41 protein-coding genes and 1 other RNA gene are annotated in these 42281 nt (G+C 73.0%); 22 read left to right on the top strand and 20 right to left on the bottom strand.

Going from position 1 to position 42281, the window contains the following annotated elements; genetic code table 11:
- Positions 1–181: 181 nt before the first annotated feature.
- Entirely contained in the window at positions 182–961 is a 780-nt protein-coding gene (locus tag ACIBEA_RS35395; protein ID WP_399267298.1) for an SDR family oxidoreductase, read from the bottom strand.
- A gap of 119 nt (positions 962–1080) precedes the next feature.
- Between ACIBEA_RS35395 and ACIBEA_RS35390 the strand changes: the two genes are divergently transcribed.
- Entirely contained in the window at positions 1081–2379 is a 1299-nt protein-coding gene (locus ACIBEA_RS35390; protein ID WP_399267297.1) for a Bcr/CflA family multidrug efflux MFS transporter, read from the top strand.
- A 9-nt stretch (positions 2380–2388) separates the two neighbouring features.
- Positions 2389–3402, top strand: a complete 1014-nt coding sequence (locus ACIBEA_RS35385; protein ID WP_399267296.1) for a small ribosomal subunit Rsm22 family protein — start codon at positions 2389–2391, stop codon at positions 3400–3402.
- Between the two features lie 18 nt (positions 3403–3420).
- Here ACIBEA_RS35385 and ddaH read toward each other — a convergent pair whose 3' ends face one another.
- Positions 3421–4272, bottom strand: coding sequence for a dimethylargininase (gene ddaH, locus ACIBEA_RS35380; RefSeq protein WP_399267371.1), 852 nt, complete (start codon positions 4270–4272; stop codon positions 3421–3423).
- Between the two features lie 286 nt (positions 4273–4558).
- On the opposite strand from ddaH, the gene ACIBEA_RS35375 reads away from it, so the two are divergent.
- Positions 4559–5308: a bifunctional DNA primase/polymerase gene (locus tag ACIBEA_RS35375; protein WP_399267295.1), complete on the top strand. Its 750-nt coding sequence runs from the start codon at positions 4559–4561 to the stop codon at positions 5306–5308.
- 173 nt (positions 5309–5481) lie between these two features.
- On the opposite strand, the gene yaaA is transcribed toward ACIBEA_RS35375, so the two are convergent.
- Positions 5482–6282 (bottom strand): peroxide stress protein YaaA, encoded by an 801-nt coding sequence (gene yaaA / locus ACIBEA_RS35370; RefSeq protein WP_399267294.1) that lies wholly within the window; start codon positions 6280–6282, stop codon positions 5482–5484.
- A 120-nt stretch (positions 6283–6402) separates the two neighbouring features.
- On the opposite strand from yaaA, the gene ACIBEA_RS35365 reads away from it, so the two are divergent.
- A complete protein-coding gene (locus ACIBEA_RS35365; protein ID WP_399267293.1) occupies positions 6403–7848 on the top strand; it encodes an RNB domain-containing ribonuclease in 1446 nt (481 codons plus the stop codon).
- A gap of 40 nt (positions 7849–7888) precedes the next feature.
- Positions 7889–8290: RNase P RNA component class A (gene rnpB, locus ACIBEA_RS35360), an RNA gene on the top strand.
- A 100-nt stretch (positions 8291–8390) separates the two neighbouring features.
- Here the strand turns inward: rnpB and ACIBEA_RS35355 are convergent.
- From ACIBEA_RS35355 to ACIBEA_RS35340, 4 genes are all read right to left on the bottom strand, one after another.
- Positions 8391–9686, bottom strand: a complete 1296-nt coding sequence (locus tag ACIBEA_RS35355; protein ID WP_399267292.1) for a bifunctional RNase H/acid phosphatase — start codon at positions 9684–9686, stop codon at positions 8391–8393.
- Entirely contained in the window at positions 9686–10429 is a 744-nt protein-coding gene (locus ACIBEA_RS35350) for a zinc ribbon domain-containing protein (RefSeq protein WP_399267370.1), read from the bottom strand. Before ACIBEA_RS35350 ends, ACIBEA_RS35355 begins: the two co-directional genes overlap by 1 nt.
- On the bottom strand, positions 10426–11283 hold the full coding sequence (locus ACIBEA_RS35345; RefSeq protein WP_399267291.1) for a Nif3-like dinuclear metal center hexameric protein: 858 nt from the start codon (positions 11281–11283) through the stop codon (positions 10426–10428). Before ACIBEA_RS35345 ends, ACIBEA_RS35350 begins: the two co-directional genes overlap by 4 nt.
- Before the next feature lie 80 nt (positions 11284–11363).
- A complete protein-coding gene (locus tag ACIBEA_RS35340) occupies positions 11364–12404 on the bottom strand; it encodes an ABC transporter substrate-binding protein (RefSeq protein WP_399267289.1) in 1041 nt (346 codons plus the stop codon).
- 208 nt (positions 12405–12612) lie between these two features.
- On the opposite strand from ACIBEA_RS35340, the gene ACIBEA_RS35335 reads away from it, so the two are divergent.
- The 3 genes from ACIBEA_RS35335 (at position 12613) to ACIBEA_RS35325 (ending at position 15477) form a co-directional block, all read left to right on the top strand.
- The gene (locus ACIBEA_RS35335) at positions 12613–13857 is read left to right on the top strand and encodes a hypothetical protein (RefSeq protein WP_399267288.1); all 1245 of its coding nucleotides are present in this window, start codon (positions 12613–12615) and stop codon (positions 13855–13857) included.
- A 158-nt stretch (positions 13858–14015) separates the two neighbouring features.
- The gene (locus ACIBEA_RS35330) at positions 14016–14891 is read left to right on the top strand and encodes a chitosanase (protein WP_399267287.1); all 876 of its coding nucleotides are present in this window, start codon (positions 14016–14018) and stop codon (positions 14889–14891) included.
- A 154-nt stretch (positions 14892–15045) separates the two neighbouring features.
- Positions 15046–15477, top strand: coding sequence for a hypothetical protein (locus ACIBEA_RS35325; protein ID WP_399267286.1), 432 nt, complete (start codon positions 15046–15048; stop codon positions 15475–15477).
- 135 nt (positions 15478–15612) lie between these two features.
- Here ACIBEA_RS35325 and ACIBEA_RS35320 read toward each other — a convergent pair whose 3' ends face one another.
- The 3 genes from ACIBEA_RS35320 to ACIBEA_RS35310 form a co-directional block, all read right to left on the bottom strand.
- Positions 15613–16554 (bottom strand): 3-oxoacyl-ACP reductase, encoded by a 942-nt coding sequence (locus ACIBEA_RS35320; RefSeq protein WP_399267285.1) that lies wholly within the window; start codon positions 16552–16554, stop codon positions 15613–15615.
- A gap of 44 nt (positions 16555–16598) precedes the next feature.
- A complete protein-coding gene (locus ACIBEA_RS35315; protein ID WP_399267284.1) occupies positions 16599–17675 on the bottom strand; it encodes a Zn-dependent alcohol dehydrogenase in 1077 nt (358 codons plus the stop codon).
- Positions 17676–17737: 62 nt separating this feature from the next.
- The gene (locus tag ACIBEA_RS35310) at positions 17738–18592 is read right to left on the bottom strand and encodes a MaoC/PaaZ C-terminal domain-containing protein (protein ID WP_399267283.1); all 855 of its coding nucleotides are present in this window, start codon (positions 18590–18592) and stop codon (positions 17738–17740) included.
- Positions 18593–18846: 254 nt separating this feature from the next.
- On the opposite strand from ACIBEA_RS35310, the gene ACIBEA_RS35305 reads away from it, so the two are divergent.
- A complete protein-coding gene (locus tag ACIBEA_RS35305; protein ID WP_399267369.1) occupies positions 18847–19230 on the top strand; it encodes a DNA-binding response regulator in 384 nt (127 codons plus the stop codon).
- A 38-nt stretch (positions 19231–19268) separates the two neighbouring features.
- Here ACIBEA_RS35305 and ACIBEA_RS35300 read toward each other — a convergent pair whose 3' ends face one another.
- From ACIBEA_RS35300 to ACIBEA_RS35290, 3 genes are all read right to left on the bottom strand, one after another.
- Positions 19269–20456, bottom strand: coding sequence for a lipid-transfer protein (locus tag ACIBEA_RS35300; protein ID WP_399267282.1), 1188 nt, complete (start codon positions 20454–20456; stop codon positions 19269–19271).
- Between the two features lie 11 nt (positions 20457–20467).
- A complete protein-coding gene (locus ACIBEA_RS35295; RefSeq protein WP_399267281.1) occupies positions 20468–22600 on the bottom strand; it encodes an acyl-CoA dehydrogenase in 2133 nt (710 codons plus the stop codon).
- 111 nt (positions 22601–22711) lie between these two features.
- Positions 22712–24613 (bottom strand): serine/threonine-protein kinase, encoded by a 1902-nt coding sequence (locus tag ACIBEA_RS35290; protein ID WP_399267280.1) that lies wholly within the window; start codon positions 24611–24613, stop codon positions 22712–22714.
- A 124-nt stretch (positions 24614–24737) separates the two neighbouring features.
- Between ACIBEA_RS35290 and ACIBEA_RS35285 the strand changes: the two genes are divergently transcribed.
- The gene (locus tag ACIBEA_RS35285) at positions 24738–25073 is read left to right on the top strand and encodes a hypothetical protein (RefSeq protein ID WP_399267279.1); all 336 of its coding nucleotides are present in this window, start codon (positions 24738–24740) and stop codon (positions 25071–25073) included.
- 2 nt (positions 25074–25075) lie between these two features.
- Here the strand turns inward: ACIBEA_RS35285 and ACIBEA_RS35280 are convergent, their stop codons facing one another.
- Entirely contained in the window at positions 25076–25264 is a 189-nt protein-coding gene (locus tag ACIBEA_RS35280) for a DUF397 domain-containing protein (protein ID WP_399267278.1), read from the bottom strand.
- Positions 25224–26072 carry a helix-turn-helix domain-containing protein gene (locus ACIBEA_RS35275; RefSeq protein WP_399267277.1) on the bottom strand — a complete coding sequence of 283 codons (849 nt, stop codon included), beginning with the start codon at positions 26070–26072 and terminating at the stop codon, positions 25224–25226. The genes ACIBEA_RS35280 and ACIBEA_RS35275 overlap by 41 nt, the downstream gene beginning before the upstream one ends.
- 134 nt (positions 26073–26206) lie before the next feature.
- On the opposite strand from ACIBEA_RS35275, the gene ACIBEA_RS35270 reads away from it, so the two are divergent.
- From ACIBEA_RS35270 to ACIBEA_RS35250, 5 genes are all read left to right on the top strand, one after another.
- Positions 26207–26602 (top strand): ATP-binding protein, encoded by a 396-nt coding sequence (locus tag ACIBEA_RS35270; protein WP_399267368.1) that lies wholly within the window; start codon positions 26207–26209, stop codon positions 26600–26602.
- Positions 26603–26683: 81 nt separating this feature from the next.
- Positions 26684–27325, top strand: coding sequence for a class I SAM-dependent methyltransferase (locus ACIBEA_RS35265; protein ID WP_399267276.1), 642 nt, complete (start codon positions 26684–26686; stop codon positions 27323–27325).
- Between the two features lie 112 nt (positions 27326–27437).
- Positions 27438–28445, top strand: a complete 1008-nt coding sequence (locus ACIBEA_RS35260; RefSeq protein ID WP_399267274.1) for an N-acetylmuramoyl-L-alanine amidase — start codon at positions 27438–27440, stop codon at positions 28443–28445.
- A gap of 149 nt (positions 28446–28594) precedes the next feature.
- On the top strand, positions 28595–29452 hold the full coding sequence (locus tag ACIBEA_RS35255) for a hypothetical protein (protein WP_399267273.1): 858 nt from the start codon (positions 28595–28597) through the stop codon (positions 29450–29452).
- 135 nt (positions 29453–29587) lie between these two features.
- Positions 29588–30598 (top strand): LLM class F420-dependent oxidoreductase, encoded by a 1011-nt coding sequence (locus ACIBEA_RS35250; RefSeq protein WP_399267272.1) that lies wholly within the window; start codon positions 29588–29590, stop codon positions 30596–30598.
- Positions 30599–30798: 200 nt separating this feature from the next.
- Here ACIBEA_RS35250 and ACIBEA_RS35245 read toward each other — a convergent pair whose 3' ends face one another.
- A complete protein-coding gene (locus tag ACIBEA_RS35245; protein WP_399267271.1) occupies positions 30799–32043 on the bottom strand; it encodes an MFS transporter in 1245 nt (414 codons plus the stop codon).
- A 116-nt stretch (positions 32044–32159) separates the two neighbouring features.
- Here ACIBEA_RS35245 and ACIBEA_RS35240 point away from each other — a divergent pair, with 116 nt between their 5' ends.
- The 5 genes from ACIBEA_RS35240 to ACIBEA_RS35220 all read left to right on the top strand — a co-directional run bounded on the left by ACIBEA_RS35240 (position 32160) and on the right by ACIBEA_RS35220 (position 36610).
- Complete coding sequence (locus tag ACIBEA_RS35240) at positions 32160–33104, top strand: LysR family transcriptional regulator (protein WP_399267270.1); 945 nt, start codon at positions 32160–32162, stop codon at positions 33102–33104.
- 196 nt (positions 33105–33300) lie between these two features.
- Positions 33301–33858, top strand: a complete 558-nt coding sequence (locus ACIBEA_RS35235) for a hypothetical protein (protein WP_399267269.1) — start codon at positions 33301–33303, stop codon at positions 33856–33858.
- Positions 33859–33931: 73 nt separating this feature from the next.
- On the top strand, positions 33932–34795 hold the full coding sequence (locus ACIBEA_RS35230; RefSeq protein ID WP_399267268.1) for a DUF4097 family beta strand repeat-containing protein: 864 nt from the start codon (positions 33932–33934) through the stop codon (positions 34793–34795).
- Positions 34796–34859: 64 nt separating this feature from the next.
- Positions 34860–35837: an ATP-binding cassette domain-containing protein gene (locus ACIBEA_RS35225; RefSeq protein WP_399267266.1), complete on the top strand. Its 978-nt coding sequence runs from the start codon at positions 34860–34862 to the stop codon at positions 35835–35837.
- On the top strand, positions 35834–36610 hold the full coding sequence (locus ACIBEA_RS35220) for an ABC transporter permease (RefSeq protein ID WP_399267265.1): 777 nt from the start codon (positions 35834–35836) through the stop codon (positions 36608–36610). Before ACIBEA_RS35225 ends, ACIBEA_RS35220 begins: the two co-directional genes overlap by 4 nt.
- 95 nt (positions 36611–36705) lie before the next feature.
- Here ACIBEA_RS35220 and ACIBEA_RS35215 read toward each other — a convergent pair whose 3' ends face one another.
- Entirely contained in the window at positions 36706–37338 is a 633-nt protein-coding gene (locus ACIBEA_RS35215; RefSeq protein WP_385776228.1) for a hypothetical protein, read from the bottom strand.
- 142 nt (positions 37339–37480) lie between these two features.
- On the opposite strand from ACIBEA_RS35215, the gene ACIBEA_RS35210 reads away from it, so the two are divergent.
- Positions 37481–37771 carry a hypothetical protein gene (locus ACIBEA_RS35210; RefSeq protein ID WP_385776017.1) on the top strand — a complete coding sequence of 97 codons (291 nt, stop codon included), beginning with the start codon at positions 37481–37483 and terminating at the stop codon, positions 37769–37771.
- Between the two features lie 38 nt (positions 37772–37809).
- On the opposite strand, the gene ACIBEA_RS35205 is transcribed toward ACIBEA_RS35210, so the two are convergent.
- The 3 genes from ACIBEA_RS35205 to ACIBEA_RS35195 form a co-directional block, all read right to left on the bottom strand.
- Positions 37810–38889: a prenyltransferase gene (locus ACIBEA_RS35205; RefSeq protein ID WP_399267264.1), complete on the bottom strand. Its 1080-nt coding sequence runs from the start codon at positions 38887–38889 to the stop codon at positions 37810–37812.
- Positions 38886–39620, bottom strand: coding sequence for a class I SAM-dependent methyltransferase (locus ACIBEA_RS35200; RefSeq protein ID WP_330330181.1), 735 nt, complete (start codon positions 39618–39620; stop codon positions 38886–38888). Before ACIBEA_RS35200 ends, ACIBEA_RS35205 begins: the two co-directional genes overlap by 4 nt.
- Positions 39621–39737: 117 nt before the next feature.
- Positions 39738–41060 carry a glycosyltransferase family 4 protein gene (locus ACIBEA_RS35195; protein ID WP_399267263.1) on the bottom strand — a complete coding sequence of 441 codons (1323 nt, stop codon included), beginning with the start codon at positions 41058–41060 and terminating at the stop codon, positions 39738–39740.
- 228 nt (positions 41061–41288) lie between these two features.
- On the opposite strand from ACIBEA_RS35195, the gene ACIBEA_RS35190 reads away from it, so the two are divergent.
- Positions 41289–41909, top strand: a complete 621-nt coding sequence (locus ACIBEA_RS35190; protein ID WP_354384267.1) for a TetR family transcriptional regulator — start codon at positions 41289–41291, stop codon at positions 41907–41909.
- The last annotated feature ends 372 nt before the right edge of the window (positions 41910–42281 follow it).

The raw sequence follows: 42281 nt of genomic DNA, 5'->3' as shown, positions 1-42281 counted from the left end.
GCCCCGGCCGCGCCCCCCCCCGCCGGCGGCACGACGGTGCGGGCCGGACGCGGCTCCGCATGCCTCCGGCGGGCCCTCAAACGCCGGGCAGGCTGAAATGGGCCGGCCCAAGTCGAGCAGCGCAGGCTGACCGGGCCGGCCCGAGTCGGTGGGACGGCCCCGCCGGCGGTCGAGGCGAAGGTCAGCCCCGGCCGATGTACGGCATCGCCGTCGCCATGACCGTCGCGAACTGGACGTTGGCCCCGAGCGGCAGCTCGGCCATGTGCAACACGGTCGCCGCCACATCCCCCGCATCCATCACCGGCTCGACCGCGAGCCGCCCGTCGGCCTGCAGGATCCCGGTCTGCATCCGCTCCGTCATCTCCGTGGCCGCGTTGCCGATGTCGATCTGCCCGCAGGCGATCCGGTACGGCCGCCCGTCCAGCGACAGCGACTTCGTCAGGCCCGTCATCGCGTGCTTGGTCGCCGTGTAGGCGATGGAGTTCGGGCGCGGGACGTGCGCGGAGATGGAGCCGTTGTTGATGATCCGGCCGCCCTGCGGGTCCTGCGCCTTCATCAGCCGGAAGGCACCCTGCGCGCAGAGGAAGGCCCCGGTCAGGTTGACGTCGACGGCCTGCTTCCACGCCTCGTAGGTGATGTCCTCCAGCGCGACCCCGCCGGGCCCGAAGGTGCCCGCGTTGTTGAAGAGCAGGTCCAGGCGCCCGTACCGCTCGGCCACGGCCGCGTACAGCGCGTCCACGGCGACCGGGTCGCTCACGTCGGTGGGCAGGCACAGGACCTCCGCCCCCGCACCCGCACCCGCACCGGCACCCGCCGCCTCGGCCGTCTCGGCCAGCGGACCGGGCCGGCGGCCCGCCAGGGCCAGGCTCCAGCCCGCACCCGCCAGGGCGAGGGCGACCGTACGCCCGATGCCCGATCCGGCGCCGGTCACCACGGCGATCTTCTTCGTGCTTGCGTTCATGAGGCCGCAGGGTACGTCAGCCCGCGCTCCGGTCCCCGGCCGTTCCGATAGCTGAGAGCATGGGTCGGACACACATGTGAAGAAACGATAAGCAGAGCGACGAGAAGACGGAGTTTCGCATGACGGAGAGAGGTCCCGCGACGGCCCCCACGCCCACCAGCGGCGCCGCGGAACCCGCGTCCGCGACCGTCGCGGCCGCCCGCCGGACCGGGCTGCTCGTCACCTTCATACTCGGCGGGCTCACCGCCCTCCCGCCGCTGTCCATGGACATGTACCTGCCGGCCCTGCCCGCCGTCACGAACTCCCTCGACAGCCCCGCCGCCACCGTCCAGCTCACCCTGACCGCCTGCCTCATCGGCATGGCCCTCGGCCAGCTGGTCATCGGGCCGATGAGCGACAAGTGGGGGCGCCGCACCCCGCTGCTGACCGGCATGGTCGTCTACGTCCTGGCCACCGCCGTCTGCGCCTTCGCCCCCACCGTCGAGCTGCTCATCGGCTTCCGCCTCGTCCAGGGCCTCGCCGGAGCGGCCGCGATCGTGATCGCGCGGGCCGCCGTGCGCGACCTGTACGACGGCGTCGAGATGGCCCGGTTCTTCTCCACCCTGATGCTCATATCCGGCGCCGCCCCCATCGTCGCGCCGCTCGTCGGCGGCCAGGTGCTGCGCTTCGCCGACTGGCGCGGGGTCTTCCTCGTCCTGACCGGCGTCGGCGTCGTGCTCACCGCCCTGGTCTGGCGCGGCCTCGGCGAGACCCTGCCGCCGGAGCGCCGCCAGACCGGCGGCGTCGGCGCGGCCCTGCAGACCATGCGCGGGCTGCTCGCCGACCGGGTCTTCGCGGGCTACACCCTGGCGGGCGGCTTCGCCTTCGCCGTCCTCTTCTCCTACATCTCCGCCTCGCCCTTCGTGATCCAGGAGATCTACGGCGCCTCCGCCCAGGAGTTCAGCCTGCTCTTCGGCCTCAACTCCGTCGGCCTGATCATCGTCGGCCAGATCAATGGCAAGCTGCTCGTGGGCCGGGTCAGCCTGGACAAGGCCCTCTCCGTGGGCCTGGCCGTCATCACGACCGCCTCGGTGGCACTGCTGGTGATGTCGAGCGGGGTCTTCGGCAAGGTCGGGCTCCTCCCGGTCGCCGCCGCCCTCTTCGTCCTCATGTCCGCGATGGGCCTGCTGCTGCCCAACACCAACGCACAGGCCCTCATGCGCACCCCGCACGCCGCGGGCTCCGCCTCCGCCCTGCTGGGCACCTCCTCCTTCCTCGTCGGCGGGATCGCCTCGCCGCTGGTCGGGATCGCCGGCGAGCACACGGCGGTGCCGATGGCCGTCGTCCAGCTGGTGTGCTCGCTGCTGTCGGTCGCCTGCTTCCTGGGCATGTGCCGCCCCTGGCGGCAGCGGGAACCGCTGGCTCCGGCAGCGCCGTAAACTCAGCGGGTGAACCCCTCTGTACCCACCTCCGCCGACACCCTCCGCGCCGCGCTCGGCGGGCTGCTCGACGGACTCCCGCCGAAGCAGGCCGCGGCCGCGGTCGAGCGGCTGATCGCCAATTACCGCGGCGAGACCCCGACGAACGCCCCGGTCCTGCGCGACCGCTCCGACGTCGCGGCGTACGCGGCGTACCGGATGCCCGCGACCTTCGAGGCGGTACGGGCCGCCCTGGACGCCCTCGCGATCGCGGCCCCGTACTGGGCGCCCGCCTCGCACGTGGACGTCGGCGGCGGCACCGGGGCGGCGACCTGGGCGGTGGACGCCACCTGGGGCGGGCCGCGCCCGACCACCGTCCTCGACTGGGCCGAGCCCGCCCTGGTCCTGGGCCGGGAGCTGGCCGTCTCCTCCTCCTCCGAGGTGCTGCGCGCCGCCGAGTGGCGGCGCGCGGTGATCGGCGCGGGGCTGGAGCTGCCCGCGGCGGACCTGGTGACCGTGTCGTACGTACTGGGCGAGCTGACCCCCGAGGCGCGCGGCGCCGTCGTCGCCGAGGCGGCCCGGGCGGCGCAGACCGTGGTGATCGTCGAGCCGGGCACGCCCGACGGGTACCTGCGCGTGCGGGAGGCCCGCGACCTGCTGATCGCGGCCGGGCTGCGGATCGCCGCGCCCTGCCCGCACGACGGCACCTGCCCGATCGCGGTCGGCGAGGACTGGTGCCACTTCTCGGCCCGGGTCAGCCGCTCCTCCCTGCACCGACAGGTCAAGGGCGGCTCGCTCGCCTACGAGGACGAGAAGTTCAGTTACGTCGCCGCGACGCGCGTGCCGGCCACCCCCGCCACCTCGCGGATCACCCGCAGGCCGCAGATCCGCAAGGGCCTCGTCCTGCTGGACCTGTGCGGACCGGCGGCCGGTGACGCGCCGGGCCTGTCCCGGGCCACCGTGACCAAGCGCCACGGTGACCTGTACAAGGCGGCGCGGGACGCCGACTGGGGCCAGGAATGGCCGCCGGTCCCCACGGACTAATTCCGGGCCGGCACCGCGCTAGCCCGCCACCTCCTCGGCCGCCGGGCGCAGCTCCTGGGTGCAGCACTTCACGCTGCCGCCGCCCTTGAGCAGTTCGGTCAGGTCCATCGGGACCGGTTCGAAGCCCCGCGCGCGCAGCGGGGCCACGAGACCCGCCGCCGCCTGCGGGAGCAGGACGTGGCGGCCGTCGGAGACCGCGTTGAGCCCGAGGGCCGCGGCGTCCTGCCCGGACGCGAGCAGGGCGTCCGGGAAGAGGCGGCGCAGGACCGAGCGGCTACCCGGCGAGAAGGCCTCCGGGTAGTACATGACCTCGTCGCCGTCCAGGACGCTGAGCGCGGTGTCCAGGTGGTAGTAGCGCGGGTCGACCAGGTCGAGGCCGATCACCGGGCGGCCGAAGAACTCCTGGGCCTCGTCGTGGGAGAGCGGACTGGAGCGGAAGCCCCGGCCCGCCAGGACGTAGGACCGGGTGACCGCGAAGTCCCCCTCGCCCTCGTTGATGTGGGAGGGCTCGTGCACCTCCGTGAAACCGTTCCCCCGGAACCAGTCCAAGTGGGCCTCGGCCTCGGCGGCGCGCTCCGGGTAGGCGAAGCGGGCCCCGAGGACGCGGCCGTCGATGACGGTCGCGCCGTTCGCCGCGAAGACCATGTCGGGGAGGCCGGGTTGCGGCGCGAGCGTCTCGACGGTGTGGCCGAGGGAGCGGTAACGGTCCCTCAGGTCTTCCCATTGGGCGAGGGCGAGGGGCAGGTCGACCGGTTTCGTGGGATCCATCCACGGGTTGATCGAATACGTGACCTTGAAGTGCGCGGGTGGGCACATCAGGTAACGCCGGGGTGTGGCGTCTCTGCGCAAAGAAGGCTCCTCACGACGGATGTGGGCCGAGTGTGATCTGAAGAGAATCGTCTCTCCTCCGGCGCGGCGGCGCAGTGAACCGATGGGGTGGTTTCCGGCCTGGCCGGCGTGGTGGTGAAAGTCACCGCCGGGGACCTGTGCGCGAACGGCCGAGAAACCTTGGCTGAAATATGCGGTTCTGTAGGGGTACTTGACGGATCCGGGCCCCTCGTCCGGAGGCCCCCGGTTGAGGAGAGCGGTCACCCGGGGCGCAGGATGGTGGGACCATGGTGGGATCTGCCGGGGTAACGGTGAGGTGAGGGGATAGATGGGGTCAGGGTCCGACCGCGTCACGCGCGGTCCGCAGAGCAGGATTTCCCAATGGCTGCGCCGCCGGTCCAAACCGGCTGCCGAGGACTCGGGGCGCGAGCGTGAAGCGCTGCTCCTGGCCGTCGCCGCCGCGGGCCTGCCGCTGTCCCCCGCCGCACATCCCGCCGGCTACCGATGTTCGTGCGACCGCATCGGCTGCCCCACCCCCGCGCGGCACCCGATCTCCTTCGCCTGGCAGACGCAGTCGACCACCGACCGCGCGCAGGTCGAGCGTTGGGCCCGCAACCAGCCCGAGGCGAACTTCATCACCGCGACCGGCATGGTCCACGACGTCCTGGACGTCCCGCTGGAAGCCGGGCACAACGCGCTGGAGCGGCTGCTGGCCGCCGGTGTCGAGGTGGGGCCGGTCGCCGAGTCCGGCGGTACGGGCGACCACGCCCGGATGCTCTTCTTCACCGCGACGCGGGGTACGCCGGAGGACGAGGACGAGTGGTGGCCGTGCGAGCTGGACTGCCATCCCGAGACCATGGACGAGCACCCCGGGCTGCGGTGGCACTGCCGCGGCAGCTACGTGCTGGTGCCGCCGGCCGTCCTGCCGGGTGACCTGGCGGTCAGCTGGATCCGGGGCATGGAGTACGGGCTCCCGGACCCGCTCACCCTCCTGGAGACCCTGACCGACGCCTGCGCCCAGTACGCGGGCACCACCCCCCACACCCCCCAAGCCGTAGCCTGGCCTCTCGGCCGCTGACCCCGCCGAGTCCTCAATCGCCGGACGGGCTGAAACGACCACCACCGGCACTGGGCCCACTCAGCCCGGCCACATCCAGCCCCGCCGGCGTTTGAGGCGCGGGTCCGGGCAGAGCCCGGGACGACGACCCGCACCCCGCACCCCGCACCCGGCAGCCCGCACCCGGCGGATCCTCAGTGGATCTGGGTGACGATCACGTCGAGGGACCAGGGGCGGCCCGGCTTCGTGGGCGGCTGCGCCTCCACCGTGAAGCCGAGGTCCCGCAGGGCCGTGACCAGTTCCGCGGGGCCCGCGGGGACCACCCCCGCCAGCAACAGGTCACGGACCAGCCGCCCCTTGGTGGCCTTGTTGAAGTGGCTCACCACCGACCGCTTCTCCACCCCGTCCACCACCTGCGAGTGCAACACCCGCACCGTCGCCGTCCGCCCCGCCACCTCCCCCTTCGGCTTCCACGCCGCCCCGTACGCCGCCGACCGCAGGTCCAGGACGAGCCCGTCCCCGGCCGCCTCCGGCATCACCGACGCCATCGGGGTGCGCCAGTACGCCCCCAGCGCCCCCAGCCCCGGCAGCTTGACGCCCATCGAGCAGCGGTAGGAGGGGATCCGGTCCGTCATCCGGACCGCGCCCCACAGGCCGGAGAAGACCAGCAGCGAGCGGTCCGCCAGCTCCCGCGCCCCCGGCGAAAGATCGGCCAGCCCGAGGGCGTCGTAGAGCACCCCGGTGTAGATCTCCCCGGCCGGCCGCGCGGCAGCGCCGCGCAGGCCCGCGTTCTTCGCGACCTCGCCGCGCAGGCCCTCGCTGAGCCCGAGCACCTCGCGCGCCTTGTCCTCGTCGGCCGCGCACAGCTCGACCAGTTCCTCCAGCACCGCCGCGCGGGCGGCGGCCAGCCCCGGCAGGGACAGCCCTTCCGCCTTCAGGGGTGCGCCGGAGCCGCCGGCGGCCTTTCCTTCGGACGGCGGCAGCAGCACGAGCACGGTGGTTCTCCTTCTATGCGGCCGGTACGACCGGTCCGGCGCTTTGCGGGGGGTGCGGCCCCCCGGCCAGAGTAGACGGCTCGCCGCGCCGCCCCGCCGCACCGGCCATAGGCTCGGTCCATGCCACGCCGTCACCTGCACATGACCGGCGCGGACGGGGCCGCTCTGTCGGCCGCGCTGCGCGACCTGCGGACGCGGCTGGGCGTGCCGCAGGACTTCCCCCCGGCCGTACGGGCGGAGGCCGAGGAGGCCGCCGGAGCGCCCCGGCTGCCCGAGCTGGACGCCACCGACGTCCCGCTGTTCACCATCGACCCGCCGACCTCCGTCGACCTGGACCAGGCGATGCACCTGGCCCGGCGCCCGGGCGGCGGCTTCCGGGTGCATTACGCCATCGCGGACGTGGCGGCCTTCGTCACCCCGGGCGGCGCTCTGGACGCGGAGGCGCACCGCCGTGTGACGACCCTGTACTTCCCCGACGGGAAGGTCCCGCTGCACCCGCCGGTGCTCTCGGAGGGCGCGGCCAGTCTGCTGCCGGACCGGACCCGTCCGGCCCTGCTGTGGCGGCTCGACCTGGACGCGGACGGCCGGGTGGTGACCACCGACGTCCGCCGCGCGCTCGTACGGAGCCGGGCCAAGCTGGACTACGAGGGCGTCCAGCGGGCCATCGACGGCGGCACCGCCGAGGAACCCCTGGCCCTGCTGCGCGATGTGGGGACGCTGCGCGAGGCGCTGGAGACCGAGCGCGGCGGGATCTCGCTGAACGTGCCCGAGCAGGAGGTCGTCGAGCGCGACGGCGGCTACGCGCTGGTCTACCGGGCCCCGCTGCCCGCGGACGGCTGGAACGCCCAGATCTCCCTGATGACGGGCATGGCGGCCGCGGACCTGATGCTCGCGGCGGGCACCGGCATCCTGCGCACCTTGCCCTCGGCGCCCGACGGCGCGGTGGGCCGGCTGCGCCGCACCGCGCGGGCGCTGCGCATCGACTGGCCGCACCACGTGCCGTACGCGCAGCTGATCCGTTCCCTGGACCCGCACCGCCCGGCGCACGCGGCGTTCCTCCAGGAGTGCACGGCCCTGCTGCGCGGGGCCGGGTACACCGCCTTCACCGGCGGCGAGGTCCCCTCCCCGGCGCTGCACGCGGCGGTCGCCGCGCCGTACGCGCACTGCACGGCCCCGCTGCGGCGGCTCGTCGACCGCTACAGCGGCGAGCTGTGCCTGGCCGCGGTGGCGGGCGCGGCTCCGCCCGCGTGGGCGGTGGAGGCGCTGGCGACCTTGCCGAAGAAAATGGCGGACGGCACCCGGCTGGCCAACGCGGTGGAGCGGGGCTCGGTGGACCTGGTGGAGGCGGCGCTCCTCAAGGACCACGTGGGCGAGACCTTCGAGGCCACGGTGATCGACGTCAAGGACCACGAGCCGCAGGTGGGCACGGTCCACCTGGAGGAACCGGCGGTGGTGGGCCGGGTCGAGTCCGCCGCGGCCCCGCTCCCCCTCGGGTCCCGGATCCGGGTCACGCTGGCCTCGGCGGATCCGGCGGGCGCGACGGGCGTGCTGTTCACCGTGGCCTAGGACCTGTCCGGGGTCCGGGTAGCATGGGCGCAGCGCAGAACGACACAGGCGGGCGGCCGCGTCGGGGTCTTCGGATCCCGCCGAGGAACGTCCGGGCTCCACAGGGCAGGGTGGTGGCTAACGGCCACCCGGGGTGACCCGCGGGACAGTGCCACAGAAAACAGACCGCCCGGGACTTCGGTCCCGGGTAAGGGTGAAACGGTGGTGTAAGAGACCACCAGCGCCTGAGGTGACTCAGGCGGCTAGGTAAACCCCACCCGGAGCAAGGTCAAGAGGAGTCGTCTCCGGACGGCTCTGCGCGGACGTTCGAGGGCTGCTCGCCCGAGTCCGCGGGTAGACCGCACGAGACCGGCGGCAACGCCGGTCCTAGATGGATGGCCGTCTCCCCGGTGATCGCGAGATCACCGGGCGACAGAACCCGGCGTACAGCCTGTGTCGGTCTGCGCGCCTTTACGAAGTACGCCTTTACGAAGAACGGCTCCGGCCCGCACTGAGAAGTGCGGGCCGGAGCCGTTTGTGCCTCAAGGCCCCGGGGCCCGTTCCTACCGCAGGTGCGAGGTGTCGTTCAGCAGGCGCAGCGAGGCGTTGCCGTCGGCGTAGTAGGCGACCGCCGAGAGCGAGGCCGCGGACAGTTCCATCCGGAACAGGGATTCCGGCGGAGCCCCGAGGGCGAGCCGGACCAGGGTCTTGACCGGGGTCACGTGCGTGACGAGCAGGGCGGTGCGGCCCGCGTGCGCGGCCAGCAGCCGGTCACGGGTGGCGGCGACCCGGCGGGTGACGGTGGCGAAGCTCTCGCCGCCGCCGGTCGGGGCCGCCTTCGCGGACTTCAGCCAGGCGTCGAGGTCGTCCGGGTGGCGCTCCCGCACCTCGCCGAAGGTGAGGCCCTCCCAGGCGCCGAAGTCCGTCTCGCGCAGCCCCTCTTCGACCGTGACGGGCAGACCGAGCCGGTCGGCGACGGCCTGCGCGGTCTCGCGGCACCGGCGCAGCGGGGAGCTGACGATCGCCTGCACGGTGCCGCGGGCGGCGAGTGCGGCGGCGACGGCCTCGGCCTGGCGGCGCCCGGCCGCGGAGAGCTCGGGGTCGCTGCCGCCGCTCCCGGAGAAGCGCTTCTGCGGGGTGAGGGCGGTCTCGCCGTGCCGCAGCAGCACGAAGGTGGCGGGCGTCCCGAGGTCGGGCGCCCCCCAGCCGGGTGCGGTGGCCGCGGTGGCCGCGCCCGCGTCGGCGATCGTCTCCGCGAACAGCGTGTCCGCCCCGCCGGAGCCCACCGTGGCAGCCGTGACGGTCGTACGGGCCCCCGAGAGCGCGGCGCGCGCGGCCGCGGCGCCCGCCGCGGCGTCACCGGGCGGACCCGCGGGCGGCGGGGTGGCCAGCGCCCGGGCCGCGCCGCGGTCGAGGGCGGCCGAGGAAGCGGACGGCTCCCACTGGCGGCCCCGCTTGCCCGCGTCCATCGCCTCGTTGGCGAGCCGGTCGGCGTGCTTGTTGCGCTCGCGCGGGATCCACTCGTAGGTGACCTGGGCGCGCGGCAGGATCCGCGCGGCCTCGGCCGCCAGCGGCTTCATGTCCGGGTGCTTGATCTTCCAGCGGCCGGACATCTGCTCGACGACGAGCTTGGAGTCCATCCGCACCAGCACCGTGGCGTCGGGGAACAGCTCGCGGACCGCCGTGAGGCCCGCCACCAGGCCCTTGTACTCGGCCACGTTGTTGGTGGCGACGCCGATGAACTCGGCCCGCTCGGCGAGGGTCTCCCCCGTCGTCGGGTCGAGGACCACCGCGCCGTAGCCCGCGGGCCCCGGGTTGCCCCGGGAACCGCCGTCCGCCTCGACGACCACGCGCGGCATCAGATGCCCGAGTCCGCCGTACGGACCAGGATGCGGCCGCAGTTCTCGTGCCGGACGACCTCGTCGCGGGCCGCGCTCTTGATCTCGTTGACCTCGGCCAGGTCGAGCTCCAGGCGGCAGCCCTCGCAGCGGCGCTGGTACAGCTTGGCCGCGCCGACGCCGTTCTGCTTGGCCCGGATCCTCTCGTACAGGGCGATGAGCGGCGCCGGGATCGAGGCGACGATCAGCTCGCGGTCCTTGGCGAGCTTCGCGGTGTCCGCGTCGAAGGCGGCGAGGGCGGCGTCGCGGCGCACGGTGGCGTCGTCGGCCTTGCCCTGGAGTTCGGTGACGCGCCCGGTCAGCGCGGCGACGCGCTCGGCGGCGGCCTCGCGGCGCTCCATGACGTCGAGGACGACGTCCTCCAGGTCGCCCTGGCGCTTGGCGAGGGAGACCAGTTCGCTCTGGAGGTTCGCCAGGTCGCGGGCGGAGACGCCCACGCCGGAGTCCAGGCGGGCCTGGTCGCGCACCGCGCGGGTGCGGACCTGGTCCACGTCCTGCTCGGCCTTGACCTGCTCGCGGCCGGCGTCGCTCTCCTGCGTCTGCGCGGCGACGAGGAGGTCGCGCTGCTGTGTCAGGTCGCTGGTCAGGGACTCCAGCTCCAGGTGCTCGGGCAGCGAGGTGCGCTTGTGGTCGAGCTGGGACAGCCGCACGTCCAGGGCCTGGACGTCGAGAAGTCGGATCTGGTCGGCGGGCTCGGCGTTCAGTTGGGGGCTCCAGGGAGAGAAGGGGCGGAAACGGACGGCGCGTGCGCCGTCCAGGGGTCGGTGACCGTGCGCGAGACGTGGGTACGCAGACCCCAGCCGTGGCGCTCGGAGATCGCGTCGAGCTGCGCTGCGGCCTGCTCGCACCAGGGCCACTCGGTGGCCCAGTGGGCGGCGTCGACGAGGGCGAGCGGGGACTGCTCGCGTGCCTCGGACACCGGGTGGTGGCGCAGGTCGGCGGTGAGGAAAGCGTCCACGCCGGCCGCCCGCACCTGGTCGAAGAGGCTGTCGCCGGAGCCGCCGCTGACGGCGACGGTGCGGATCAGCGCGTCCGGGTCGCCGGCCGCGCGGATGCCCTGCGCGGTGTGCGGGAGCCGGGCGGCGGCCCGCGCGGCGAACTCGCGCAGGGTCTCGGGGTGGTCGAGCGCGCAGATCCGGCCCAGGCCCCGGCGGCCTTCGGGGTCGGTGGGGTCGGGCACGAGCGGCCCGGTGATGCGCAGGTCCAGCGCGCCCGCGAGGGCGTCGGAGACCCCGGGGTCGGCGCTGTCGGCGTTGGTGTGGGCGACGTGCAGCGCGATGTCGTTCTTGATCAGCGTGTGCACGACGCGGCCCTTGAAGGTGCCCGCCTCGACGGTGGTGGTGCCGCGCAGGTAGAGCGGGTGGTGGGTGACGATCAGGTCGGCGCCCAGCTTCACCGCCTCGTCGGCGATCTCCTGCACCGGGTCGACCGCGAACAGGACCCGGGCGACCTCGGCGTCGGGGTCGCCGCAGACGGTTCCGACGGCGTCCCACTGCTCGGCCCGCGAGGGGGGCCACAGAGCGTCCAGCGCGGCGATGACTTCAGAGAGACGGGGCACGGGCCAAGGCTACCGTCCGTGGCGCACCCCCCGCCGACCAGCAGGGGGTGCCTCGGGGCGCGGGGTCTTACTTGCAGGGGCTACTTGCCGAGGAAGGTCCGCAGGTCGTCGAGGACCTTGTCGGCGGCGGTCACGCCGAGACCGAGGTACCAGGTCTCGTCCGGCACGTCCTTGGCCTGGCCCTTCTTCACCGCGTCCAGGTCCTTCCAGAGCGGGTTGTCCTCGGCGGAGTCCCGCTTGGTCTTGTCCTTGGCACCGTAGACGCCGGTGAAGATCCAGTCGGCGGCGGCCTCGTCCATGCGCTCGGGGCTGACCTCCACGGCCAGTTCCTCGGCCTGCTGGTTCTTGGGGCGCGGGATGCCGGTGTCCTTGAGGATCGTGCCGATGAAGGAGGCCCCGGCGTACAGGCGGGTCTTGCCCGGCATGTAGCGCAGCATGGTGACGGTCGGCTTGTGCTCGCCGAGGTCGTCGCCGAGCTTCTTCGCCTTGGCCTGGTAGGCGTCGAGCTTGGCCTTGGCCTCGGCGGTCTTGTCCAGCGCGGCCGCGTTCAGGAGGTAGTTCTCCTTCCACGGGAAGCCCGGGCGGATGGAGAAGACGGTCGGGGCGATCTTCGACAGGGCGGCGTACTTGTCGGCGGAGCGCAGCTGGCTGCCGAGGATCAGGTCGGGCTTGAGGGCGTTGATCGCCTCCAGGTTGAGGCTGTTGATGGTGCCCACGGACTTGGGGGTGCCCGCGTCCTTCTTGAGGTAGCCGGGGATGCCCTCGTCGCCCTCGGTGGGCGCGTAGCCGACGGGCTGGAGGCCGAGGGAGACGACGTTGTCGAGCTCGCCGACGTCCAGGACCACGACCCGCTGGGGGGCGGCCTTGAGCTCGGTGGCGCCCATCGCGTGATTGATGGTGCGCGGGAACTGCCCGGCCGCGGCGGTGGTCCCGAAGGCCGCGGTCTTCTTCGCGGCGTCGGAGAAGTCCTTGCCCCCCTGTGCGACGGCCTTCTTGTCGCCGCCGCCTCCGGCCGGGGCGTCCTTGCCCGCCTTGTCGCCCTGACCGCCGCAGGCGGTGAGGACGAGCGCGGCTGCGGTGGCGAGGGCGACGGCGGCCGCGCCGCGGCGTCGGAAGGACATGTCACAACTCCTGGGGGTGGGGGCGGAGACGGGGCGAGGGCCCCGGTTAGGCATGCCTAACCCTAAACGCCCCGATATCGCACAGCACAATCGTCTCCCCCGCCACAGCGGAATCGCCGGGCGGCCACCCGTACGTGTGAAGCGGGCTGGGTCGTGCCGCTCGGCAAGGAGTACGAAAACTAGCTTCCTCACCGGAGGTGACGCACAGATGACTGCCTGTGCTGTTGAGGAGCCGGTGACACGAGTGGCGGCGGAGGCCGCCGACGAGGGCGCCGACGAGGGCGCGGCCGGGGCCGCCGCGGGGCCCGACGGGCCGGCGGCCGAGGGCGAAGAGGCGCCGCCGACCGCGCCCGCCATGGCCGCGGGCCCGGGGTTCGTCGTGGCCGCGGACGGGTCGTACGCCGCCCGACTGGCCGGCGAGGGGCAGGCCCGCTACCCCGAGCGCTGGACCCTGGACGGCCCCGAGCCGTACGCCGTCCCGCTCCCGCTGGAACAGCCCGAGGAGGCCGACAGCGAGGTCCTCCCGCTGGCCGACGGGCGGGTGCTGATCCACCGCCGGGTCGCCGGGCACCACGCGTTCTCCCTGCTCTACCCCACTGGCACGCACGGCGGGCCGCACACCGGTCCGCGCACCGGGCAGTTGCCGCTGGGCGCCCTGGAGTGCGGGCGCCTGACCCTGCTGCCGCCCGCGCCGGACGGGCGCAGCGCCTACGCCCTGGCCGTCGGCGAGCGTTCCACGACGGTGTGGCAGGTGGCCGGCGGCAGCTTCGGGCCCGAGTGGGTCGCCGAGGTGCCCGGGCGCTGCTCGGGGGGCGTCTGGCTGGACCGGGAGGGGCGGTTGCTGGCCCTGGACCGGGAGCGGGACGGGCGCACCAAGGCCGTCGTGGTGGACCTGGGGCGGGGCGGCGAGGTCTCGCCGCTGCTCCAGATCACCGAGGCCAGTGACGACCACCTGCTGATGGCCGACCCGGACAGCGGGCTGCTGCTGATCCGCTCGGACGCGCCGTCGCCGGGCGAGGGGGCCCGGCTGGGCTGGGGGGTGCTGGGCAGCTCGCGGCCGGTACGCTTCCCGGAGTGCCTGCGGGCCGAGGGGGCGACGGCGGTGCCGTTCGCGGTGCAGCCGGGGCAGATGCTGATGCCGGAGATCTGCGCGGTGGCGCTGCGGATCGACGAGCCGGGCCCGGGGGCCGCCGCGGGTGCGGCCGGGATCGCGCTGTGGCGCCCGGCGGACCGTTACGTCTTCCGGCTCGGGGCGCCCACCGGCTGGGTCGGCACGGGGCTGTGGTCGCGTGAGGGCCGCCTGCGGCTGCCGTACGCGACCGGGGCCGTGCCGTGCGGCGTCGTGAGCCTGGGGCTCCCGCAGGGCCCGCCGCCGCCGCTGCGGCTCGACCCCGAGCCGGCGCCCGCCGCCGCGCAGCGGCCCGTACCGCTCCAGCAGGCGCCGCTGCGGTAGTCGTCGCTCCAGCGGGCGCCGCCGCGGTAGGAGTCGTTCCAGTAAGCCCCGTTGACCCACCGTCACACCGTGCCGGAGGGCTGTTCGGCGCGCCCATTTATATGATAGGTAAGTTTACTAACATAAGCGGAGCGCACCAACTCCCCCCTGGAGGCGTCGTGTTCACCCCTCATTTCCGCACCATTAATGCGCGTCGCACGAGGCTGGCCGTAGGGGCCATCCTCGGCGCGGCCGTCCTCGCCGTCCCGGTCGCGGCCCACGCCTCGCCCGCCACCTCCCCCGCGGCCGCCGCCCCCCTCTCGGCAGCCGCCTTCGGCGCCAAGGCCACCGGCCTGGACGACCCGGCGAAGAAGGACGTCGCCATGCAGATCGTGTCCAGCGCGGAGAACTCCTCGCTGGACTGGAAGTCGCAGTACAAGTACATCGAGGACATAGACGACGACCGCGGCTACACCGCCGGGATCATCGGCTTCTGTTCCGGCACCGGCGACATGCTCGACCTCGTCGAGTACTACACGAGCGTCAAGCCGGACAACGTCCTCGCCAAGTACCTCCCCGCCCTGCGCAAGGTCGACGGCACCCCCTCGCACAAGGGCCTCGACCCGAACTTCACCAAGGACTGGGCCAAGGCCGCGGGCGACTCCACCTTCAAGCAGGCCCAGGACCACGAGCGGGACCGGGTGTACTTCAACCCGGCCGTGAACCAGGGCAAGGCCGACGGGGTCGGCGCGCTCGGCCAGTTCGCGTACTACGACGCCATCGTCATGCACGGCGACGGCACCGACTCCACCAGCTTCCGCAACATCCGCAAGCGCGCCCTGACCAAGGCCAAGCCCCCGGCCCAGGGCGGCAACGAGACCACCTGGCTGAACGCCTTCCTCGACGCCCGCGTCTGGGCGATGAAGCAGGAGGAGGCGCACAGCGACACGAGCCGCGTCGACACCGCGCAGCGGGTCTGGCTCAAGAAGGGCAACCTCGCCCTGAACACCCCGCTGGACTGGAAGGTCTACGGGGACTCGTACCACATCGGCTGATCCCACACCGGCCGATCACCGGCCGGACCGGTACGGGGTCGGCCGAGAACCCTCTCGGATCCGCCGCACCGCGCTCCTAGGCTGCGGTCATCCTTGTCGCCCGCCCCGCGCACCCGCGCGGGGCGGGCGACGCCACTATCGGGGGAGATCAGCCATGAAGGCCGAGCGCGTCCAGCAAGTGCTCGAAGTCGTCGCTCCGTTGCTCGCCGCGGGCGAGAGCGTGGAGGTGGCGACCTTCGCCAATGTCGGCAGCGTCTCCGCCAAGCGACTGATCGGGACCGCGGTCGTCGTCGGCATCGCCACGGCCGGCATGTTCACGGTGATCGCCCGGCCCCGGCCCATGTACGTCGCGCTGACCACCGAACGCGTGCTGTTCTTCGGCTGCGACGAGCTCTCCGGGCGGCCCAAGAAGGAACCGGTCATGACCCTCCAGCGGGAGTGGCTCGGCGTCGCCTCCACGAAGAAGTTCCTGCTCGCCCTCACCGTGCACGTACAGGTCGAGGGCTCGGACAAGGCCCTGAAGCTGTCCTTCCCGCGCACCACCCACGAAGCCGCGCACACGGTGATCGCGGCCCTGTCGAGCTGACGGCACAAGAGCGCGCCCCGGCCGCCGTCACCGAGGTGACGGCGGCCGGGGCGGCCGGGCGTACGGGTCCCGCCGGTCATGCCGGTCATGCCGGTCCCGCTGGTCGTGCCGGTCCCGCTGGTCGTGCCGGTCCCGCTAGTCGTGCTTGAGGCTGAGCACCTCGGTCGCGGCGAAGGTCTCGTTCGCCGGGCGGGCGTCGTAGTGCGGGGTGAGGAGCTCGTCCAACTCCTCGTAGGAGAAGGACTCCTTCGTCGTGTCGAACTTCGCGGCCACCTTCGGCCGCTCCATCACCACCACGATCCCGCCGTGCACGACGAAGAGCTGCCCGTTCGCCTTCGCCGAGGCCGGCGAGGCCAGGTAGCCCACCAGCGGCGAGACGTGCTCCGGCGCCAGCGCGTCGAGCTTGCCCTCCTCCGGCACCTGGAAGCCCGCGAAGACGTCCTCCGTCATCCGGGTACGGGCCCGCGGGCAGATCGCGTTGGCCGTGACCCCGTACTTGCCCAGCGCCAGCGCGGTCGAGGTGGTCAGCCCTACGATGCCGCCCTTGGCCGCCGCGTAGTTCGGCTGGCCGGCGCTGCCGCCGAGGAACGCCTCCGAGGAGGTGTTGACGATCCTGCCGTAGACCGGCCCGCCCGCCGCCTTGGAACGCTCCCGCCAGTGCACGGACGCGAAGTGCGTGGTGTTGAAGTGGCCCTTGAGGTGGACCCGGATCACCGAGTCCCACTCGGCCTCCGACATCGAGAAGACCATCCGGTCGCGCAGGATGCCCGCGTTGTTGACCAGCACGTCGAGCTTGCCGAAACTGCTCACCGCCAGCTCGACCAGCTCGCGGGCCTGCCCGAAGTCGGCCACGTCACCGAGGTGCGCCACCGCCTGCCCGCCCGCCGCGCGGATCTCCGCCGCGACCTCCTCCGCCGGGGCGGCCGAGGCCTCGCCGGAGCCGTCGCGGCCCGGCTGGCCGAAGTCGTTGACGACCACGCTCGCGCCGAGGCGGGCGAGTTCGAGCGCTTCGGCGCGCCCGAGCCCGCGCCCGGCGCCGGTGACGATCGCGGAAAGTCCCTCTAGGGGGAGCGACATGGTGCCCGTTCCTCTCGGAAGCCGTACGTCGGGGGTCAGGTCGGTCAGAGTTCGATGCAGGTGCGCAGGGCCACGCCCGTGCGCATCTGGTCGAGCGCGTCGTTGATCTCGGCCAGCCGCACCCGGTGCGTGATCAGGCCCGCCAGGTCCACCCGGCCGGCCCGCCAGAGGTTGATGGTCCGCTCGTAGGACCGCAGGACGTCCCCGCCGCCGTACATCGACGGCAGGATCTTCTTCTCGTCGAAGAACAGCGAGAACATGTTGATCGAGTAGTTGTCGTCGAGGGCGCCCGCGCCGACCACCACGACCGAACCGCCGCGCCGGGTCATCTCGTAGGCCGTCTGCGTGGTCTGGGACTTGCCGACCACCTCGAAGACGTAGTCGAAGCCCTCACCGGCGGTGATCCGGTTCTTGGCGTCGGCGAACGCCTCCGGCGAGACCGCCTCGGTCGCCCCGAACCGCAGGGCCGCCTCGCGCCGCGACTCGACCGGGTCCACGGCGATGATCTGCGCCGCGCCCTGCACCTTGGCGCCCTGGATGACGGAGATGCCGACGCCGCCGCAGCCGATCACCGCGACCGTGGAACCGGCCTCCACCTTGGCCGTGTTGATGGCCGCGCCGAGGCCCGTGGTCACCCCGCAGCCGATCAGGGCGGCGATGTCGAAGGGGACGTCGTCGGGGATCGGCACGGCGCAGCCCGCCGGGACCACCATCTCCTCGGCGAAGGTGCCCGTGCCGGCGAAGCCGAAGATGTCGCTGTCCCCGCGGCGGAAGTTGGGGGTGGCGACGTTGCCGAAGGCCTCCAGGCACAGGTGGCCCTGGCCGCGCTTGCAGGACGGACAGTGGCCGCAGGGCGGCAGCCAGCAGACCAGCACCCGGTCGCCGATCTTGTGGCTGGTGACCCCGTCACCGACGTCCACCACCTCGCCCGAGCCCTCGTGGCCGGGGATGAAGGGCGCGGGCTGCGGCAGCACCCCGCTCATCGCGGAGAGGTCGGAGTGGCACAGGCCGGTGGCCTTGATCCGGATCTTCACCTTGCCGGGGCCGAAGCCCACGGCCTCCATGTCCTCGACGACTTCGAGCTTGTCCTGGCCTATCTGGCTCTGGAGTGCTGCGCGCACGGTGCGGCTCCTCTGCTGGAGGTACTGGTTCTGTCGCTCGTAGCTCTTAGCTCGTACGGTCGTTACGCGTGCTCGACCACGGTGTCGGCGAGGACCGGCGCGTCGTCCCGCTCGGCCGCGCTCACGGTCACCTGTACGCGGCCGGGCTCCTGCCACATCCGGATGCGGAGCGTCTCGCCGGGGAAGACGATCCCGGCGAAGCGGGTCCGGTAGGCGCGCACCCGGCTCACGTCCCCGCCCAGGACCGTGTCGACGACGGCCTTGAGGGTCATCCCGTACGAGCACAGCCCGTGCAGGATCGGCTGGTCGAAGCCGGCCAGCTTGGCGAACTCGGGGTCGGCGTGCAGCGGGTTCCAGTCGCCCGACAGGCGGTACAGCAGCGCCTGTTCCTCGCGGATGCGCCGCTCCTCGACGCGGTCGGGCGCGCGCTCGGGCGCCTCCCCGCGGACCGAGGGGCCGCGCTCCCCGCCGAAGCCCCCCTCACCGCGGACGAAGAGCTGCGCGTCGCTGGTCCACAGCGGCCCGTCGGCGTCGGCGACCTCGGAGCGCAGCACGATGACGGCCGCCTTCCCCTTGTCGTAGACGGCGGCGACCTTGGAGGTGGAGGTGGCCCGCCCCTTCACGGGGATCGGCCGGTGCAGCTCGATGGAGTGGCCGCCGTGCAGTACGGCGGTCAGGTCGACCTGGATGCCGGGGGCGGCGAGGCCCCCGAGCATGGCCATGCCCGCGCCCGCGACCGTGGCGAAGCTGGGTAGCACGTGGAGCTTGGACTCCAACGTGTAACGCAGCTCGTCGGGGTCGGTGGCCGGCAGACCGGCGCCGAGGCCGAGGTGGTAGAGCTGGATGTCCTTGTGGTCCCAGCCGATCTCCCCCACGCGGGGGTCGGCGGCGAGGGCCTTGGCGGCATCGATCGGCATTGAGGATGCTGCTCCTTGTTCGTGGAAGACCTCGGTGCGACCGTCCGCACCGTCGGCCGCACCGAGGTCGTATGCGGGTCGGTCCGCGGCGCGTTCGCCATGTTCTAGAACGCGTTCTAGGACCGATGAAGGAATGTATAACGCACGCCCCAGCACTTGGGAAGACTCCTGACCTCTCGTCAGTTTCCCCTTTGGCCGGGTGTGTTCCATGCCGGTGGGCGCACCCCGCGACCTACCCTGACCCCGTGAACGAAATGCCCCGGGAGCACCGGCCCACCAAGTCCCTACGGGTCCTGCTGGTCCCGCCGGACCCGGCCCTGGCCCTGCGGCTCGGCCTCCAGCCGGACATCGAGGTCGTGCCCTCCACGACGGCCCGCCCGGCGGTGGCCCTGGTCCAGGCACCGGAGGCGGTGGCCGCCGTGCACGAGGACGACCCGGAGTGCGCGGTCCTGGTCGTGACGGGCTCGGCCCACCCCGGCCTGCTGGACGCGACCCTGACCGCGGGCGCGGCCGGGCTCATCCTGCGCGACGTCCCGATCGAGGACCTGGCCGACTCGATCCGCCGCGCCTCGATGGGCGAAACGGTCATCGACCCGGCGCTCAGCCCTCGCCCATCGAGCCCGGGGGGCACCACGTAAAAGCCCCGCCGGCGTTTGAGGCGCCCCCGGAGGGCCCACTACCTGCGCAGCAGCGTCACCACGGCCGCCCCGCCCAGGCCGATGTTGTGCGCCAGCCCGACTCGCGCCCCCTCGACCTGCCGGGCCCCGGCCTGGCCCCGCAGCTGCCACACCAGCTCCGCGGCCTGCGCCAGCCCGGTGGCCCCCAGCGGGTGCCCCTTGGAGATCAGTCCGCCCGAAGGGTTGACCACCCAGCGCCCGCCGTACGTCGTCGCGCCGCTCTCCACGAGCTTGCCCGACGCCCCGTCCTCGCACATGCCCAGCGCCTCGTAGGTCAGCAGCTCGTTGACCGAGAAGCAGTCGTGCAGTTCGATGACGTCCACGTCCTCGATCCCGAGCCCGGAGCGCTCGTAGACCTGCCGTGCCGCGGCCGCCGTCATCGGCTTGCCCACCACGTCGATGCAGGACCCCGAGGCGAACGAGTCCCCCGTGTCCGTGGTCATCGACTGCGCCACGATCTCGACGGCCCGCTCCCCCAGCCCGTGCGCCTCCACGAACCGCTCCGAGACCACCAGCGCCGCCGCCGCGCCGTCCGAGGTCGGCGAGCACTGGAGCTTAGTCAGGGGCCGGTGGATGGTCTTGGCGGCGAGGATCTCCTCGACCGTGTAGACGTCCTGGAACTGCGCGTTCGGGTTGTTCGCCGAGTGCCGGTGGTTCTTCGCGCCGACCGCCGCCAGCTGCGCCTCGGTGGTCCCGTACCGCTGCATGTGCTCGCGCGCCGCGTTCCCGAAGATCTGCGCGGTCGGCGGGGTCATCTCGAAGCCGTGCCCGGCGGCCATGATCCCGTAGTGCCGGGCCACGGGGGACGTCTTGAAGTCGCCCCCGTCCGCGCCGCCGCCCAGCGCGCCCCTCTTCATCTTCTCGAAGCCGAGCGCGAGCACGCAGTCGTTGAGGCCGCCCTCGATGAACTGCCGGGCCATCATCAGCGCCGTCGAGCCCGTCGCGCAGTTGTTGTTGACGTTGTAGACGGGGACCCCGCTCAGGCCCAGTTCGTACGCCGCCCGCTGCCCGGCGGTGGAGGCCTGGAAGCAGTAGCCCACCGGCACCTGCTCGACGAGGCCGTAGTCCACGCCCGCGTCCGCGAGCGCCGCGGTCCCGGCCTCCTTCGCCATGTCCCAGTACTGCCAGTCCCGCGACTCCGGCTTCTCGAACTTCGTCATGCCGACGCCCACGATGTACGACTTCATGGTGCTGACTCCTAGTCCCGGGGAAGGCCGAGGATGCGCTCGGCCACGACGTTGAGCTGGACCTGCGTGGTGCCGCCGGCGATGGTCAGGCAGCGCGACATGAGCATCCCGTGCACCGCCCGCTCCCCCGCCCCCTCGCGCACCGCTCCTGCCGGGCCCAGCAGTTCGAGCGCGAGCTCGGCGGTCCGCTGCTGGTGCGGGGTCTGGACGAGCTTGCGCACGGATGCGCCGGCTCCCGGCTCCAGCCCGGACACCTGCTGGAGGGTGGTGCGCAGCCCGATGCAGGCCAGGGCGTGCGCCTCGGCGGCGAGCGCGCCGATGCGGGCGCGGCCCGCGCCGTCGAGGTCGGCGCAGCGGGCGATGAGTGCTTCGAGGCCGGTGTCGAAGGTCATCTGGTCGGCCATGTGGACGCGTTCGTTGCCGAGGGTGTTGCGGGCCACCTTCCAGCCGCCGTCGGCCGCGCCGACCAGCGCGTCGGCGGGCAGCTCGACGTCGTCGAAGTACACCTCGTTGAAGAGGGCCTCGCCGGTGATCTCCTTCAGGGGGCGCACGTCGATCCCCCGGGCCCGCTTCATGTCGACGACGAAGTACCCGAGCCCCTTGTGCTTGGGCGCCGCCGGGTCGGTCCGGGCCAGCAGGATCCCGAAGTCGGCGCTGTGCGCGGAACTCGTCCACACCTTCTGTCCGTTGACCAGCCAGGTGCCCCGCTCCGTGCGCTCGGCCTTCGTGCGCAGCGAGGCGAGGTCGGAGCCCGCGCCCGGCTCGGAGAAGAGCTGGCACCAGGTGACGTCCCCGCGCAGGGTGGGCAGCAGGTACCGCTCCCGCTGCTCGGGCGTCCCGTAGGCGAGCAGCGAGGGCACCACCCAGGTGGCGATGCCGAGGTCGGCGAGCTTGACCCCGGCCTCCTTCAGCTCCTGCTGGACGACGAGCTGCTCGACCGGGCCCGCCCCGAGCCCGTAGGGCGGGGGCAGGTAGGGGGCGGCGTAACCGGTGGGGGCCAGCACCCGGCGGGCGGCGGCCGGGTCGAGGCCGCGTGCGTCCGCGATGGCGGTACGGGCCCGCTCCCGGTGGGTCTCGGCCTGCGCCGGGAGTTCCAGGCGCAGCTCGCGCCGCGCGCCACCGGCGGCGAGCCGCACGGCCCGTACCCGGTGGCCGTCGCCGGAGCCGAGGAGCTGGCGGGCGACCAGGGCGCGGCGCAGGTAGACGTGGGCGTCGTGCTCCCAGGTGAAGCCGATCCCGCCGAGGACCTGGATGCAGTCCTTGGCGCAGGAGTAGGCCGCGTCCAGGGCGGTGCCGGCGGCCAGCGCCGCGGCGAGCGAGCGCACGTCGGGCTCCTCGTCCAGCGCCTGCGCCGCGTCCCAGGCCAGCGCGCGGGCCTGTTCGAGGCGCACCAGCATGTCGGCGCACAGGTGCTTGATCCCCTGGAACTGCCCGATGGGCCGGCCGAACTGCTCGCGCACCTTGGCGTATTCGGCGGCGGTGTGCAGCGCCCAGGCGGCGGTGCCGCAGGCGTCGGCGGCGAAGAGCGCGCAGGCCGCGTCCCGGACCAGGGTCGCCTCCAGCGGCAGCAGCCGCCCGGGCGGTACGGCGACCCCGCGCGCCCGCACCTCGGCGGTGGGCCGGGTCGGGTCGGCGCTCTCGTGGGTGCGGATGTCCAGCGCGGCGGCGTCCACCGCGAACCACAGGGTGCCGTGCGCGGCCTCGGCGGCCAGCACGACCAGGTCGGCCTCGCCCGCGCCGAGCACCGGGGGCGCGGTCCCGTCGAGCAGGTGCCCGCCGCCCTCGACGGCCACGGCGGTCAGCGTCCCGGGCCCCAGCGCCACGGCCCCGACCCGCCCGTCCAGCGGCTCGGCCCCGGCCCGCTGGAGGAGTACGGAGGCCAGCGCGCTCGGCAGGAACGGCCCGGGCAGCGCCCCGCGCGCGGCCTCCTCGACCACGACGGCGAGGTCGAGCAGGGTGCCGCCCTCCAGGTGCGGTGCGAGCAGCCCGGATTCGACGAGCGCGTCCCAGTAGGCGGGCCGCTCCCCGGCCCGCGGCGCGGTGTCGAGGAGCTTGCGCACTTCCTCGGGCGGCACGGCGCGCGCCACCCAGCCGCGCATCGCGTCGGCCAACTCCCGCTGTTCCTGTGTGATTCCGATGCCCATGCGCGGCAGAGTAGAACACGTTCCATTCTGACGGAAGGTCAGAAATGAAACGCGTTCTCACTCCTTGGCGCCCGATCGGACCGCCGGTCGGGCGCCGGTCGGGCCGTCGGATCAACGCGAGTAGTAGTACCCCTCCCCGTGCGCGGCCCCCACGTTGTGCTGGATGCCGGACGGATCGCTCCTGGTGAAGAACGAGGCGTCCAGCGTCCCGCAGAACTGGTTGTTCGACCGGCCTTGGTCCTCCGTCCCGGCACTGAGGTTGATCCGGGCCCCGCCGTTGCTCGCCGAGGTCACCCGCGCCGTGTACTCGCAGTGCCCCATCTGGGTCTCGGCGATCAGCCGGACGGACCCGGACTTGGCGATGACCACGGTGTCCGGCTGGCCGATGTTGAACTGGCCCGCGTAGTTCCAGGAGCCGACGAAGTACGAGGGGACGAGGCCGCCGTCGGAGGAGCCCCCGCCGCTCGGCGAACCGGAGCCGCCGGGGGTGGAGCCCCCCGCCGCGGCGCCACCACCGGCCGCCGCACCGGAGCCCTTGGTCGGTGCGGGGTCCTTGCCACCGGCCCCGCCGGGACTGCCGGCGCCCCCGCCGGGCACACCCCCGCCCGCCACGGGCCCGCCCTGCGCGGCGCCGCCCTGGGCCCCGCCCGGGACACCGCCCGCCGCGGCCCCGCCGACCTGGCCCGGCGGCTGCCCCGGGACGGACGGCCCCGGGGAAGCGGAGGCACCCGGAGGCGGCGAACCGGCCGCCGAACCCGAAGGCGAGCCGCTCCCGGCACCCGGCGTCACCGGAGCGCTCGCGGCCGGCGGCGACGCCTTGTCCGCGTCCCTGGCGTTTCCGAAGGGCTGGATCAGCGCCACCGTGCCGCCGCCGACCGTGAAGACGAGAACGGCCGGCACGGCGACCGTCCACCGCCGCCGCGCCTTGCGCTCGCCCCCGGGAGCCGTGCCCGCGCCCACCGGGACGACCACCGGGCCCGCCCCGGACCCGTCCGCCACGTCCTTCTTCCGCAGGTCGACCGTCGCCCGGTCGGTGGCCGGGGACTCCTCCCGTACGGGCGGCGCCGCCTCCGCGTCGAGCAGCCCGGCCGCCTGCTGCGCGAGCCGCGCCACCACCTTGGGCGGCAGCCACGCCCCGCCGGACTTCTTCGGACGGACCCGCTCGGGGTCCGCCAACAACGCGTCCACCCCGGGCCGCTCGTCGACGTCCTTGACCAGGCACCGGGCGATGAACGCGCGCAGCGCCTCGTCCTCGACCGCCTCCAGGGCGGGCTCGCCCTCCACGATCTGGAACATCACAGCGTGCTGGTTGCTGGCCCCGTCCCCGAAGGGCAGCTTGCCCGTGGCCGCGTACACCAGCACGCAGCCGAGGGTGAAGACGTCGCTCTTCGCCCCGGCCCGCTGCCCGCGGACCTGCTCGGGCGACATGAACCCGGGCGAACCGATCGCCATGCCGGTACTGGTGAGCAGCGACTCGACGGAGGTCTCCAGCGCGCGCGAGATCCCGAAGTCGATGACCCGGACGCCCTCGACGGTCAGCATCACGTTCGACGGCTTGAGGTCGCGGTGCACGATCCCGGCCGCGTGGATGTCCTTCAGCGCCCGCAACAGCCCGTCGGCCAGCGCGTGCACGGAGTCCACGGGCAGCGGGCCGTGCCGCCGCACGATCTGCTCCAGCGAGAGCCCGGGCACGTACCCCGTGGCCACCCAGGGCCGATCGGCCTCCGGGTCGGCCTCCAGGACGGGCGCGGTGTACGCCTCGCCGACCTTGCGGGCGGCGTCGATCTCGCGCCGGAAGCGGGCCCGGAACTGCGCGTTCGAGACGTGCTCCTCGTGCACCACCTTCACGGCGACCGTGCGCCCGCTTTCGGACCGGGCCAGGTACACCCGCCCCATGCCCCCGGCGCCGAGCCGCCCGAGCAACAGGTACGGCCCGATCCGGGTCGGGTCCGTCGCGGTGAGCGGCTTTATGCCCCCGTCGACGTTGTCGTCACTGTTCAACGCGATGCCCATGCTGCCCGCCCCCGGTGATCCCCTGTGGTCGTCCGAACCGGCCGCTCGGCCGTTCGAACACGCTTCAGGGTAGAGGGAGTTCGATGCAGGATGAAGCGAAGGCCGACCCCCAGGAAGGACCACTGTGAGCGCACCGCCGTGCCCCCGCTGCGGCCGGGAGCTGGAACCGCTGCCCGTCCACCACACCCGCAACCGCTGGGGCGGCGGGCCCCCGCGACCCCGCTCCGAACTGTGGTGGACCTGCCCGGCGGGCGACTGGCTGGGCTGGCAGAACCCGAACGGCGGCCCGCTGCACACCATGCGGCTCTGGCCGGGCAACTGCCCCTTCTGCGGCGAGGACGACACCACCTGGGTCGGCGAACCCTGGCAGCGCGAGGACGGCGAGTGGCGGGACTGGGTGGTCTGCCTCGACTGCGGCACGAGCAACCCCCGCAGGATCCCGCCGCCCGCCACTCCTTGACGTCAGAGCCCGCGCACGAACTCCGCGAAGGCGGCCGGACTCACGGTGAAGGCGGGCAGCTGGGGGTTCTTGGAGTCCCGGACAGCGATCCGGTGGGGCTGCGCGGCGACCTCGACGCAATCGCCGCCGGTGTCACCGCTGTACGACGACTTACGCCAGCGTGCGCCCGACAGGTCCTGGATGGTGTCCATAGCGTTCCTCCATTACACGGGCGATCCGCGCCGCCGAGTCCTCCACGGAGAGTGCGGCGGCCTGCAAGTGATCGTAACGGAGCGAACCTTCCCTGAACGCTTGCGGATTGGCCGTCATGTGGCCCTGCACGAAGTCCTCGGTGTAGACGAGATCCGGGTCGTCGTCGAACCGCAGCAGGTTGAACGAGCCCATCACCCCGGCGTGGGCACCCACCTCGAAGGGCAGGATCTGAACCTTCACCCACTCCCGCTCCTCCAACGTCAACAGGTGGGCGAGTTGGTTCCGCATGACCTCCCGGCCGCCGATCTCCTGGTGGAGCACGGCCTCGCTCAGCACCACCCACATCAGTGGCGGGATCTCGCGCTGGAGGATCCGCTGGCGTTCCATCCGCGCTTCGACCTTGGCGTCGAGGGCCTTGTCGGTCCGCGCGCCCAGCACCGCCCGCGCGTACTCCGGCGTCTGCAACAGCCCGTACACCAACTGTGCCTGGAACGAAGAGATGTACGCCGCCTTCGCTTCCATCTCCGCGTACGCCTGGAACCACGTCGGCAGTTGGCTCCGCAGCACCAGCCCCACCAGTCGCGAGAACATCCCGTCCGTGCCCAGCGCCGCGTCCACGCGCTCCGAGAAGTCCCGGGTCGGGACCTTCCGGGCCGTCTCGATCTGCCCGATGAGGGAGCCCGTGCAGAAGATGATGCTGCCGAGCGCGTGCTGTTTGAGCGCGGCTTCCTGGCGCAGGCGGCGCAGTTCGAAGCCGTAGTAGTCCAGCGGCGAGGCGCTGGGATCGAGGTCGCGGATGTTGACCATGAGCGGTCACCCCCAAGTACACGCCGTGAGGCGTTCGTTTCGGTCCGTAGCCGAGCGTAGTGAGACCGCTCCACCCTGGTGACGTGAATCACGTAACTGACTACTCCGCGACGCAAGTTGACGGCACCTACCGGATGGGCTTCACCGTGGGTGCGCACTCGGCGCGGCACATGCGGCGGATCCTGCGGATGCTGCTGGCGCGCTGGGAGCTGGCCTCGCTGGCCGAGGGGGCCGAGCTGGCGCTGACCGAGTTGGTCGCGAACGTGGTGCGGCACGTGCCGGGGCGGGGTTGCGCCGTGGTGATCCTGCTGCGGCCGCGCGGGCTGCGGGTGGAGGTGACGGACGACTCCCCCGCGCCGCCCCGGCCCTCGCGCGACCCGGCCCCCTTGGGCGAGGGCGGGCGCGGGCTGCTGCTCGTCGAGGCCGTCACGGACCGCTGGGGTACGTACGGGACCCCGACCGGCAAGACGGTGTGGTTCGAGTGCGACCGGCCGAAGCCCCGCAGGACCGCGCCCAGGACCCGCCCGTAGCGTCCTACCGGGCAGTAGGGCAGCATGGGCCGCCACCCGCCGCGCGCGCCCGCGCGCGCCCGTCCCACCAGGAGGAACACCATGGCCAGCCCCAAGCCGGAGACCCTCGCCGCCTTCGAGGCGGCCAAGGGGTTCATGCCCGTACGGGAGGGCCTCGCGCTGTACGAGGCGGCGGCGGAGGCCGCCTCGCTCGGGCTGCCGCTGCTGGAGGTGGGCACGTACTGCGGGCGCTCCACGATCCTGCTGGCCGAAGCGGCCCGCGAGGCGGGCGTGAGCGCGATCACCGTGGACCACCACCGGGGCAGCGAGGAGCAGCAGCCGGGCTGGGAGTACCACGACCCGACGGTCGTGGACCCGGAGGTCGGGCTCATGGACACTCTCCCCACCTTCCGCCGGACCCTGCACGCGGCCGGCCTGGAGGAGCACGTGATCGCGATCGTCGGGCGCTCCCCGAAGGTCGCGGCGGCCTGGGGCGGCCCGCTCGGCCTGGTCTTCATCGACGGCGGACACACCGACGAGCACGCCACCGGGGACTACGAGGGTTGGGCCCCGCACGTGGCGCCCGGCGGCACCCTGGTCATCCACGACGTCTTCCCGGACCCGGCGGACGGCGGGCAGGCGCCGTACCGGATCTACCTGCGGGCGCTGGCGTCCGGGGCCTTCGAGGAGGTCTCCGTGACGGACTCGCTGCGTGTCCTGCGCCGCACGGGCGGCGGGATCTGACCTCCTGACCTGCGGCGACCCGCCGCGGCGGGACTCCATCCGGCCGTGCGCCCGGCCCTCGGACGGGTCAGGGTCCGGACGGGGAGCGGGGGCGGGGTCTAGCATCGCCGACGTGCCGTACGACGACAGTGCCCCGCAGCCCGAGTCCGCCTCTTCGGTCAACCCCGACCGGCCCTGGTTCACGCGCCGCTCCACGCTGGCCGTGGCCGTCGCCGCCCTCGCGCCGCTCTGCCTCGCCGGGTGGGTGCTGGTGGAGGTGACCTCCGGGGCCGGCGCCGACGACGGTCGGCCCCCGGCCGCCGCGAAGCCGCCGCTCGCCCCGCCCTCCTCGCAGCCGCGCCCGCAGGGCAGCGCCTCCGCCTCCACGAGCCCGTCGGCCTCGGCTTCGGCGGGCGCGTCGGCGTCCGCCTCCCCCGGCGCGTCCGCGGCGGCAGTGCCCGGCAAGGGCTCGCTGGCCGGACGCGTCGTGGTGATCGACCCGGGGCACAACGCGGGCAACTTCAAGCACACGAGCGAGATCGACAAGCAGGTCGACATCGGCACGAACATGAAGGAGTGCGACACCACCGGTACGACGACCAACGCCGGTTACATGGAGGCCGAGTTCACCCTCGACGTCTCCCGGCGGATGGCCACGATCCTGCAGGAGAAGGGGATCAAGGTGGTGTTCACGCACCGCGCCGACCGCCCCTTCGGCCCGTGCATCGACGAGCGGGCCCGGATCGGCAACGAGGCGAACGCCGACGCGGTGGTCTCGGTGCACGCCGACGGCGTCGCGGCGGGCAACCGCGGCTTCCACGTGATCCTGCCCGCGAAGGTCAAGGGCGGCTCGGCGGACACCGCGAAGATCGTCGGTCCGTCGCGCGAGCTGGGCGAGCGGATCGCGGGGAACTTCACCCGCTCGACGGGCTCGGCGCCCTCCAACTACGTGGGCGGCGGTACCGGCCTGGTCGTCCGCGACGACCTCGGCGGGCTCAACCTCTCCACGCGTCCGAAGGTGTTCATCGAGTGCGGGAACATGCGCGACCCCAAGGACGCGGCGCTGCTGACCAGTCCGGAATGGCGCGAGAAGGCGGCCCAGGGCATCGCGAACGGCATCGTCGGCTTCCTCGGCGGGTAGGAGAGGGGGCCGGCTACGGCCCCTGACCCCTCGGGCGCGCGAAACGTCCGTACGATGGTGCCCGCCCGCCGCCCCGCTCCGCAGTGGATCGCGGCACCGTCGGCACCACGAGACGACGAGACGACGAGACGACCGAGAAGGACATCCAAGTGAACATCCGCTCCCTCACTAGAGGCGACGGCGTGGTGATCGGAGCAGCGGTACTGCTGTTCATCGCCTCGTTCTTCAACTTCTACTCCGTGGACTGCGCCGGACTCGCGGCCTGCGAGGCCCGGATCCCGAACGCGTGGGACACGGACCGGCTGAACATCGTCCTCCCCTCGGTCTTCCTGACCGGCATCGCCGCCGCGGCGCTGATCATCTCCACCCGGCTGCTGCCGGCGGGCCGCAAGGTCGCCGGGCAGGGCCTGGAGGTCTGGGGCGCCGGTCTCGCCGTCGCCGCCGCGTGGTCCTCGCTGTGGTCGCTGATCGTCAGCCCGCCCGGAGCGGGGCTGGGGGCGGGCTGTGTGATCGCCTTCCTGGCGAACATCGCGCTCGCCGTCGTCACCCTCGCCGGGTCGAAGATCCCCGCGCTGGCGGGCTCGCTGGTGCCCGCGCCGAAGCCGCAGGTCGCCCAGCCCTACGGCGGCCAGCCGCAGCCGGGCGCCGGGTACGGCTACCCGGGCGGTCAGCAGCCCGCGCCGTACGGGACCACCCCGCAGCCCGCACCGCCGTACTCCGGCCACGGCGCCCCGGCGCCCACCCCTCCGGGCCCGACGGCCCCGCAGGACGCGCAGCCGGCGGCGGGGGCTCCGGCTCCGGGCGGCGACTTCGCCCCGTTCTGGTTCGCGGTGCCGGTGGCGCGCCCCCTCTTCGCCGAGGACGGCTCGCCGACCCCGATCGCCGAACTGGTGCCGGGCACCTGGTACCTGGCGGTGGACCAGCGCGGTCCGGCCGCGCTGGTGGCCCAGACGCCGGACAACCGGCGCGGCGTGCTGAACGACACCTCGGGCATCCAGCGCGGCTGAGCGCGCGCCTTCCCGTACCGCGGTACCGACGGCCCCCCGCCCTTCCGGGCGGGGGGCCGTTGGCCTACAGTCACCTGACGCACCGTCAGATCCCGGTCGGATCCCCGTCCGACACGGCTCGCGGAGGGACCGTACATGCGCCTCGGACTCGCACTCGGCTACTGGGGCCGCGGCCCCGACCCGGCCCACCTCGACCTCGCCACCGAGGCCGAGCGGCTCGGCTACGACTCCGTCTGGACCGCCGAGGCCTGGGGATCGGACGCCTTCACCCCGCTCACCTGGATCGCCGCGCACACCACCCGGATCCGGCTCGGCACCGCCATCGCGCAGATGGCCGCCCGCACCCCGACCGCCACCGCCATGCACGCGCTCACCCTGGACCACCTCTCGGGCGGCCGGATGATGCTCGGCCTCGGACTGTCCGGCCCGCAGGTGGTCGAGGGCTGGTACGGCCGCCCCTTCCCCGCGAGCCCGCTGACCGCCACCCGCGAGTACGTCGACGTCATCCGCCAAGTGCTGCGCCGCGAGGCGCCCGTGGCCCTCGACGGCCGCTTCCACACCCACCCGTACCGCGGCGCCGACGGCACCGGCATCGGCAAGCCGCTGCGGCCCATCACCCACCCGCTGCGCGCGGACCTGCCACTGCTGCTCGGGGCCGAGGGCCCCAAGAACATCGCCCAGACCACCCGGATCGCGGACGGCTGGCTCCCGCTGTACTGGTCCCCGACCCGCACCGACGTCTACCAGGCCTCCCTCGCCGAGCTGCCCGAAGGCTTCATGATCGCGCCGATGGCGCGGGCCCACGTCTGCGACGACGTCGCCGAGGGGCTGCTCCCGGTCAAGGCCATGCTCGGCTTCTACATCGGCGGCATGGGCCACGCGGCCCGCAACTTCCACGCCGATCTGATGGCGCGCATGGGATACGAGGAGGAGGCCCACCGGATCCAGGAACTCTTCCTCGCGGGCCGCAAGCAGGAGGCGGTGCTCGCCGTACCGGACGCCTTCGCGGACGAGATCTCGCTGATCGGGCCGCGCGAGCGGATCGCGGAGCGGCTGGAACTGTGGCGCAAGGGCCCGGTGACCGACCTCCTCCTGACCGCCCCGGACCCGCACACGCTGCGGGTACTGGCGGAGCTGAACACATAACCCCCACCGACAGGGGCCGGCAAATCCAGCCCCGCCGGCGTTTGAGGCGCCCACTGACAAGGGCCGGCAATCCAGCCCCGCCGGCGATTGAGGCGCCCACCGACAGGGGCCGGCAATCCAGCCCCGCCGGCGATTGAGGCGCCCACCGACAGGGGCTGGCAATCCAGCCCCGCCGGCGTTTGAGGCGCCCCCGGAGGGACCTAGACGGCCGGATCCCCGCCGGCCGGCACCGGCACCGGCACCGGCACGCGTTCGTCCCGCCGCGGCAGCAGGAAGGGGGTGGCCAGCATCAGCACGCCGGCGACGGCGATCGCGGTGCGGGGGCCGGTGAGGCCCGCCAGCAGGCCCCACAGCCCGGTCATGGCCGCGATGGTCAGCTTGCTGGTGACCGACCACGCCGACAGGGTGCGGGCGATGCGGTCCGCCGGGAGCCGTTCGAGCCGGTAGGTGGCGAAGACCGGGTTGAAGACTCCCATGCAGGTGATCAGCCCGAACTCGACCACGACGACGAGCACGAGCCCCGCCGCGCCGGGCCGCACGAAGGCCAGCCCGAGGGACCAGCAGGCGCGCAGCGCCCCGGCGGTGAGCATGACCCGGTGCCGCCCGAAGCGGACGACGAGGCGGCGGGCCAGCCGGGCGCCGACGATCCCGCCGACGCAGGGCAGGCCGAAGGCGAGGCCGTACTCCCAGGGGGCGAAGCCGAGCTCGCCGAGCATGAGGACGGCGAGCAGCGGCACGGTCGCCATGATCAGGCCGGCGACCAGGACCGTGTTGAAGAACAGGGGGCGCAGGGCAGGGTGGGTCAGGAGGTACCGCCACCCCTCGAAGAGGTCGCCGGGGCGCGTTCTGTGGCTTGCGGTGCGCTCGGGTCGGGCCTCGCTGCCGCCGATCGCACCGATCCCGGCGGCCGAGAGCAGGTAGCTGACCGCGTTGGCCGCCACGGTCAGCACCGGGCCGAACAGCCCGATGGCGGCCGTGCCGAGCGGCGGTCCGAGGACGGAGGCGGTCCAGGTCGTGGTCTCGAAGCGGCCGTTGGCGACGAGCAGGTCCGCCGGCCGCACGAGGGCCTTCAGATAGGCACCGCTGGCCGCGTTGAAGGCGATGTCGGCCGCGCCGACGACGACGGACACGACCAGGAGTTGTGCGAAGCCGAGCAGGCCGAGCGCGTAGGCGGCGGGCACGCTCAGCAGCGCCGCGCAGCGGACCAGGTCCATCGCGACCATCACCGGCCGCTTGCGGCGGAATTCCACCCACGGCCCGAGCGGCACCGCCACCACGGCCCCCACCGCGAGGCCCAGGGCCGCCAGCAGCGACACCTGGGTTGGCCCGGCGTGCAGCGCGAGGATCGCGACCAGGGCGAACGCGTCGAAGGCGAGCCAGGTGCCGAGGGTGCTGATGCCGTAGGCCGCCCAGAGCCACCCGAACTGCCGGCCCACGCCCCTCACCCCCGCTCCGACGTCCTCCGCGTACCCGCAGAGCTAACCCAGCGGGACGGCGGCCGGTCAAACAACCGATCCGCGATCGGGTCACAACCACTGGTTGTGGAGTAGCCTGCTCCGGCGTGGACCTCGAAGCCGTACGCACCTTCGTCACCGTTGTGGACGCGGGCCGCTTCCAAGCGGCCGCCGCCGACCTGGGGGTCACCCAGCAGGCCGTCTCCAAACGCATCGCCGCGCTGGAGAAGGGCCTCGGCGCGCAGCTCTTCACCCGTACGGCGCGCGGCGCCGAGCTCACCATCGACGGGCGGGCCTTCCTGCCCCACGCGCGCGAGGTGCTGAGCGTCGCCGAGCGCGCGGTCGCGTCCGTACGGCCCGGCCGCCGTGCGCTGCGCGTCGACGTGATCGCCTCGCGCGTGGCGGCGTCGGGCCTGATGCGCGAGTTCCACCGCGCGCACCCCGAGTTCGAGCTCGACGTGCTGATGCTCTTCGACATCGAGGCGGCGGTGGCCGCCGTACGGTCCGGGGAGATCGACGCGTCCTTCCGCGCCGTGTCCGCGCCCGGTCGGCCGCTGCCCGGGGACGTCGAGTCCGCGCGCGTGCTCGACGAACCGCTCCAGCTCCTGACGGGCCCCGCCCACGCGCTGGCGGGCGCCCGGTCGGTGACCCTCGCGCAGCTGGCCGGGCACCGGATCTGGATGCCCGGCCTCGTCCCCGGCACCGAGTGGGCCGCCTACTACGACGACCTCGTCGCCGAGTTCGGGCTCACCATCGAGGCGACGGGCCCCAACTTCGGCTCCGACGCCCTCCTCGACACCATCGCGGACACCCCGGCCCTGGCCACCTTCATGGGCGAGCACACGCGGCTCGTCTGGCCCGACGGGCACGGCCTGCGCCGCATCCCGGTGATCGACCCGACGCCGGTCTACCCGCACTCCCTGATCTGGCGCCGCGACAACCCCCAACCCGCGCTCGCGGCGCTGCGCGAACACCTCGCGGCGGCGCGGCCCGGTGGTCCCGGGGGGCCCGACCGTTGGACCTGGATGCCCGCATGGGCGCGACGGAGGTGAGGTGATGCCATGATGGCGCCATGATTTTCGTTCGTGGCGCCATCATGGCGTCACGCTCCCACCACGCCTCTGACCTGCTCATTTACGCGCCAGCCCGACCCCCGACACTGTGGGAATGACACCCGCGGCACCACGTGGCGCCAAAACGGCGCCACAAAAGCTGGCAGTGGCGCCATTCGTGTGCCATGCTTTCGCCATGGACCTCACGCCCTACGTCGATCACCTCCGGAACGAACTCGCGGTAGCCGCGGAAGCGGGCGGAGCCGAATCCCGCGCCCTGGCCGAGCGGCTCACCGCTCCCCTGGAGTCGGCCGCCCGGCTGACCCTGCTGAACGCCCTGTCCGCCGCCATGGGCGAGGTCACCCAGGACCTCGCCCCAGGCTCGGTCGACGTACGGCTGCGCGGGCTCGACCCCGAGTTCGTGGTGACCGCTCCCCCGGCCCAGGAGCCCTTCGTGTACGGGGGCACCCTGCCGGAGCACTCCGCTCCCGCGGCGGCTCCGGTCCCGGTCCCGGTCGCGGCGCCGGCCGGCGAGGGCGACGAGGGCGGCACGGCCCGCATCAACTTCCGCCTCCCCGCCCACCTCAAGAACCGCGTCGAGGACGCCGCCGGCCAGGAGGGCCTCTCGGTCAACGCCTGGCTGGTCCGGGCCGTCGCCGCGGCCCTGGAACCGACCGGACCGTCCGCACCGGCCGCCCCGCTCTCCCCGGGCCGCTCGCGCGGCCAGCAGGGCTTCACGGGCTGGGTCCGCTAGCTCACCGCCGCACCGCCGTAGCCGCGCACTTCCCACCACTTCCGCTCCACCGAGCCAAGAGGACGGCACCACCATGTCTGCATTCCAGATCTCCCACCTCACCGAGACCTTCGAGACCCCCGGCCCGATCTCCGCCTCCGTCGAGTTCGAGGTCGGCACCATCCGCGTCACCGCCACCAAGCGCGCCGACACCGTCGTCGAGGTGCGGCCGAGCAACCCGGGCGAGGACGTCGACGTGCGGGCGGCCCAGCAGACCAAGATCAGCTACTCGGCGGGGCAGCTCTTCGTGAAGGGGCCGCGCAAGCGCTCCTTGTTCGGCCGCAGCGGCTCGCTCGACATCGTCCTCGCCCTGCCCACCGGCTCCGACCTGCGCGGCGACTGCCCCATGGCGGACTTCCTGTGCTCGGGACCGCTCGGGCAGGTCCGGCTCAAGACCTCGCTCGGTGACCTGCGCGTCGAGGAGGCGGCGGCCGTGCACCTCACCACGGGCCACGGCAACACGCACGTCGACACCGTCACCGGCAATGCCGAGCTGTCCGGGTCCGGGCGGATCAGCGCCGACGTCATCGGCGGCGCCGCGATCGTCAAGAACTCCAACGGCGACATCGCCCTCGGTGAGGTCCACGGCCACCTGAAGGCCACCACCTCCAACGGCTCCGTCTCCATCGGCTCCGCACACGCCGGGGTCGAGGCCAAGTCCGCGAACGGGCACATCAAGATCGGCGAGGTGGCCCGCGGTCAGGTCGCGCTCCAGACCGCCGCCGGGAACATCTCGGTCGGCATCGCCCGCTCCACCGCCGCCTGGCTCGACGTGAACACCCGCGTCGGCAGCGTGCGCAACGGCCTCACCACCACCGACGGACCCGCCGACACCGACGAGACCGTGGAGGTCCGCGCCCGCAGCGGCGCGGGCAACATCGACGTCCACCGCGCCTGAGCCACCGGCCCAGCCGCAGCACCGGCCCCAGCCACAACCCCCGCACCGGAGGAGTGACCCCGCCATGCCCACAGCCGTCGCGACAGCGACCGCCACCTCCCGCACGTCGCCCGCGATCAGCGTCACCGGTCTGACCAAGTCCTACGGCGACAAGAAGGTGCTGGACGGCATCGACCTGCACGTCGCCCCCGGCACCGTCTTCGCCCTCCTCGGGCCGAACGGCGCAGGCAAGACCACCACCGTGCAGATCCTCACCACCCTCATAGCGGCGGACGCCGGTCAGATCCGCGTCGGCGGCCACGACCTGGCCCGCGAGGCCGCCTCCATCCGCGGCGTCATCGGCGTGACCGGCCAGTTCTCGGCGGTGGACAACCTGTTGACCGCCGAGGAGAACCTGATCCTCATCGCGGACCTGCTCCACCTCGGCCGCCGGGAAGGCAGGCGCCGCGCCGCCGAGCTGCTGGACCGCTTCGACCTGACCGAGGCCGCCCGGGGGCCCGTCTCCACCTTCTCCGGAGGCATGCGGCGCAAGCTCGACCTGGCGATGACCCTGGTCGGCGACCCGCGCGTCATCTTCCTCGACGAGCCGACCACCGGGCTCGACCCGCGCAGCCGCCGCACGATGTGGGAGATCATCCGGAACCTGGTCGCCGAGCAGGGCGTCACGATCTTCCTCACCACCCAGTACCTGGACGAGGCCGATCAACTCGCCGACCGGATAGCCGTCCTCGACCACGGCAAGCTGGTCGCCGAGGGCACCGCCGAAGAGCTCAAGCGGCGCATCCCCGGCAGCCACATCCGGCTGCGGTTCGCCACGGCGGCCGAACTGGACGCCGCCGAGGCCCTGTTCGCCGCCCTCGACCTCGACCGCGAGGCCCTCACCCTGGACCTCCCCGGCGACGGGAGCCCGGACACCCTGCGGGCCGTCCTGGACGTCCTGGAGCACGGCGGGGTCCGCGCCGAGGAGCTCTCCGTGCACACGCCCGACCTCGACGACGTGTTCCTCACCCTCACCGGACCGAAGCGGGAGAACGCACGATGACCACCCTGGCCCATTCCGTCACCGACTCGGCGACGATGCTGCGGCGCAACCTCCGGCACGCCCTGCGCTACCCGTCGATGACCATTTCCGTCGCCGTGATGCCCGTACTGATGCTGCTCCTGTTCACCTACGTCTTCGGCGGCGCCCTCGGCACCGGTACCGGCTCGGAGCACTACATCGACTACATCGCCCCGGGCATCATCTTGATGTCGGCGACCGCCGGGGCGGTGGCCACGGCTGTCGGGGTCTGCGTCGACATGACCGAAGGCATCGTCAACCGCTTCCGCACGATGCCGATATCCCGGGCCTCGTTCCTGACGGGGCACGTCGTGGGCGGTGTGATCCAGACCCTGATCAGCGTCGCCCTGGTCACGGGCATCGCGCTGCTCATGGGCTTCCGGCCCACCGCCACCCCCGTCGAGTGGCTGGCCGTGGGCGGGCTGCTGACCGGGCTCGTGCTGGGCCTCACCTGGCTGGCCGCCGCGATGGGGCTGGTCGCCAAGACCCCCGAGACCGCGAGCAACATGCCGATGCCGCTGCAGTTCCTGCCGCTCCTCGGCAGCGCGGTCGTCCCGACGGACTCCATGCCGACCGGGCTGCGCTGGTTCGCCGAGTACCAGCCCTTCACCCCGATCATCGAGACCCTGCGCGGCCTGCTGATGGGCACGCCGATCGAGAACGACGGGCCGCTGGCCTTCGCCTGGTGCGCGGGCCTGGCCCTCGTCGGCTACCTGTGGGCGCGGTCCGTCTTCAACCGGGACACGACCCGCTGATGCGCCGTACGCGCCACGTGGTGAGGACCCGCCGGTCGCCCGGCGGGTCCTCACCATGTCGCGCGTGCGGATGTCGCGCCTGCGGCGTCCCGGGTTCAGCGGCCCAACTGCGAAAGGCTCGGGACCTGGTCCGTGACCGGGGCGCCCGCACTCTTGCCCGCGTCCTTGACCCCATTGATCATCTTCTCGAAGGCGCCGATGTCCGCGTCGTTCGCGTCGCCCTTGCGGAGCTTGCTGCCGAGTCCCTTGAGGGAGTCGATCCCCGCGGTGAGCGGGCCCACCGCCTTGGACAGCAGCGGGTCGCCCTTGGCGTTGTCGGCCGCCGCCTTCAACCGGTTGTAGGCGAACGCGCCGGCCAGGCCCGCCTTCACGAGGGCGAACTTGCGCCCGCTCGCGCCCTTCTTGAACTTGCCCGCGCGGTACGGCTTGATGATCCACTGGTAGGTGGCGCCGGCCGCGAGACCCGCGTTGGCGACGAAGCGCGTCTTGGCGAACTTCTGCTTCTGCGCCTCGGTGGACGGGCTGGGCGACGGCGCGGCGTCCGCGACCCGCAGGGCCTCCTCGGCCGCGTCGACCTGGACGGCCGCAGGCGCCCCTTGGACCGAGACGTCCGTACTCCGGTCGCTCCGGTCGCCGCCCCTACCGCAGGCGGTGGCGCCTCCGGCGAGCAGCGCGGTGGACAGGATCAGCGCCGTGCAGCCACGACGGAATCGGGCGGTTCTGGGTATGGACACGGTTTCCTCCGGGGACTGAGGTGTCCCAGGCAGCCTCACCCCGGCCCACCCGCCGCGCCACTTGGGAAAGCCGTTCGGGTTTGGCCCGCGCCGCAGCGGCAAGACGCGGGCCATGCCCACAAACAGTCGAGCACACATGCGAGCGAGGACCCGGGGAAGCAGCTCCGCCGGACGGATCGTCGCGATCGTGGCGGACGTACTGGCCTTCGTGATCGTCGCGTGGATCCTGCTGTACCTGCTGGACGCCAACCAGAACAACAGCCTGGTCGACCTGGTGCACGACGCCGCCACCTGGCTGGCGACCTGGTCCTACGACCTCTTCACCTTCGACCGCGACTGGGTCCAGGTCGTCGTCGGCTACGGCATCGCCGCCGTCGCCTACCTCTTCATCGGCCACGCCCTCGCGGGCTGGCTGGCCCGCCGCTGAGCCACCCCGCGAGAGCCGGAGGAGCCGGCCCGGACGGTCTAGCAGCAGTCCGGGTCGAGTCCGTCCGGCAGGGTCGCGCCGCCGAAGACGGCCGCGGTCGGCTCGTCCCCGCCCAGCGCGGCCACGGCCAGCAGCAGGGACGCCGCCGTCCAGGTCGTCTGCTCCACCGGCCAGACCTTCTCGTCCTCGAAGACGTACCCGGTCCAGTACATGCCGTTCTCGGCCCGCAGGTGGGTGATCGAGCGCAGGATCTCCAACGCCCGGTCGGACTCCCCCATCGCCCAGAGCGCGAGGGCGAGTTCACAGCTCTCGCCGCCCGTCACCCACGGATTGGGCAGCACGCAGCGCACGCCGAGGCCCGGCACGACGAAATCGTCCCAGCGCTCCTCGATCCGCGCCTTCGCCTCGGAACCGGTCAGGGCCCCGCCCAGGACCGGGTAGTACCAGTCCATCGAGTAGTGGTTCTTGTCGAGGAAGCGCTCGGGATGACGGCGCACGGCGTGGGCGAGCGCGCCCACGGCCACCTCCCAGTCGGGCTGCGGCTCCTCGCGGCACTCGGCGATCGCCAGCGCGCACCGCAGCGCCTGGTGGATCGAGGAGGAGCCGGTCAGCAGGCCGTCGGCGACCACCGTCCCGTCCGCCTCGCGCTTCCAACCGATCTGCCCGCCGGGCTGCTGGAGCCCGAGGACGAATTCCACGGCGGCGAAGACGACGGGCCACATCCGGTCGAGGAAGCGGTCGTCCCCGGTCGCCAGGTAGTGGTGCCAGACCCCGACCGCTATGTAGGCGGTGAAGTTGGACTCCTTCCCCGCGTCCTGCGGGTCCTCGGTGTCCACCCCCTCGGGCCGGTCCGCGTAGGCGGCGTACCAGGAGCCGTCCTCGTTCTGGTGGGCCGCCAGCCAGGCGTACGCCCGCGCCGCGGCCTCGTGCTCGCCCGCCACGTCCAGGGCCATCGCGGCCTCGGTGTGGTCCCACGGATCGAGGTGGTGACCGCGGTACCACGGGATGGCCCCGTCCGCGCGCTGCGCGGCCAGGATCCCGGCGACGGTCTGCGCGGCCTCCTCGGCCGTCAGTACGCCGTCCAGGACGAGGTGCTCGGTGCGCCCGGGCGAGGTCACTTCGCAGCGCCGACGGGCAGGTGGGGCTTGGTCGCGTAGGCCACGAAGCTCTTGCCGATGACCGGGTTGAGGGCCTGCTCGGCGAGCCGGGTCGCGAGCGGCTTCTTCATGATGTCCCAGACCAGGAGCTTGTGGTACGCCTTCACCGGCAGCGCCTTGTCGTTGTCCACGCCGAAGGCGCACTTGAGCCACCAGTAGGGCGAGTGCAGGCCGTGGGCGTGGTGCGTGCCGTACGGCTTGAGACCGGCCTGCTCCATCTTCCCGAGCAGCTCGTCGGCCTTGTAGATGCGGATGTGGCCGCCCTCGACCTCGTGGTAGGCGTCGCTGAGCGCCCAGCAGATCTTCTCGGGGCCGTAGCGCGGGACGGTGATGGCGATGCGGCCGCCCGGCTTGAGGACCCGGACCATCTCGGCGAGCACGCCCTTGTCGTCGGGGATGTGCTCCATCACCTCGGAGATGATGACGACGTCGAAGGAGTCGTCGGGGAAGGGCAGCGCGAGCGCGTCGCCCTCCATGGCGGTGGCCGTGGCACCGGCGGGGGCCTCACCGGCCTCCTTCATGGCGGCGAACCACTTGGCGACCTCGCGGATCTCCTCGCCGTTGCGGTCCACGGCGACCACGTGGGCGCCGCGCCGGTAGCACTCGAAGGCGTGCCGGCCCGCGCCGCAGCCCAGATCGAGCACGCGATCGCCTGCGGCCAGCGGGAACCTGGAGAAATCGACGGTCAGCACGCGGTCCTGCCTTCGCGGTCGAGATGGGGTGATGGTGGGTGGAGACGAAGTATTTGACGAAGTATTTGACGAGCTACTTGACGAGGTACTTCACGGGGTGCGGCGCCCGTACGGCCGTCAACGACCGGCGCGTGCGGCCCGTTCGATGGTGGCCCGCTCGATCGCGGCCCGGTAGTGCGCCACCGTGCCCTGGGCGGCTCTGGCCCAGGTGAAACGGTCCAGCACCCGCGCGCGCCCGGCACTGCCCAGGCGGGCCCGCAGCTCGGAATCACCGAGCAGCCGGCCCAGCGCGGCGGCCAGGGCCCCCGCGTCACCGGGCGGTACGGCGAGGCAGGTCTCGCCGTCGGCGCCCGTCACCTCGGGGATCGCCCCGCCGGTGGTGGCCACCAGCGGGGTGCCGGTGGCCATGGCCTCGGCCGCGGGGAGCGAGAAGCCTTCGTAGAGGGAGGGCACGCAGGCGACCTGGGCGCTGCGCACCAGGTCGACGAGCTCGGCGTCGGTGATGCCCTTGACGAACTGGACCGCGTCCTGGAGCCCGTACTGCTCGATCGCCCGGGCGACCGGCCCCCGCTCGGCGCGCTTGCCGACCACCACGAGGTGGGCACCGGGCTGCTCGGTGCGCAGCTTGGCCAGCGCCTCCACGAGGTGCACCAGGCCCTTGAGCGGTACGTCCGCGCTGGAGGTCGTGACGATCCGGCCCGGGACCTCGGCGACGGACGGGTCCGGCGACCACAGGTCGGTGTCCGCGCCGATGTGCACGACGTGGATGCGGTCGTCGCGGACGCCCAGGTGGTCGGCGATCTCCTGCTGCGAGGAGCCGGAGACGGTCAGGACCGTGGGCAGCCTGCGGGCGACGCGCCCCTGCATGCGGGTGAAGCCGTACCAACGGCGCACCGAGGCGCGCTTCTTGCGGTCCTTGGCGGCGGCGAGGTCGAGCTTCCGGTCCACCGTGATCGGGTGGTGGACGGTGGTGACGAGGGGCGCGCCCAGGTCGGCCAACAGGCCGTAGCCGAGGGTCTGGTTGTCGTGGATGACGTCGAACTCGCCGCGCCGGGCCACCAGGTGGCGACGGGCCCGCAGCGAGAAGGTCAGCGGCTCGGGGAAGCCGCCGGTCCACATGGTGGCGACCTCCAGGGCGTCGATCCAGTCCCGGTACTCACCACGCTTGGGGGTGCGGAAGGGATCGGGGTGGCGGTAGAGGTCCAGGCTGGGCAGCTCGGTGAGCGTGGCGCCGGTGTCGAGCACCGGATAGGGCTGCGCGCCGATGACCTCGACGGAGTGCCCCAGGCGTACCAGTTCCCTCGCGAGGTGGCGGACGTAGACGCCCTGGCCACCGCAGAACGGGTTCCCCTTGTAAGTGAGGAGTGCGATGCGCAACGGGCGGTCGCCGTCGGCGGCGGAACCCTGGAAAGGGCTCGTCACCATGGCCTCAGCGGTCACTCCCGGCCCCCTTCTCGCTGCACTTTCGCCGGAGCGTAACCGCTCGGATAATGTAGAACAAGTTTCAGACTTGATCCGTTGAAGACCATTGAATCTACCGGCCGGAAACCACACCGTAAGAGCCGGAGCAGGTGATTCGCGCCACGGCAGGCCCGCCTGCCATGCTGACCACGGAACAGCCTCGGAGCGGTGCGAATGGATACCTCGGAACGCCACGGAACGGGACACATGACAGCGGAAGCCAAGGCCCTCGCCACGCCGGCGTCCCCGCCCCTGACGGAGCGGCAGGAAGCCCGCCGCCGCAGGATCCTGCACGCCAGCGCGCAGTTGGCGAGCCGGGGCGGGTTCGACGCGGTCCAGATGCGGGAGGTCGCCGAGTCGTCCAGCGTCGCGCTGGGCACGCTCTACCGCTACTTCCCCTCCAAGGTCCACCTCCTGGTGGCGACCATGCAGGACCAGCTCCAGCACATGCACACGACGCTGCGCAAGCGCCCCCCGGTCGCCGACAGCCCCGCCGAAGCCGTCGCGGAAACGCTCATGCGCGCCTTCCGCGCCCTCCAGCGCGAGCCGCACCTGGCCGACGCCATGGTGCGCGCCCTGACCTTCGCGGACCGCAGCGTGAGCCCCGAGGTGGACACCGTCTCCCGGCTGACCACGGCGATCATCCTGGACGCGATGGGCCTGGACGCCCCGCCCACGGCGGAACAGCTCTCGGCGGTCCGCGTCATCGAACACACCTGGCACTCGGCCCTGATCACCTGGCTCTCGGGCCGCGCCTCGATCGCCCAGGTGAAGATCGACATCGAAACGGTCTGCCGCCTGATCGACCTCACGGCCCCACCGAAGTAGGCGGCGCCGAAGCCCTCGGGCACAGCCGCTCAAGGATCGGCCGAAACAGGGCGGTGCGCGGGGTCGGGGGCGGGGGCGGGGGCGGGGGCGGCTTCGCCGCGTGTGCCGGTGGCTTCGGGTGTCCGGGGTCGGGGTGGGGGTGGCTTGGCGGTGGTGTGCGCGGCTTCGCCGCGTTTGGCGGTGGCTTTGGGTGGGGCGGGGTCGGTGGGGTTCCGGGGGCTGCCCGTCAGCTCCACTGTCTCTCCGGGGTGGGCCGGGCCCTCAAGGGCGCTCCTTCGTCGCGTCGCTGCGCGATGGCCTGCGGCCACCCTTGACCGCCCGTCCCACCCCGGAAAGCCAAGAACTGTCGGGCGGCCCCCGGGGGAAGGCAGG

Origin of the sequence: Streptomyces sp. NPDC051555 (assembly GCF_044454405.1) — a bacterium.
GTDB lineage: Bacteria > Actinomycetota > Actinomycetes > Streptomycetales > Streptomycetaceae > Streptomyces.
The sequence above is the reverse complement of the archived record's forward strand: the minus strand, read 5'-3'. Positions and strand labels throughout refer to the sequence as shown.

Coding starts and splice junctions, on each gene's coding strand:
- ACIBEA_RS35395 (WP_399267298.1), bottom strand. CDS start 961: ATGAACGCAAGCACGAAGAAGATCGCCGTGGTGACCGGCGCCGGATCG.
- ACIBEA_RS35390 (WP_399267297.1), top strand. CDS start 1,081: ATGACGGAGAGAGGTCCCGCGACGGCCCCCACGCCCACCAGCGGCGCC.
- ACIBEA_RS35375 (WP_399267295.1), top strand. CDS start 4,559: ATGGGGTCAGGGTCCGACCGCGTCACGCGCGGTCCGCAGAGCAGGATT.
- ACIBEA_RS35365 (WP_399267293.1), top strand. CDS start 6,403: ATGCCACGCCGTCACCTGCACATGACCGGCGCGGACGGGGCCGCTCTG.
- ACIBEA_RS35355 (WP_399267292.1), bottom strand. CDS start 9,686: ATGCCGCGCGTGGTCGTCGAGGCGGACGGCGGTTCCCGGGGCAACCCG.
- ACIBEA_RS35340 (WP_399267289.1), bottom strand. CDS start 12,404: ATGTCCTTCCGACGCCGCGGCGCGGCCGCCGTCGCCCTCGCCACCGCA.
- ACIBEA_RS35335 (WP_399267288.1), top strand. CDS start 12,613: ATGACTGCCTGTGCTGTTGAGGAGCCGGTGACACGAGTGGCGGCGGAG.
- ACIBEA_RS35325 (WP_399267286.1), top strand. CDS start 15,046: ATGAAGGCCGAGCGCGTCCAGCAAGTGCTCGAAGTCGTCGCTCCGTTG.
- ACIBEA_RS35320 (WP_399267285.1), bottom strand. CDS start 16,554: ATGTCGCTCCCCCTAGAGGGACTTTCCGCGATCGTCACCGGCGCCGGG.
- ACIBEA_RS35310 (WP_399267283.1), bottom strand. CDS start 18,592: ATGCCGATCGATGCCGCCAAGGCCCTCGCCGCCGACCCCCGCGTGGGG.
- ACIBEA_RS35305 (WP_399267369.1), top strand. CDS start 18,847: ATGCCCCGGGAGCACCGGCCCACCAAGTCCCTACGGGTCCTGCTGGTC.
- ACIBEA_RS35300 (WP_399267282.1), bottom strand. CDS start 20,456: ATGAAGTCGTACATCGTGGGCGTCGGCATGACGAAGTTCGAGAAGCCG.
- ACIBEA_RS35295 (WP_399267281.1), bottom strand. CDS start 22,600: ATGGGCATCGGAATCACACAGGAACAGCGGGAGTTGGCCGACGCGATG.
- ACIBEA_RS35290 (WP_399267280.1), bottom strand. CDS start 24,613: ATGGGCATCGCGTTGAACAGTGACGACAACGTCGACGGGGGCATAAAG.
- ACIBEA_RS35280 (WP_399267278.1), bottom strand. CDS start 25,264: ATGGACACCATCCAGGACCTGTCGGGCGCACGCTGGCGTAAGTCGTCG.
- ACIBEA_RS35275 (WP_399267277.1), bottom strand. CDS start 26,072: ATGGTCAACATCCGCGACCTCGATCCCAGCGCCTCGCCGCTGGACTAC.
- ACIBEA_RS35270 (WP_399267368.1), top strand. CDS start 26,207: ATGGGCTTCACCGTGGGTGCGCACTCGGCGCGGCACATGCGGCGGATC.
- ACIBEA_RS35265 (WP_399267276.1), top strand. CDS start 26,684: ATGGCCAGCCCCAAGCCGGAGACCCTCGCCGCCTTCGAGGCGGCCAAG.
- ACIBEA_RS35250 (WP_399267272.1), top strand. CDS start 29,588: ATGCGCCTCGGACTCGCACTCGGCTACTGGGGCCGCGGCCCCGACCCG.
- ACIBEA_RS35235 (WP_399267269.1), top strand. CDS start 33,301: ATGGACCTCACGCCCTACGTCGATCACCTCCGGAACGAACTCGCGGTA.
- ACIBEA_RS35230 (WP_399267268.1), top strand. CDS start 33,932: ATGTCTGCATTCCAGATCTCCCACCTCACCGAGACCTTCGAGACCCCC.
- ACIBEA_RS35225 (WP_399267266.1), top strand. CDS start 34,860: ATGCCCACAGCCGTCGCGACAGCGACCGCCACCTCCCGCACGTCGCCC.
- ACIBEA_RS35220 (WP_399267265.1), top strand. CDS start 35,834: ATGACCACCCTGGCCCATTCCGTCACCGACTCGGCGACGATGCTGCGG.
- ACIBEA_RS35210 (WP_385776017.1), top strand. CDS start 37,481: ATGCGAGCGAGGACCCGGGGAAGCAGCTCCGCCGGACGGATCGTCGCG.
- ACIBEA_RS35190 (WP_354384267.1), top strand. CDS start 41,289: ATGACAGCGGAAGCCAAGGCCCTCGCCACGCCGGCGTCCCCGCCCCTG.